Source organism: Nocardia sp. JW2, assembly GCF_051843015.1.
Lineage (GTDB): Bacteria > Actinomycetota > Actinomycetes > Mycobacteriales > Mycobacteriaceae > Nocardia > Nocardia coubleae.
The window spans coordinates 114206-169757 of the sequence record NZ_JBPXLK010000004.1 but is presented as its reverse complement, the minus strand read 5'-3'; the positions used below and the strand labels follow the sequence as shown (position 1 = coordinate 169757).

Annotated in this window: 58 protein-coding genes and 1 pseudogene (2 of these 59 cut by a window edge); 21 read left to right on the top strand and 38 right to left on the bottom strand. The window is 67.0% G+C overall.

From position 1 onward, the window contains the following. The 7 genes from ACSVDM_RS08410 to ACSVDM_RS08380 form a co-directional block, all read right to left on the bottom strand. Positions 1–13 carry the 5' end (the start) of an FAD-binding protein gene (locus tag ACSVDM_RS08410; protein WP_439263869.1) on the bottom strand. Its footprint begins 1574 nt before the window's first position, so 13 of the gene's 1587 nt are visible here — the first part of the coding sequence; the start codon lies at positions 11–13; the stop codon falls past the left edge of the window. Positions 14–75: 62 nt separating this feature from the next. Next, a complete protein-coding gene (locus ACSVDM_RS08405; RefSeq protein ID WP_439263868.1) occupies positions 76–1011 on the bottom strand; it encodes a TauD/TfdA dioxygenase family protein in 936 nt (311 codons plus the stop codon). Positions 1012–1115: 104 nt separating this feature from the next. Continuing rightward, positions 1116–2456, bottom strand: coding sequence for an LLM class flavin-dependent oxidoreductase (locus tag ACSVDM_RS08400; protein WP_439263867.1), 1341 nt, complete (start codon positions 2454–2456; stop codon positions 1116–1118). Positions 2457–2471: 15 nt separating this feature from the next. Continuing rightward, the gene (locus ACSVDM_RS08395; RefSeq protein ID WP_439263866.1) at positions 2472–3335 is read right to left on the bottom strand and encodes an ABC transporter permease; all 864 of its coding nucleotides are present in this window, start codon (positions 3333–3335) and stop codon (positions 2472–2474) included. Further along, on the bottom strand, positions 3328–4173 hold the full coding sequence (locus ACSVDM_RS08390; protein WP_439263865.1) for an ABC transporter ATP-binding protein: 846 nt from the start codon (positions 4171–4173) through the stop codon (positions 3328–3330). The genes ACSVDM_RS08395 and ACSVDM_RS08390 overlap by 8 nt, the downstream gene beginning before the upstream one ends. Then, positions 4170–5252 carry an ABC transporter substrate-binding protein gene (locus ACSVDM_RS08385; RefSeq protein WP_439263864.1) on the bottom strand — a complete coding sequence of 361 codons (1083 nt, stop codon included), beginning with the start codon at positions 5250–5252 and terminating at the stop codon, positions 4170–4172. Before ACSVDM_RS08385 ends, ACSVDM_RS08390 begins: the two co-directional genes overlap by 4 nt. A gap of 253 nt (positions 5253–5505) precedes the next feature. Continuing rightward, positions 5506–6240, bottom strand: a complete 735-nt coding sequence (locus ACSVDM_RS08380) for an IclR family transcriptional regulator (protein ID WP_356982245.1) — start codon at positions 6238–6240, stop codon at positions 5506–5508. Positions 6241–6402: 162 nt separating this feature from the next. Here ACSVDM_RS08380 and ACSVDM_RS08375 point away from each other — a divergent pair, with 162 nt between their 5' ends. Then, positions 6403–7026 (top strand): TetR/AcrR family transcriptional regulator, encoded by a 624-nt coding sequence (locus ACSVDM_RS08375; RefSeq protein ID WP_439263863.1) that lies wholly within the window; start codon positions 6403–6405, stop codon positions 7024–7026. Positions 7027–7048: 22 nt separating this feature from the next. Here the strand turns inward: ACSVDM_RS08375 and ACSVDM_RS08370 are convergent, their stop codons facing one another. From ACSVDM_RS08370 to ACSVDM_RS08345, 6 genes are all read right to left on the bottom strand, one after another. Then, on the bottom strand, positions 7049–8113 hold the full coding sequence (locus ACSVDM_RS08370) for a lipocalin-like domain-containing protein (RefSeq protein WP_439263862.1): 1065 nt from the start codon (positions 8111–8113) through the stop codon (positions 7049–7051). A 17-nt stretch (positions 8114–8130) separates the two neighbouring features. Then, complete coding sequence (locus ACSVDM_RS08365) at positions 8131–9369, bottom strand: oxygenase MpaB family protein (RefSeq protein ID WP_439264018.1); 1239 nt, start codon at positions 9367–9369, stop codon at positions 8131–8133. A 160-nt stretch (positions 9370–9529) separates the two neighbouring features. Continuing rightward, a complete protein-coding gene (locus tag ACSVDM_RS08360) occupies positions 9530–10489 on the bottom strand; it encodes an ABC transporter substrate-binding protein (protein WP_439263861.1) in 960 nt (319 codons plus the stop codon). 28 nt (positions 10490–10517) lie between these two features. Then, positions 10518–11276 carry an ABC transporter ATP-binding protein gene (locus ACSVDM_RS08355; RefSeq protein WP_439263860.1) on the bottom strand — a complete coding sequence of 253 codons (759 nt, stop codon included), beginning with the start codon at positions 11274–11276 and terminating at the stop codon, positions 10518–10520. A gap of 1 nt (position 11277) precedes the next feature. Then, positions 11278–12135 (bottom strand): ABC transporter permease, encoded by an 858-nt coding sequence (locus ACSVDM_RS08350; protein ID WP_439263859.1) that lies wholly within the window; start codon positions 12133–12135, stop codon positions 11278–11280. Between the two features lie 15 nt (positions 12136–12150). Beyond that, entirely contained in the window at positions 12151–13440 is a 1290-nt protein-coding gene (locus ACSVDM_RS08345) for an aryl-sulfate sulfotransferase (protein ID WP_439263858.1), read from the bottom strand. A gap of 157 nt (positions 13441–13597) precedes the next feature. Between ACSVDM_RS08345 and ACSVDM_RS08340 the strand changes: the two genes are divergently transcribed. After that, complete coding sequence (locus ACSVDM_RS08340; RefSeq protein ID WP_439263857.1) at positions 13598–14653, top strand: LacI family DNA-binding transcriptional regulator; 1056 nt, start codon at positions 13598–13600, stop codon at positions 14651–14653. Here the strand turns inward: ACSVDM_RS08340 and ACSVDM_RS08335 are convergent. After that, positions 14646–15533, bottom strand: coding sequence for an alpha/beta fold hydrolase (locus ACSVDM_RS08335; RefSeq protein ID WP_439263856.1), 888 nt, complete (start codon positions 15531–15533; stop codon positions 14646–14648). The genes ACSVDM_RS08340 and ACSVDM_RS08335 overlap by 8 nt on opposite strands. 54 nt (positions 15534–15587) lie before the next feature. Here ACSVDM_RS08335 and ACSVDM_RS08330 point away from each other — a divergent pair, with 54 nt between their 5' ends. Then, positions 15588–16373 carry a helix-turn-helix domain-containing protein gene (locus ACSVDM_RS08330; protein ID WP_439263855.1) on the top strand — a complete coding sequence of 262 codons (786 nt, stop codon included), beginning with the start codon at positions 15588–15590 and terminating at the stop codon, positions 16371–16373. Between the two features lie 16 nt (positions 16374–16389). On the opposite strand, the gene ACSVDM_RS08325 is transcribed toward ACSVDM_RS08330, so the two are convergent. The 4 genes from ACSVDM_RS08325 to ACSVDM_RS08310 form a co-directional block, all read right to left on the bottom strand. Then, entirely contained in the window at positions 16390–17982 is a 1593-nt protein-coding gene (locus tag ACSVDM_RS08325) for an MDR family MFS transporter (RefSeq protein WP_357144720.1), read from the bottom strand. After that, positions 17979–18620: a TetR/AcrR family transcriptional regulator gene (locus tag ACSVDM_RS08320; protein WP_439263854.1), complete on the bottom strand. Its 642-nt coding sequence runs from the start codon at positions 18618–18620 to the stop codon at positions 17979–17981. Before ACSVDM_RS08320 ends, ACSVDM_RS08325 begins: the two co-directional genes overlap by 4 nt. 52 nt (positions 18621–18672) lie before the next feature. Further along, positions 18673–19173 carry a pyridoxamine 5'-phosphate oxidase family protein gene (locus ACSVDM_RS08315; protein ID WP_439263853.1) on the bottom strand — a complete coding sequence of 167 codons (501 nt, stop codon included), beginning with the start codon at positions 19171–19173 and terminating at the stop codon, positions 18673–18675. Between the two features lie 74 nt (positions 19174–19247). Further along, the gene (locus ACSVDM_RS08310) at positions 19248–19823 is read right to left on the bottom strand and encodes a DUF2637 domain-containing protein (RefSeq protein ID WP_357144726.1); all 576 of its coding nucleotides are present in this window, start codon (positions 19821–19823) and stop codon (positions 19248–19250) included. 330 nt (positions 19824–20153) lie between these two features. On the opposite strand from ACSVDM_RS08310, the gene ACSVDM_RS08305 reads away from it, so the two are divergent. Together ACSVDM_RS08305 and ACSVDM_RS08300 are read left to right on the top strand one after the other, a co-directional pair. Further along, positions 20154–20570 carry a hypothetical protein gene (locus tag ACSVDM_RS08305; protein WP_439263852.1) on the top strand — a complete coding sequence of 139 codons (417 nt, stop codon included), beginning with the start codon at positions 20154–20156 and terminating at the stop codon, positions 20568–20570. Positions 20571–20719: 149 nt separating this feature from the next. Continuing rightward, entirely contained in the window at positions 20720–21325 is a 606-nt protein-coding gene (locus ACSVDM_RS08300; RefSeq protein ID WP_439263851.1) for a TetR/AcrR family transcriptional regulator, read from the top strand. A 113-nt stretch (positions 21326–21438) separates the two neighbouring features. On the opposite strand, the gene ACSVDM_RS08295 is transcribed toward ACSVDM_RS08300, so the two are convergent. The 6 genes from ACSVDM_RS08295 to ACSVDM_RS08270 form a co-directional block, all read right to left on the bottom strand. Continuing rightward, positions 21439–22728, bottom strand: coding sequence for a lipase family protein (locus ACSVDM_RS08295; protein ID WP_439264017.1), 1290 nt, complete (start codon positions 22726–22728; stop codon positions 21439–21441). A 208-nt stretch (positions 22729–22936) separates the two neighbouring features. Further along, complete coding sequence (locus tag ACSVDM_RS08290; protein WP_439263850.1) at positions 22937–24718, bottom strand: AMP-dependent synthetase/ligase; 1782 nt, start codon at positions 24716–24718, stop codon at positions 22937–22939. A gap of 1 nt (position 24719) precedes the next feature. Further along, complete coding sequence (locus ACSVDM_RS08285) at positions 24720–26882, bottom strand: 3-hydroxyacyl-CoA dehydrogenase NAD-binding domain-containing protein (RefSeq protein WP_439263849.1); 2163 nt, start codon at positions 26880–26882, stop codon at positions 24720–24722. A 5-nt stretch (positions 26883–26887) separates the two neighbouring features. Continuing rightward, entirely contained in the window at positions 26888–28102 is a 1215-nt protein-coding gene (locus ACSVDM_RS08280) for an acetyl-CoA C-acetyltransferase (RefSeq protein WP_439263848.1), read from the bottom strand. A 21-nt stretch (positions 28103–28123) separates the two neighbouring features. Then, positions 28124–29284 carry an acyl-CoA dehydrogenase family protein gene (locus ACSVDM_RS08275; RefSeq protein ID WP_439263847.1) on the bottom strand — a complete coding sequence of 387 codons (1161 nt, stop codon included), beginning with the start codon at positions 29282–29284 and terminating at the stop codon, positions 28124–28126. A gap of 8 nt (positions 29285–29292) precedes the next feature. After that, positions 29293–30132 (bottom strand): CoA transferase, encoded by an 840-nt coding sequence (locus ACSVDM_RS08270; protein ID WP_439263846.1) that lies wholly within the window; start codon positions 30130–30132, stop codon positions 29293–29295. Positions 30133–30255: 123 nt separating this feature from the next. On the opposite strand from ACSVDM_RS08270, the gene ACSVDM_RS08265 reads away from it, so the two are divergent. Then, positions 30256–30843: a TetR/AcrR family transcriptional regulator gene (locus ACSVDM_RS08265; protein ID WP_439263845.1), complete on the top strand. Its 588-nt coding sequence runs from the start codon at positions 30256–30258 to the stop codon at positions 30841–30843. A 55-nt stretch (positions 30844–30898) separates the two neighbouring features. Here ACSVDM_RS08265 and ACSVDM_RS08260 read toward each other — a convergent pair whose 3' ends face one another. Further along, complete coding sequence (locus ACSVDM_RS08260; RefSeq protein WP_439263844.1) at positions 30899–32725, bottom strand: NAD(P)-binding domain-containing protein; 1827 nt, start codon at positions 32723–32725, stop codon at positions 30899–30901. Between the two features lie 111 nt (positions 32726–32836). On the opposite strand from ACSVDM_RS08260, the gene ACSVDM_RS08255 reads away from it, so the two are divergent. After that, positions 32837–34099, top strand: coding sequence for a transcriptional regulator (locus tag ACSVDM_RS08255; RefSeq protein WP_439264016.1), 1263 nt, complete (start codon positions 32837–32839; stop codon positions 34097–34099). A gap of 112 nt (positions 34100–34211) precedes the next feature. Here ACSVDM_RS08255 and ACSVDM_RS08250 read toward each other — a convergent pair whose 3' ends face one another. Further along, complete coding sequence (locus ACSVDM_RS08250) at positions 34212–34862, bottom strand: hypothetical protein (protein WP_439263843.1); 651 nt, start codon at positions 34860–34862, stop codon at positions 34212–34214. Positions 34863–35077: 215 nt separating this feature from the next. Beyond that, on the bottom strand, positions 35078–35677 hold the full coding sequence (locus ACSVDM_RS08245; protein WP_439263842.1) for a TetR family transcriptional regulator: 600 nt from the start codon (positions 35675–35677) through the stop codon (positions 35078–35080). A 139-nt stretch (positions 35678–35816) separates the two neighbouring features. On the opposite strand from ACSVDM_RS08245, the gene ACSVDM_RS08240 reads away from it, so the two are divergent. From ACSVDM_RS08240 to ACSVDM_RS08225, 4 genes are read left to right on the top strand one after another with little or no spacing between them, the layout of a single operon-like run. Then, entirely contained in the window at positions 35817–37037 is a 1221-nt protein-coding gene (locus tag ACSVDM_RS08240) for an alkane 1-monooxygenase (RefSeq protein ID WP_439263841.1), read from the top strand. After that, entirely contained in the window at positions 37037–37210 is a 174-nt protein-coding gene (locus tag ACSVDM_RS08235) for a rubredoxin (protein ID WP_067635371.1), read from the top strand. Before ACSVDM_RS08240 ends, ACSVDM_RS08235 begins: the two co-directional genes overlap by 1 nt. Next, entirely contained in the window at positions 37207–37389 is a 183-nt protein-coding gene (locus ACSVDM_RS08230; RefSeq protein ID WP_067487552.1) for a rubredoxin, read from the top strand. The genes ACSVDM_RS08235 and ACSVDM_RS08230 overlap by 4 nt, the downstream gene beginning before the upstream one ends. Then, the gene (locus ACSVDM_RS08225) at positions 37386–38621 is read left to right on the top strand and encodes an NAD(P)/FAD-dependent oxidoreductase (protein ID WP_439263840.1); all 1236 of its coding nucleotides are present in this window, start codon (positions 37386–37388) and stop codon (positions 38619–38621) included. The genes ACSVDM_RS08230 and ACSVDM_RS08225 overlap by 4 nt, the downstream gene beginning before the upstream one ends. Before the next feature lie 94 nt (positions 38622–38715). Here the strand turns inward: ACSVDM_RS08225 and ACSVDM_RS08220 are convergent, their stop codons facing one another. Next, the gene (locus tag ACSVDM_RS08220; protein ID WP_439263839.1) at positions 38716–39048 is read right to left on the bottom strand and encodes a hypothetical protein; all 333 of its coding nucleotides are present in this window, start codon (positions 39046–39048) and stop codon (positions 38716–38718) included. On the opposite strand from ACSVDM_RS08220, the gene ACSVDM_RS08215 reads away from it, so the two are divergent. Next, entirely contained in the window at positions 39041–39367 is a 327-nt protein-coding gene (locus ACSVDM_RS08215; protein ID WP_210739934.1) for a hypothetical protein, read from the top strand. The genes ACSVDM_RS08220 and ACSVDM_RS08215 overlap by 8 nt on opposite strands. A 363-nt stretch (positions 39368–39730) precedes the next feature. Further along, positions 39731–40240: a MarR family winged helix-turn-helix transcriptional regulator gene (locus tag ACSVDM_RS08210; protein WP_220138920.1), complete on the top strand. Its 510-nt coding sequence runs from the start codon at positions 39731–39733 to the stop codon at positions 40238–40240. Positions 40241–40551: 311 nt separating this feature from the next. On the opposite strand, the gene ACSVDM_RS08205 is transcribed toward ACSVDM_RS08210, so the two are convergent. Both ACSVDM_RS08205 and ACSVDM_RS08200 read right to left on the bottom strand, forming a co-directional pair. After that, positions 40552–41148 carry a hypothetical protein gene (locus ACSVDM_RS08205; RefSeq protein WP_439263838.1) on the bottom strand — a complete coding sequence of 199 codons (597 nt, stop codon included), beginning with the start codon at positions 41146–41148 and terminating at the stop codon, positions 40552–40554. Between the two features lie 100 nt (positions 41149–41248). Further along, positions 41249–42391 carry a N(5)-(carboxyethyl)ornithine synthase gene (locus tag ACSVDM_RS08200; protein WP_439263837.1) on the bottom strand — a complete coding sequence of 381 codons (1143 nt, stop codon included), beginning with the start codon at positions 42389–42391 and terminating at the stop codon, positions 41249–41251. A 258-nt stretch (positions 42392–42649) separates the two neighbouring features. Between ACSVDM_RS08200 and ACSVDM_RS08195 the strand changes: the two genes are divergently transcribed. Then, the gene (locus ACSVDM_RS08195) at positions 42650–43381 is read left to right on the top strand and encodes a CPBP family intramembrane glutamic endopeptidase (protein ID WP_439263836.1); all 732 of its coding nucleotides are present in this window, start codon (positions 42650–42652) and stop codon (positions 43379–43381) included. Between the two features lie 141 nt (positions 43382–43522). Here ACSVDM_RS08195 and ACSVDM_RS08190 read toward each other — a convergent pair whose 3' ends face one another. Next, a complete protein-coding gene (locus ACSVDM_RS08190; RefSeq protein ID WP_439263835.1) occupies positions 43523–43735 on the bottom strand; it encodes a hypothetical protein in 213 nt (70 codons plus the stop codon). A 174-nt stretch (positions 43736–43909) separates the two neighbouring features. Here ACSVDM_RS08190 and ACSVDM_RS08185 point away from each other — a divergent pair, with 174 nt between their 5' ends. Both ACSVDM_RS08185 and ACSVDM_RS08180 read left to right on the top strand, forming a co-directional pair. Further along, positions 43910–44491 (top strand): nitroreductase family protein, encoded by a 582-nt coding sequence (locus ACSVDM_RS08185; RefSeq protein ID WP_439263834.1) that lies wholly within the window; start codon positions 43910–43912, stop codon positions 44489–44491. An 86-nt stretch (positions 44492–44577) separates the two neighbouring features. Then, on the top strand, positions 44578–45075 hold the full coding sequence (locus ACSVDM_RS08180) for a diadenosine tetraphosphate hydrolase (RefSeq protein ID WP_439263833.1): 498 nt from the start codon (positions 44578–44580) through the stop codon (positions 45073–45075). Between the two features lie 128 nt (positions 45076–45203). Here the strand turns inward: ACSVDM_RS08180 and ACSVDM_RS08175 are convergent, their stop codons facing one another. Then, positions 45204–46739, bottom strand: coding sequence for a flavin-containing monooxygenase (locus ACSVDM_RS08175; RefSeq protein ID WP_439263832.1), 1536 nt, complete (start codon positions 46737–46739; stop codon positions 45204–45206). Further along, on the bottom strand, positions 46736–48589 hold the full coding sequence (locus ACSVDM_RS08170; RefSeq protein WP_439263831.1) for an acyl-CoA dehydrogenase family protein: 1854 nt from the start codon (positions 48587–48589) through the stop codon (positions 46736–46738). The genes ACSVDM_RS08175 and ACSVDM_RS08170 overlap by 4 nt, the downstream gene beginning before the upstream one ends. A 639-nt stretch (positions 48590–49228) precedes the next feature. On the opposite strand from ACSVDM_RS08170, the gene ACSVDM_RS08165 reads away from it, so the two are divergent. Then, positions 49229–49654: an NUDIX hydrolase gene (locus ACSVDM_RS08165; RefSeq protein ID WP_439263830.1), complete on the top strand. Its 426-nt coding sequence runs from the start codon at positions 49229–49231 to the stop codon at positions 49652–49654. On the opposite strand, the gene ACSVDM_RS08160 is transcribed toward ACSVDM_RS08165, so the two are convergent. Continuing rightward, on the bottom strand, positions 49626–50063 hold the full coding sequence (locus ACSVDM_RS08160; protein ID WP_439263829.1) for a hypothetical protein: 438 nt from the start codon (positions 50061–50063) through the stop codon (positions 49626–49628). The genes ACSVDM_RS08165 and ACSVDM_RS08160 overlap by 29 nt on opposite strands. Further along, positions 50021–50407: pseudogene (locus ACSVDM_RS08155) on the bottom strand (class I SAM-dependent methyltransferase); the annotation flags it as partial. The gene ACSVDM_RS08160 and the pseudogene ACSVDM_RS08155, both read right to left, overlap by 43 nt. 121 nt (positions 50408–50528) lie before the next feature. On the opposite strand from ACSVDM_RS08155, the gene ACSVDM_RS08150 reads away from it, so the two are divergent. Further along, positions 50529–51413, top strand: a complete 885-nt coding sequence (locus ACSVDM_RS08150; RefSeq protein ID WP_439263828.1) for an NAD(P)H-binding protein — start codon at positions 50529–50531, stop codon at positions 51411–51413. 41 nt (positions 51414–51454) lie between these two features. On the opposite strand, the gene ACSVDM_RS08145 is transcribed toward ACSVDM_RS08150, so the two are convergent. Beyond that, complete coding sequence (locus ACSVDM_RS08145) at positions 51455–51931, bottom strand: MarR family winged helix-turn-helix transcriptional regulator (protein ID WP_439263827.1); 477 nt, start codon at positions 51929–51931, stop codon at positions 51455–51457. A 46-nt stretch (positions 51932–51977) separates the two neighbouring features. After that, positions 51978–52268, bottom strand: a complete 291-nt coding sequence (locus ACSVDM_RS08140) for a hypothetical protein (protein WP_439263826.1) — start codon at positions 52266–52268, stop codon at positions 51978–51980. Positions 52269–52955: 687 nt separating this feature from the next. Here ACSVDM_RS08140 and ACSVDM_RS08135 point away from each other — a divergent pair. Continuing rightward, positions 52956–53753, top strand: coding sequence for an SAM-dependent methyltransferase (locus tag ACSVDM_RS08135; RefSeq protein ID WP_439263825.1), 798 nt, complete (start codon positions 52956–52958; stop codon positions 53751–53753). Between the two features lie 53 nt (positions 53754–53806). On the opposite strand, the gene ACSVDM_RS08130 is transcribed toward ACSVDM_RS08135, so the two are convergent. Next, the gene (locus ACSVDM_RS08130) at positions 53807–53953 is read right to left on the bottom strand and encodes a DUF1059 domain-containing protein (RefSeq protein ID WP_439263824.1); all 147 of its coding nucleotides are present in this window, start codon (positions 53951–53953) and stop codon (positions 53807–53809) included. Positions 53954–54054: 101 nt separating this feature from the next. Here ACSVDM_RS08130 and ACSVDM_RS08125 point away from each other — a divergent pair, with 101 nt between their 5' ends. Together ACSVDM_RS08125 and ACSVDM_RS08120 are read left to right on the top strand one after the other, a co-directional pair. Continuing rightward, the gene (locus ACSVDM_RS08125) at positions 54055–55530 is read left to right on the top strand and encodes an aldehyde dehydrogenase (protein WP_439263823.1); all 1476 of its coding nucleotides are present in this window, start codon (positions 54055–54057) and stop codon (positions 55528–55530) included. A 12-nt stretch (positions 55531–55542) separates the two neighbouring features. Beyond that, positions 55543–55552, top strand: the 5' portion of a protein-coding gene (locus ACSVDM_RS08120) for an SDR family oxidoreductase (RefSeq protein WP_067487511.1). 740 nt of this gene lie beyond the right edge of the window; only the first 10 of its 750 coding nucleotides appear in the window; its start codon is at positions 55543–55545; its stop codon lies beyond the right edge, outside the window.

Genomic DNA, 55552 nt, shown 5'->3' with positions numbered 1-55552 from the left:
AGGTTTCGCTCATCGCAGTCGATCTCCTGTCGAAAACCGGTGCCCGGCCCGCAGACCGGGCACCGGAGGGGTTTGTCAGACGCTGGTGAACTTCGCACCGGCCACCGAGGTCGACGCGGCACCATCGACGCCGACCGGGACGTCACCCTCGAGGGTGGTGCGGTAGAGCACACGGGTGACGTCGAGATGGTCGAGGTCGCTCGGTGCCAGATGCGCGGTGGCACGGTTGTCCCAGAACGCGATACTGCCTGCCGCCCAGCGGAATCGGACGGTGTAGGCGGGCTGGGCGAGCTCGTCGAACAGCAGGTCGAGCAGGGCGTCGCTCTGGCGAGGGGTGAGGCCGATGATCCGGGTGGTGAAGCCGGGGTTGACGAACAACACCCGCTCCCCGGTCACCGGATGCACCCGCACGACCGGGTGTTCGGTCACCAGCGGCGACGCGGCGGTCTTGCGGGCGTAGTCGCTGTCGGCTTCCCACGGTGGGATCCGGCCGCCGAATCGGTGCTCGGCGCGCAGCCCGTCGAGGAACGTGCGCAAGGATTGCGGCAGACCGGCGTAGGCGGCGGCCAGATTGGTCCACTGGGTGTCGCCACCGTGCTCGGGGGCGATCTCGGCCCGCAGAATCGAGGCAGCGGGCGGGTTGATCAGCGGGGAGACATCGGTGTGCCACTGGTTGGTGTAGCTGAACTTCTTGCGGCCGAACCGCTTCTCGTACAAACGGCTGTCGACGGCGAGGATCTCAGGGTACTCGGTCGGTGCGTCGTCGTCGTAGGGGTGCGACGGTGTCACCGCGCCGAACCGCCGGGAGAAGGCGATCTGCTCGGCGTGCCCGATGTGCTGATCGCGGAAGAACAGCACCTTGTACCGGTGCAGTGCCGCGGTGAGGTCCGCGACGGTGGCGTCGGTCAGGTCGGCGCGCAGGTCGATACCGGTGACCTCGGCGCCGATGTGCCCGGCGACCGGGGCGATGTCCAGTGCTGTCGCGCTACGTGGGCTTTCGATGGTGGTCATATCCATGGTCCTTCAGGAGAAGCTGGGGGTGGCAGGTGCTCGTGGTCGCCGACAGGAACTGCTCACCACCCGCATGAGCTCCAGATCGAGACGACGGGTCCGCATCAGGCGCTGACCCGCGCATCCCGGTGGGTGAACCGGCTCTCCACCGGCGCGAGCCCGTAATGCCCACGCAGAGTGGTGGATTCGTAGTCTGTGCGGAACAGGCCACGGTCCTGCAGGATCGGCACCACCCGGTCGACGAAGTCCGCCAAGCCACCTGGCAGGTACGGCGGCATGATGTTGAAGCCATCGGCCGCGCCCGCGTCGAACCAGCTCTGCAGTTCGTCGGCGACCTGCTCGGGCGTGCCCGCGAAGGTGCGGTGCCCGCGTCCGCCGCCGAGCTTGCCGATGAGCTGGCGAACCGTCAGATCCTCGGCTTCGGCGAGCTCCTTGACCAGGGTGAACCGGCTCTTTCCGCCCTCGATGTCGCGTTCGGCAGGCAGCGGTGGCAGGGGCGCGTCCAGCGCGTGCGTGGTGAGGTCGACGCCGAGCATGGTAGAGAGCTGGCGCAGCGCGTAGTCGGGCGAGATCAGGTCGGTGAATTCCTGCTCGAGCGCCTTCGCCTCCTCGGCGGTGTCGGCGATGAACGGGACCAGGCCGGGTAGCACCTTCAATTCGTGTTCGGCGCGACCGTATTTCGCCAGTCGCCCCTTCAGTTCCCGATAGAACCGCACGCCGTCGGCGAGGGTGCGCTGGGCGGTGAACACCGCTTCGGCGTGGTGCGCGGCGAACTCCTGACCCGATTCCGACGAGCCGGCCTGTACGAGCAGGGGCCGTCCCTGCGGGCCGCGCGGCGAATTCAGCGGGCCACGCACCCGGAACCGCTCCCCCACGTAGTCGAGGGTGTGCACCCGGGTGGGATCGGCGAAGACGCCGCTCTCGGTGTCGAGGACGATCGCCTCGGACTCCCAGCTGTCCCACAGCGCCAGCGCCACCTCGACGAACTCCTCGGCCCGCTCGTAGCGGCGGGCATGCTCGGGGATGGCGTCGAGACCGAAGTTGTGGGCTTCGTCGGCGGTGCCGGAGGTGACGATGTTCCACCCGGCCCGGCCCCCGCTGATGTGGTCGAGGGAGGCGAATTTGCGGGCGAGATTGAACGGCTCGTTGTAGCTGGTCGAGGCGGTGGCGATCAGACCGATCCGCTCGGTGGCGGAGGCGATCGCCGACAGCAGCGTGACCGGTTCGAACACCGCCAGGGTGTTGCGTTCGATGCGGGGGCCGACGGCGAGGGTGTCGGCGAAGAACACCGAGTCGAGCTTGCCCCGTTCGGCGATGCGGGCCAGGTTCTGGAAGTGCCCGACGTCGAGCACCCGGTGCGCGTCGGTGCGCGGGTGGCGCCAGGCCGCCTCGTGGTGCCCGACACCCATCAGGAAGGCGTTGAGATGAAAGGTCTTGCGGGACATGGGTGAGTCTCCTGATCAAGCGTCGGTCGGAGCGGTGCGCCAGCGGGACAGGCGCCGTTCCAGTGCGACGAGAGCGAAATTGAAACCGAGGCCGATCAGCGAGATCGCCACGATCCCCGCGTACATCTGCGGTATCTGGAAGTTCTGCTGCGCGGCGGTGATGAGGTAGCCCAGACCGGCCCGCGCACCGACCATCTCGGCCGCGATGAGCACGAGGATCGAGCCGGCCGCCGCCATTCTGATGCCGGTGAAGATGGACGGGACGGCAGCGGGCAGGATCACTTTCTGGAACAGCCGCAGCGGGGAGAAGCCCAGCGATACCGCCGATTTCACCAGCAGCGGGTCGACAGTGCGCACACCGGTGATGGTGTTGAGCAGGATCGGGAAGAACGTGGCGTAGCCGATCAGCGCGATCTTCGACGTCTCACCGATCCCCAGGATCAGCACGAACACCGGCAACAGTGCCAGGGCGGCGGTATTGCGGAACAGCTCGAGGACCGGGTTCAGGAAATCCGACACCGGTTTGTACCAGGCGATGGCGATTCCCACCGGCACCGCGATCACCAGGGCGATGGCGAATCCGGTGACCGACCGGGTGAGGCTGGCCGAAACATGCTCACCCAGTTGACCGTTGGCGGTGAGCTCGGCGAAGGCCTGCACCACGACGGAGAACGGGGGCAGGAACACCTCGTCCACCAGTCCGAGTCGCGGCGCGAATTCCCACGCGCCGAGCAGCAGCGCGAAGGCGAGCAGCGGCTTGGTGATGCGAGCCAGGGTGGTCACGGCTGTGCGAGCGGCGCGGACCACGCCCTCGGGGACCGACCCGATGCGAACGGTGGTGCCCCTCGGACGGACGAGCAGCGGGAGGGCGCTAGACATGGGCGGGACTCCTGTCGGTGGACGCGGCGGGGTCGGTGGCGAGCTCGAGTTGCTGCGCCCGGCTCACCTCGCTGCGCAGTTCGGTCCAGATGCGGTGGCGGTACTCACGGAACTGTTCGCTGGAGCGGACGTCGATATCGCCGGTGCGATCGATATCGATGTCGATCACAGCCTTGACCCGGCCCGGTCGGGAGGTGAGCACCGCGACGCGCTGACCCAGGTAGACCGCCTCATCGATGCCGTGGGTGATGAACAGGATGGTCTTGCCGGTCGTGCGCCAGATGCGCAGCAGTTCGTCCTGCAGCGATTCCCTGGTCTGGGCGTCGAGGGCGGCGAACGGCTCGTCCATCAACAGCACCTCCGGGTCGAAGGCCAGGCTGCGCGCGATCGCCACCCGCTGCTTCATGCCGCCGGACAACTCGTGCGGGTAGCGGTCGCCGAACCCGGCGAGTCCGACGAGTTCCAGGTAGTGATCGGCGATCTGTTTACGCTCCTTGCGGGCGATCCCCTTGGCTTCCAGACCGAAACCGATGTTGGCTCGGGCGGTGCGCCACGGCAGCAGCGCGTACTGCTGGAACACCACCCCTCGGTCGAGGCCGGGACCGGTGATGGGCGAACCGTCGAGCAGAATCTGCCCCGAACTCGGCGAGCTCAGGCCGCCGAGTAGGTCGAGCAGCGTGGATTTGCCCGAACCGCTCGGCCCGACCAGGACCAGGAACTCGCCGGCGCCGACCTCGATCGTGATGTCGTCGATCGCGGTGAACTTCTCCGTCGCGCCCCGCACGGCGAACTGTTTGCCGACGCCGCGCAGCGCGAGTTTCGCTGTGGTGCTGCTCATTTCGCGGCCACCACCTCTCCGGTGGGACCACTGGCGGGCTGGTAGGTGCCGTTGGCGTAGGGGTTGTACTCGTTGGTGTAGAGATCTTTCGCGGCGATCTTGCCCGCGGGCAGTTCACCGTTGCGCACGAGCCAGTCGATCCAGATCTGGATCTCCTTCTCCGCGATCACCGCACCCGGCACGGGAATACCCGCGCTGCGCCAGTAGTCGAGCAGCTTCAGTTTCTCGTTGCGGCCGCGTTCGGTGATGATCTCGGTGAATTTCGCGATCGCCTCCTCGCGCGGTGTCACCTGCAACCACCGGGTCGCCCGGGCGGTGCCCTGCACGAAGTCCGCGACGGCCTCACGGTTCTGGGCGATGAAGTCGGTGCGGAAAACGTAGGTGCCGTAGTCGAATTCACCGAAGATGGCGGTGTCGGTGAACAGCGGGCGCACCCCACCTCGCCCGACGGCGGTCTCGCGCCACACACTGTTGAGCGCGCCGACGTCGATCTGACCGCTGCGCAACGCCTCCTCGGTATTGACCGGCGGCACGACGATCAACTGCACCTGCTTGATCTCGGCCTCGGTCAATCCCTGCTGGTGCAGCCACTCCCGGGTGACGAATTCGTGGTGCGCGCCGAGCGTGTTCACACCGACCTTCTTGCCGATGAGGTCGCGGGCCGTGGTGATTCCCGAATCTTCGCGGACGAAGTATCCGGTGAACGACTTGTCGTCGGAGCCGTAGGAACTCAGCACAGATCGCACCGGTGCGCCACCGGCGGCGAGTTTGACCACCGCACCGTTGAACGCGCTACCGAATTCGATCTGTTTCGTAGCGGCGGCCTGGATATTGGCCGGGCCGCTCGTGGTATCACCCTCCCACTGCAAACTGATCTTGCTGAAATAGCCGAGTTCGTCGGCGAGTTCGTAGGGGGTGACCAGACCGGTCTGGCCCTGATAGCGCAGCACGGTCTTGCCATCGGCGGTGGTCGGGGCCTCGGCGGTGCCGCACGCGGTGACCACCGTGAACGCGGCGGGAGCGACGAACGCGGCGGCGAACGCGCGCAGCGAACGTCGTCGGAAGACAGTGGACAGCATGATTCGGATTCTTTCGACGGTGAACAATCGGAGATGAACAGGGCGGATCGGCGACAACGCGGGCCGCCGCGCGGTCAGCTGCGACAGAATCCGGGCGCGAGGCGCATCAAATCCACCGTGCGACGGCGGACGAGCGCGGGAAATACGATCATGGCGGGACTTTCATCGAAGGTGCGGCGAAGAATTCGCCACAACGCATTTCATGATGCCCTGCAATATACGGCCGGCCAATACCTATTTCGCATAGTGGAAATCAGCGTGCGCCGAATTCCGTGCCTGCGGCCGCGGTGTGGAAGTACGGACCGATACGCACCGCGATCCGGTGCATGGCGGGCACGACGGCGCGCACGAGGTCGCGATCGAGGCGCACCGCGCGCGCCTGCACCCCGAGCGCTCCCCACACCTGTTTGCCGGGCCCGAGCACCGGGACCGCGACCGCGCGGATCGGGTCGTCGCTGTCGATCTCCTCGACCGCGAAACCTCGCTTGCGCACCGAGTCCATCAGCTCACCGCGGCCGCTGCCGGCCGGGGTGTGGGCGAGCAGTGCGTGGCCGACGGCACTGTCGTAGAGCGGCCTGCGTTCCTGCGGGATCTGGTTGGGGCAGAACGACACCGGTGGCCGCGCCTGGAAGACGGTCAGTGCCTCACCGGCATCGGGCACGCTGAGGGATACCGTGATCTTGATGCCGGCGGCGAGCGCGTACAGGTGCGGCGCGGCGGCGTCGAGCCCGAGCCGCGCCAGGGCCGGCCGGGCCAGGCAGGCGAGCCCGTGCCCGATCCGGTATCGGTCGCTCGCCGGATCCTGTTCGAGCAGTTTGCCGCGCACCAGTGCCTGCGCCAGCCGGAATGTCGTACTGACCGGCAAGCCGCAGCGCTGCGCCAGTTCACTCACCGACAATTCCGGATCACCGCCCCGGAAGCACTCGAGCACACGCACCGCGCGGTCGACGGTCTGTGCGCCGGAACGGGATGGCTCGGTGGCGGGCATGGTGGTCTCCTACTCGATGAGCTGTCGTGAACTATCGCCAGTCTCGTGAGCAGGTGCAATGCTTCCGCGCACCGTCAGCGTAATTCGAGCGGCACCGTGAAACACTGTTCGGTGACCGCGAACCGAACGGTCGACCGCCCGCGATGCCGAGAGGAGACGCCAATGACCGACGAGCCCGGGAACTCCCGACCGCAGGCGCCGGTGTCCAAACGCAAAGCGGCGGCCCGGGGAGCGGCCCGCAGGCTCGGTGTCGAGGACTGGACGAACGCGGCACTGCGGGTGTTGCTGCGCGACGGCGTCGGAGCCGTCACCATCGCCAAGGTCTGCGAAGAGCTCGGGGTCACCAAGGGCAGCTTCTACTGGCATTTCGACGGAATCGACCAGTTGCTCGAGACCACAGCCCAGTTCTGGTGTGCCGATCGCAACGACGCCGCCCGTGGCTTCCACGACCTCGACGAGCTGCCCGTCGAGCAACGCCTGGAGCGGATGGGCGCGTTGCTCACCGAGGAGCGGGTCTGGCAGGTCGAGCTCGCGGTCCGCGACTGGGCGCGCACCAACGCGAAGGTGGCCGAGGCGGTGAAGGCGCTGGATCAGCGGATCTTCCACACCCTGTCCGAGACCCTGATCGAGTTGGGGTTCTCGCCCGAGCAGGCGGAGATGCGGGCCGGGCTGATGTGCTTCGCGGGCATCGGTTTCGTGCACGGCAATCAAAACCTGCCGGTGCCCACGGCGGATCAGCGGCGCGAGTTCTTCCGGTTCATCACCAGCGCCGGGCCCCGGTGCTGAACCCGGTTTTCCTCGTCGGCGCTCAGGTCAGTGCGACCAGTTCGTGCAGCGTCGTTCCGGCACGATGGGCGGTGCCGTTGCCGGTGTGCACGCTCAGTTCGAAGGTGGACTCGAACCGGAAGTAGCCCGGATGCCCGACGAGCCGGTGTACCAGCGGCTTGACCAGGCGTGAGCGCACAACCGGCAGATCGTCGAGCAGATCGTGGGCGTGGATGACCCGGGTGACGTCCAGGCGCAGTTCGAGTCGCCCCGGCACCCGCAGTTCGACCCATTCGGGGTAGGTGCGGCCCGCGGTGGCGTCGAAGCGGGCGGGGCCCTCGGTGAGGACTGTCTCGCCGGTGGACAGCACGATGTCGGCGTGGTGGGCCAGCATCAACGGGTTGATCTCGTGGCCGCCCTTGCGCTGCTGGGTGAGCACCGAGGCGAACAGCAGCGAGTAGTCCTCCACGTACAACCGGCCCCAGTGCCAGCGCTCGATGATCCTTTTCATGTCACCGACGCCCCAATTGTGGTCGTGGTAGCCACGTCCGGTGACCTCGTGCCGCACGCCGTCGAGCTCGATGGTTCCGATCACTCGCGCGCGGGGCGCGGCGACCATCCAGCCGAAGGAATCCTTAACGCCGAAACGGGTTTCGCCCTTGCCGGGCATCCAGCCGGGGACCTCGTTGTGGAACCGCAGGTCGAAGACCAAGCCGTCCTCCGCCATCCGCAGATGGTGGGTGGGCAGACCGTCGTCGCGCGGTTCGGTGCGGGCGGTGTTGTCACCGATACGCACATCGCAGGCATCCGGCGAAAACGCGGCCGCCGAGTGCGGGTACCGCCGCGACACCTGGCGGCGAGTGCCGTCGGGCGCGTAGACGATCATCTCCACCCAGGGTCGCGACAGTGGCAGGTCCTCGGGGCGACGTTTGATCAGGAAGCCGATCACCACGTGGCCCGTGTCTAGGTGCGCGTCGAAATACCAGTGTTCGAAGGCCAGCCTGCTCGACGCGGGATGAAAAGCGTTGTGGCGCGGCTCGATCGGCGTCAGCTCGCCGTCGCCACGGCCGGGCCCGTTCCATACTTCGACGATGTCGGTGGCAGTCATGGTCGCTTTCCGTCCGTTCATCGGCGCAGGGCTCCGCCTGCGTCGAAGGCCGCTTCGCGTCCCCGCATCTGGGCCCGGTACCAGTTCTCGCGATGGGCGAGCATGAGTTTCTCGTGTGCCCGCGCGAACGGCGGGCAGAACCGGCGCACTAGCTCCGTCACGGTGATCAGCGGGAAGCGCACGATCGGGACGAGGATCCACGGGAACGCCGGTGGCATGGTGTAGTGCCGGCGCGTACCGGGGGCCATGTACATCGCGGCGTACACCGAGTTGATCCGGAAGTTGTACATCTCGCGCAGCCGGGTCAGGCCGCGGTGACCGTCGCGGGGCGCGAACGCCGCCGGATACGACTCGATCAGTTCGGTCCCGTGCTGTCCGGCGTCGTAGGACCGCGACGCGATGGTCATCGCCAGCACGCGCAGTGCGTCGAGCACCGTGTCGGGATACCAGCGCACCCGGACACCGAGCAGGTGGCCCATGTACTTCTGGAAGTGCAGCAGCGCACGGATTTCCGATGGTGTCGTCTGGTAGCCCAGCGCCCACAGACCGAGCCCGGGTGTCACGCTGCCCGCCAGCAGGGTCAGCATCTGGTAGGTCTGGCTGATCGGCAGACCCCAGCGTTCAATGTCCCACTCGGGATGGCCGGCGACCTTCGCACGCACCGACACGTGCATGACCCGCACCTTCAGCGCGGTTGCCCGACCCGCCGAACCGGCGGTGAGCAGCGCGCCGCGCTCGGAGACGTCCATCCAGAACCGGCAGGTCTCGAGGAACCGGCGCAGCGCGCTGTCACCCGCGTACCCACCGGCCAGCGACAGTGGCGTGGCGACCGCCGCCTCGGTATACATCTCCAGGGTCTCGGCCCCGGCGAAACTGAACAGCATGGTGCCCCAGCGCCGCCAGATCGCAGCACCCTGCGCGACGAGTTCGGGCACCACCCAGTCGGGCACCGTCTCGAATTCGGCGAACAGTTCGCGCATCGATTCCGGTGCGTCCGGGACCGTGTCGATGCCCTCGCGCAGGGCCTGCTCCAGCATCCGCCGCCCGGCTTTCGCTCCGATCTCGCCGTGCATCACCTCCGCGACGAACCGCTCGGCCACCGGGTCACCGGTGAACAGGTCTTCGCACAGGGCGATCGCCTGCTCGTCGGTCGGGAACAGCCGCTGCCTGGTCACGGCCGTGAAGACGCGTTCGACCCGACGCACGAGCGGGGTGCCGCGCGCCTCCCAGTAGCGAAATGCGCTGGGGCACTTCACCGTTGCCCCGGAGTGAAGGTAGTCGACCTGACCTTCGACGGATTCGGCCACCGCGGGCCTCCTGACGTGAGCATCCATCCGCTGACTGCGATCGGGTCGACCATACTATGTCGCATAGTCTTCCATACCTGAAAGTACGGAAGACTAGGCGATCGTTTTGTCAGCTCACCGGGAGGAAGCGGTTGTCGATGACGGTCGCGTAGTCCGGCAGCGGGGTGCCCGCCGGGATCTTGCCTTGACTCTCGGCCCACTGCCCCAGCTCCGTGAGCTTGCCCGGAAGGGTCGGCGGCAGTTGCAGAGTGAAGTCGAATTGCGGGAGCACACCGCGCAGCAGGTCGGGTCGCAGCTGGGTGGCGGCGGAGACCGCCTCGACGGCGGGCTCGGCGAGCGCTTTCAGTTGCTCGCCCGCCTCCGACAGCGCCGCGAAGAACGCGGTCAGAGCCTCGGCCTTGCGGGCGACGGCGTCCTGAGTCGCCAGGTAGAGGCTGTGCTGGTGATAGCTACCACCGGTCAGCTCGACCGCGTCGGCGCCGAGCGCGGCCACCACCTGGGCCTGATACGGCTGGAAGATCGACACCGCGTCCACGTCGTGCCCGCTGGCGGCGGTGACCGTCGCCGACGGCGCGACCTGCACGAGGTTCGCCGTGATGTTGTTGTGCGACAACGTATTCGCGGCGAAGTACGCGGCACTGGTCCCCAACGGTGTTCCGATGGACTTGCCCGCCAGATCCGCCACGTCGTCGATGCCCGCGCTGCGGCGGGCGATGATGCGTGAGCCTTCCCAGCGTGAACCGTCGCCGACGATCCGCAGCGACGGCGAGCGGGTGAGCACGGCGGAGGTCGGCACGTCGGCGGCCGTGGCGATGTCGACCTGTCCGGCCGCGACCGCCTGCAGCGCTTCCACTCCGGACGGGAAGTTGACGACTTCGACTGTCACATTGTGCTTGTCGAACAGCCCGACCCGGTCGGCGACGGGTATCTGCGCCCAGGACGGGTCGACGACGAATCCGACGGTCAGCTTGGTCGGATCGTCGCTGTCCGCGTCCGCGCAGGCGGTGGCGGTCGCGAAGGCGAGCACGGTGAGCGCCGCGGCGAGGACGCGGCGAGGGGAGATCTTCACGGTGGTGTGTCCTAGCTCGAAAGGGGGGTCAGGCGATGGCGTGGTCGATGCCGAGCTCGTGGTGCAAGAGCTTGCGGAGCCGGCTGTAACCGGGTTGCTCGGCCAGCGCGTCGGAGGGACGCGGCCGGGTCAGTGGGTTGGCGATCCGGTCGACGATCAGACCGTCGCGGAGCACACCGACGGTGTCGGACAGCCGGATCGCTTCGTCGATGTCGTGGGTGACGAAGACGACGGTGCGGTGGTATCTGGTCCACAGGTCGATGAGCAGGTCCTGCATTCGCAGCCGGGTCAGTGCGTCCAGTGCCGCGAAGGGCTCGTCCATCAGCATCACCGTCGGCTCACCGGCGAGCATCCGGGCGATGCTCACCCGCTGGCGCATACCGCCGGACAGTTCGCTCGGCCGGCGCATACCGGTGCCCTCGGGTAGCTCGACCACCTCGAGGAGTTCGGCGACCCGCCGGGTTCGTTCGCGCGCTCGGACACCGCGGGCGCGCAGGGTGAATTCGACGTTGTCGGCCACCGACATCCACGGAAACAGCACGTCGCGCTGAAAGGCCATGCCACGGCGCGGATCCGGGGCGAGCACGGGAACGTCGTTGTCGCTCACCTGCCCCGAGGTGGGGGTGATGAGACCGGCCAGGCAGTGCAACAGTGTGGACTTGCCGCTGCCGGAGGCGCCGACCAGCACGGTGAACGAGCCGTCGGGAATCGACATGGTGATCCCGCCGAGTGTCGGTGCCGGTTGCCCGGGATAGTGCACGACCAGGTCCTGGATGTGAATGGCCATGTCAGTGCTCCTTTTCCGACCACTTGGTCAGCGGCGCCGTGACCGAGGCGATCGCCAGGTCGCAGGCGGCGCCGATGATGCCGAGCACGATCAGGCAGGCGATCACCCGGTCGGCCTGGGAAAACATCTGCGACTGGTAGATCCGGTAGCCGATTCCCGCTGTGGTGCCGGTCATTTCGGCGACGACGATGAGTACGAACGACATCGCCGCACCGACACGCAGCCCAGAGACGATGTCGGGAGCCGCCTCGGGCAGCACGATCCTGAGCAGGGTCTGGCGTCGGCTCGCGCCGAGGCAGCGGGCGGCCTGCAGGTAGTCGTGTGGCGTGCTCGACAGGCCGGTGTGGCTGTTGATCCAGACCGGCACGAAGACACCGAGCGCGATGACCAGCGCTTTGCTGTCCTCACCGAGCCCGAACCACAGGATGGCCAGCGGAACGAGGCCGATGGTCGGGACGGGAGCGAGCAACCGAAGCACGGGCTGGAGCAGTCGGCGCCCGGTCGCGGTGTTGGCCGTCAGCACGGCGGCGGCGATGCCCGCGAGCGCACCGAGGACAAATCCTGTTGCGGCACGGCGGGAACTGGCGACGATGTCCTCGGTTAGCACGCCGTCGAGCCACAGGCCGTACCCGGCTCGCCAGATCTCGGGCAGTGCGGGAAACAGTTCCGCGGGGAACTGCCCGCTCGCCGCGACGAGCGTCCACGCCGATGCTGCCAGTCCCAGCCCAGCGACCGTCCATACCAGTGCCTTCGAACGCACGATCCACGTCGGCGGGCCGGGCCTGAGCCCGCGTCGTGGCCGGGATCCGGAGGTCGCGGGCGGATCCGATGCTGTCGTGGTTCCCACGCTGATCGTCATCTCGTCGTCCTTCCTTCAGCTGTGGGCCGACGTGGGTTCGGGCACCCAGTCGAAGGGAACCGACTGCGCCCGGTAGACGAGCGGGGTCAGGGTGAGCCGGTCGACCCCGGGGACGCGGGGTTCGCGGACCTCGGGCTCACCGGCGACGCCGTAGCCCTCGTAGGGACTGTGGTATTCCCAGACCACCGCACCGTCCGAGGTCACCTGGAAGATGCGGCCGCGCATGCCCTCGGTGATGAGGGTGTTGCCGTTGGGTAGTCGCTGGGCGTTGCTCACGAAGGAGCTGAAGAACGTCCACGACGGGCGCTGGGAGTCCTCGGCGGTGTACTGCCAGACGATCTGCTCGGTCGCCGGATCGATCTCGAGTACCCGGGAACCCGCGTAGATGCCGAGCGGAGCGGGCGGATAACCCGCGCCACCCTGGTTGTCGAAGACCAGGATGTTGCCCGCGCCGGGCAATCCCGGCGCGATCATGTGTGGGTTGTGCTGGCCCGAGATCTGATCGAGCGGGCGCGGCACCTTGTGGACGTTGATGCGCTGATGCTGGGCGCCCGGCACAGCGTCGAAGTACGGGCCGAGCTGCCAGGCGATCGAGCCGGAGGCCTTGTCGATCAGCGCGACGATATTGGCCTTACGGAAACTCACGAGAATGTTGTCGGGCTGGAACACCGTGCCGGGATCCTCGGCGTGCCAGGCGTTGGGGCCCAGCGACTTCGCGCTGTTCATCTCCAGATAACCCCACGGGTCTTCGGGGTCACGGGCCGCGGTGGCGCGCAGGGCTTCCCAGCCGTGCTCGCTGAAGCCGAACTCGTGCAGGTGGTCACCGGCGAGCCACTGCCAGACGATGGCGCCCCCGGGGTCGACTTCGACAAGTCCCTGGTCGCCTACGGTCATCTCACCGAGGTCGTGGACCACCCGTGGCACGGTCACCAGGAGCAGGCGATTGCCGTTGGGCAGCAGTTCCCAATCGTGGTTCTGGCGTGCCGCACCGCCGGGGGCCTGCGTGCCCCATTCCCACACGGTCTCACCGGTCCAAGTGAGTTGCCCGACCGTGCCGTTGGCGTAGATGCCGCCACGGGCGTCACCGCTCTCGCTGAGCTGGACGCCGATGTCACCGATCCGGCCCGCGTTGAGTGCCGGGTCGATGATGCGGGGCGGGACGCCGGCGAACGGCCACTCCCGCACGACGGTGCCTGCGAGATCGATGAGGCGGGTGATCGAGTCGGCTCCGGTGAACAGGATGTAGCTGTCGTGGGCGATGCCGGGTTCGTAATGGGTGACTCCGCTGAGTCGTACGTAGGACATATCGTCTACTTCACCTGTCGTTTGTTGCGGCGGAGGGTCGCGCCGGTAACGTGTCTAATCGATTAGCGTAGGAAGAAATACGGCGCTGGACAGGGTAGAAATCGGGATGAGTGAAACCAGGACGAACTCGGGCGCGGCCCGCGATACTGGAGCGAATGTGACGACCAAACGGCCCACCCTCGCCGATGTCGCGACACTCGCAGGCGTCTCGACCGCCGCGGTGAGCTACGTCCTCAACGACGGGCCACGCCCGGTGTCCGACGCATTGCGCGCCAAGGTTCTCGCCGCCGCCGACGAACTGCGCTACCGCCCCGACCGAAACGCCCGGGCGCTACGACGGCCACGCAAGTGGCGCCAACTCGGCCTGCTCGTCCCCGACCTCACGTTGCCGCTGTATGCCGCGCTGGCCGGGCGGCTCGAGATCGAGGCGCGCGCTCGCGATCACCTGACCATGATCGGCAACACCGGCTACGACCCCGACCGGGAACTCGAGTTCACGGCGGCGTTCACCGATGTCGGTATCGACGGCCTGATCGTGGTCGGCGCGGTCAACACTCCCGAGATCGGCAAGGTCTGCCGCCGCGCTCGCGTGCCCGTCGCCTGGGTGCACAACCGCAGGGGAACCGTCGACACCCCGACGCCGCTGGTCCGCGCCGATCATGTCGCCGCGGGCAGGCTCGCGACCACACATCTCACCGAGGTCCACGGTTGTCGCGACATCGCCTTCGTCGGCGGCTTCACCGCCACCGACGTGGAATACGGCGACCGGGAAACCGTCGCCGAGCGGTACGAGGGCTTCGCCTCGATCATCGACGGGGGCACCGTGATCCGCACCGATCTCACCCCGGAGGGGGCCTATCGGGCAGTCGGTGCACACCTGCAGGCGGGGCACAGACCGCAAGCTCTGGTCGTCGGCACGAACGGCCAGGCAGCGGCCGCCATGCGCGCCGTCACCGATGCCGGCCTGCGTGTGCCCGGTGACCTCCGCATCGTCGGCTTCGACGGTGGCGTGGCCCAGCACTTCGGGCAGATCACCCTCACCTCGGTGAGGCAGCCGATCGATGTCATCGCCGCCCGCGCGATCGGCGATGTTCTCGATCCGGCCGAACCGGATCCGGCGATGTGGGTGCCGATGCCGGTCTCCCTCCACCGCGGTGAGTCCTGCGGCTGCCCGCCGGGCACCGATCCCCCCGAGCGCCCATCCGCTAGGTGACCGGCGTTGCGCGATCGCCCACTCCCCCATGGCCATCGGTGGGGCGACGCAACCAAGCCCGCAATGCCTCGGTGACTTCGGTGGGGCGCTGTTCCATGATGAAATGCCCGCCGTCGATCCGGACGAGACTCGCGTTCGGGATGCGTGCGGCGAGGTCCTCGGCGTAGCGGAACGGGATCGCCGGGTCCTTGTCACCCCAGATCACCGAGGTGGGGCAGCGGATGGCGCCGAGGCCGGCCGCGAGTTCCGGGCGCAGCCGGACGCTGTAGCCCGCCCAGAAATGGGCGTACCACCGGCGTCCTTCCCGGGTGTTCAGGAAATCGAGATAGCCGGCCAGGCGCGCGGTGTCGAACGAGCCGTTGCGGACGAACTGTGCCAATCCCAGGCGGTGGACGAGTCCGATCGTTCGTGCCGTGAGGAGGGGGCGCAGCAGCGGGCGTCGCGCCGCGGCGGAGAACAATCCGAACAGTTGGTAGTACGGCGTGGTGAAGGTGCGGTGAGCCCGGGAATTGAGGATCGCGAAACGCTGGACCCGGTCGGGGTATCGCTGCACGAACCCGAGGCCGAGGAAACCGCCGTAGTCATGACAGGCCAGATCGACGCGGTCGAGGCCGAGTGCGTCGAACAGTCGCGCGATCCGGTCGACCTCGGTGTCGTAGTCGCAGCTCAACCGCAGGTCACGAGTCGAAGCACCCCAGCCTTGCCAGTCGGGGGCGATCACCCGGCGCGATCGGGACAGCGGCCCGATCTGATGCCGCCAGGCGGCGTGACTCTCCGGCCAGCCGTGCAGCAGCACCAGCGGATCACCCTGTCCCACATCGGCATAGGCCAAGCGCGCGCCGTCGACGCCGACCTCGTTCAGTTCGAAGGTTGTCGTCATCTCTGCTCCACATCTCGCACGGTGGTGACGATCGGTGGATGTATGGTCGCGTGCATGGCGTTGCCCGCACTTCCAGAAACGTGCGCTACCGATCCGGCGGCCGCCACCGCACCGGCACGGCTGTGGCTGCGTCTCGGACACGCGGTCTATATCGGTCCCGGTATGGCGCTGGGGCCGCATTCCACCGCCGTGGCGAGTCTCGGTGTCGGTTTGGACGGGCCGTTCCGGGTGCGCGCGGCGGGCGTTCCCGATGTCACCGCGCGCAGCTTCCTGTTCCGCGCCCGGGTCACCCACCACATTCTCGACACGGACGGGCGACGACTGTTCTGCTTCTTCGACCCGACCTCGTCCCGGATGACCCGTTGTCTCGGCGGAATGTCGCGCGACATCGGCGGTTTCAGCGCCGATCAGCGCAACGAAGCCGCCCTGATCGACCTGGGCAACTCCCCCGACCCCGATATCGACCGAGTACTCGATCTGGCCAGCGTCCCGGTCCCGACGATCGGCGATCCACGCATCGCCGCCGCTGCCGCGCAGATCCGCGCCGACCCGACCCAGCAGCAACGTGCGGCCGAAAAGGCCATGGCCGCAGGCCTTTCCACCTCGTACTTCCTGCGCACCTTCGCCGAGCAGACCGGCACGAGTTTCCGCCGCTATGTCCAATGGGCGCGAATGCTGCGAGTGGCGAGAGCATTCACCGAGGGCCACGACCTGACCCGAGCGGCCACCGACGCGGGCTTCGCCTCACCCTCGCACCTCAGTGACACGTTCCGGGCCATGTTCGGCATGACTCCCACCGCCTTCACCGCCCTCGGCGCCGAACTGCACATCGACGCCTGAGGCGCGGCCCGGACGCTCAGCCCTCCTTGACCAGGTCCGGCTCCTCCTCGGCCATCACGGCTTCGCCGCGCGCGACCATGCCCGCCTCGTCGGACAGCGTCAGGTGCGGGATGAACAACGCGAGCGCGAACGCGAGGATCGCACCGGGGATCAGGTACCAGAAGCCGGGGACCAGCGCGTCGACGTAGGCGCCGACGATCGCGTCGTGCAGCTTGTCCGGCAGGTTCTTGACCACCGAGGGGATCAGCGCGCTCGGGTCGATGTTCGCCGCCGCCGCTTCCTGCCAGTTCGCCTGGAAAGCGCCGGTGAGATTCTCGGTCAACCGGCCGGTGAAGATGGAACCGAAGATCGCGATGCCGAGCGCGCCACCCATCTCACGGAAGTAGTTGTTGGCACTGGTCGCCGTGCCGATCTGGTCGGGGGCCACCGCGTTCTGCACCACGAGCACGATGATCTGCATGATCAGGCCGAGGCCCGCGCCCATGACGAACAGCATGGCCGAGACCACCCACATCGAGGTGTTCGCGTCCAGCCGGGTCAGCCACAGCATGTCGATGGCGATGAGGGCGGCGCCGATGGGCGGATACACCCGGTAGCGACCGGTCTTGGTGATCACGTTCATCGAGGTGATGAGCGTGAGCATCATGCCGATCATCATCGGGATCAGCAGCAGACCCGACACCGACGCGGAAGTACCGCTGGCCATCTGCAGGTAGGTCGGGATGAAACCGATCGCCGCGAACATCACCAGGCCGACCAGGAATCCGATCACCGAGGTGAGCACGAAGGTGCGGTTGCGGAACAGCCACAGCGGCAGCATCGGCTCCTCGGCACGCGACTCGACGAAGACGAACGCCGCGACCACGACGACGAACGCCGCGATCATCGACAGCATCACCGTCGAACCCCACTCGTACTGCTTGCCGCCCCAGTCGGTGATCAGGATCAGCAAGGTGGTCGCGGCCGACATCAACACGATGCCCAGGTAGTCGGGCCGGAACTTGGGTCGATGGCTGGGGATGCTCAGGTAGCGGAAGGCGATGAACAGCGCGGCGATGCCGATCGGCACATTGATCCAGAAGCACCAGCGCCAGTCGAGGTGGTCGGCGAACAGACCGCCGAGCAGCGGCCCGGCGACCGAGGTGATGCCGAAGACAGCGCCCATCGGCGCCATGTACTTGCCGCGGTCCTTGGCAGGCACCACGTCGGCGATGATGGCCTGCGCCAGGATCATCAGACCGCCGCCACCGACACCCTGCAGGCCGCGGAAGGCGATGAACTCCCAGAACCCCGTCGACGCGGCGGCACCGACGGAGGCGGCGGTGAAGACGGTGATCGCGAACAGGAACAGCCAGCGCCTGCCGAACATGTCGCCGAGTTTTCCGTAGATCGGCATCACGATGGTCGTGGCGAGCAGATATGAGGTGGCGGTCCAGGCCATGTGGGAGACCCCACCCAGTTCGCCGACGATGGTCGGCATCGCGGTGCCGACGATCATCTGGTCGAGGCTGGCCAGGAACATGCCAGCGATCAGCGCGGAGAAGATCAGCCAGATCCGCTTCTGCGTCAGGACGATCGGGGTCGGCGGCGAGTCGGCCGTCGTGGTCATCGGAGCGTCTCCCTTGTACTGTCGTCCGGCCGATCGAACAGCCGGGCGGCCATGGCGCAGTGCTCGTGCAGCGCTGCGGCGAGCGACCCGTTCGGGTCCGCGGCCAGCGACATCGCCGCCCGCGTGGTGATGGTTGTCATGATTCCCGCGGTGAGCGAGGCGAATTCGGGCTCGACCTCGGCACCGAGCCGCGCCGAGAGGAGTTCGGCGGTGGCGGCTTCCAAACGGGCGCCGGAGGCGATGAAGGCGGCGAGCACTCTCGGCTCGGCGGTGATCAGCTCGGTGACCAGCGAGATACCTTCGCGCACTTCGTTTTCGGGCTGGAATCCGGCGGCGTGCAGCCAGGTGAGGTCCTCGATGAGCACCCCGGTCGGACCGCCGGCGACGAACTCCTGCCGCGCTTCGGGCGTGCCGATGTCGCCGATCGGGCCGACCACCGCGTCGAGCTTGGTGTCGTAGTAATTGAAGAAGGTGCGCGGCGAGACGCCGACCGCCTTGGCGATGTCGTCGACGTTGGTCGCGTCCAGCCCGTGCTCGACCGCCAATCGCCGTGCGGCAAGGCACAGTTCGATCAGGGTCCGCTGCTTCTTCTGTTCACGCAGACCGATCGAGGGCTGCTTGGCCGGCTCGGAAGACATGCCGCCAAGTTAGCACAAACTGCAATTTTTCAGAAACTGCAACTACATGAGCTCAGGCCTCGGCGGTACGACCCGACAGCGGCATCGCGGGCAGACCGAGCTTGCGGTGGTCCCAGGACCTGACCCTGGTCTGGTCGACCCGGATCACGATGCGCTTGTTCATCATCTGCTCGACGAACGGATGGACCTCGGGGCTGTACGGGCCGACGTAGCGTTCGTAGATGTCGATGGCGGCCCGCCAGTACTCCTCGTCGTGTGTGTCCTCGATCAGGTGGGCGGTGCCCTCGATCGATACGCCACGCAGCTGGTCGTAGGTGTCGCCCGCTTCGGCCATGCAGGCGATGGTCGGATCGCGGCGCAGGTTCACCGCCTTCTGCGATTTCGACTTGGTCTCGAAGTAGACGACACCGTCGATGTGGCCGAACCACATGGCGGTGAGGTGTGGTTTTCCGGACCGGTCGAGGGTGGCCAGCGTGAGCACCCTCGTGCTGTCGAGAAACTCCGCGATTTCCAGCGCATTCATCCGCACCACGGCTCGCTGATCGATCCCCACTACTGGCCACCTTCCGGTCCTGGTCACTTTCCGCCGACCCTACTCAGCCGAGCAGCGCACCGCGGTCGGTCTGCCTACGTGCGGGTTTTCGGGGTCGCGGGTGGGGTCCGTGCCTCGTTGCGGTGCTGGTCCCACCAGGAGGCGCTTTCCTGCTGGGCGGCCTCCTGGTCCTTGGACGGCGCCGGTGTACTCGGTATGCCGAGGACCCTGAGTCGCCAGTCGTCCTGCGGGATGGCGGCCACGATGCGCACGGGGACGACCGCCGTGAGCAGCAGGCAGTTTCCGACGCAGACCATCAGACAGATCGGGGGAACCGAGACCACGATCGCGGTCGCGAGAGTTCCCATCTGGATCGGATCGCGCGAGATGGACACGACATTGCCACAGATGCTGGCCGCCACGGTGACGAGGAGCAGCAACTCGTAGAACCGGACGAGGGACGTGGCCTTCTCGTCACGGATGCCGACCAGCGTGATGAAAGTGCAGGCGACCAGCGCGACCGTCAGACCGACGACGAGCGGCCACAACCACGTCAGGTGCTCCGGAACCCCCGCCACCGCCGCGAGAGTCGAGGTGAAGGTGAAGGATGCGATCGCCGCGGCGACAACCAGTACCGCCCCTAAACCGACCAGTAGCTTCGGCACCGTCACTGGAACAGGACGAGGGAAACGGTCCGAGTGGTCCATCGGGCTCCATTCTACGGGCTTTTGGCCGCCAAATACGCAGGCACTCAACAGAGTACGGGCACGCGGCGGGCCGCGCCGCGAGCGGACCGAGCGGACACCGTAAAGTCCCGTCACACACGATTCGCAACAGTATTTCGGCGCGCGGCACCGGATCCGGCGATCGGCGCGAAGCCAGGGTCAAGCCGTGGTTTTTTCGGGGTACCGGCCCTGGGAGAATTGTGGAACTCTTCCGCTTCACGCGGTCCCGATCGAACCCCGGGATCGACTACACCGAAGCGAAGGACCACCGAACTCATGCGAATCGCAGGACTGACCGCCCTCGCGGCGGGCGCACTGATCCTCCCAGCCACCTTGGCTCCCACGGCCTCGGCGGAGGTGGAGGACATCACCATCTACGCCTTGGGCAGCGAAGTGCCCGTCGCCTGCGACTATGTGGGTGCCAACTGCACGGTCATGGCCCGGATGTTCGGCGCCGACTACGCACTGCCCGCCACCGTCACGATCAACGGCAGCGAGCTCACCTCACCCGAGCGCCTCGACTACCCGGACCGGCAGCGCAGCGCGATCCGCGGCACCTGGCGCCCGCCGGCCAAGGGCACGTACACGATCGTGGCGACCCAGGGCTCCTCCACCAAGACCCTCGTCGTCGAGGTCACCGGTGACCCCCAGCTGGGCAGCGGCTCGGCGGGGCTGCCCAGCGGTTCCAGCTGAGCCTTCTCCCCCATCGCCACCGCTGGGCATTCCCGTCGCCGCCCGCACGATCCGGCCTTGGTGAACGCCACGCGGGGCGAACGCATTATACGATCGTATTCCCGATTATGCGCTCGTATTGACTCTTGTTCACTGAGTACGATATCCGGATGCAGCCGATCACCAACCCCCTCACCGCGAACGACGACCTCACCGCGAAGGCGCGTATCCGCAACGCGGCGCTCACCCTGTTCGCCAGCGAGGGCGAAGCGCGAGTCACCATGCGGGCGGTCGCGGGTGCCGCCGGCGTGACCCACGGTTTGGTGCAGCACTACTTCAAGACGAAGTCCGGTCTGCGTGCCGCCTGCGACCAGCTGGTCGTCGATTTTCTCGAGCAAGCGGTCGCCAGCGCGCCCACCGAGGGGACACCCAAGGAAGTCGCGGCCGCACGCGACGCGGCGGTGTCGCAGATGTTCGCGTCGAATCCCGAGGTGGCCAACTACCTGCGGCGCGCCATCCTCGAGGGTGAAACGTCCGGGTCGATGCCGTCGGTCCTCGACGTCGTTCTCGATTCGGCTCAGCGCGCACTGGGCAGTCTCCGCGAGCGGGGTGTCGCGTCGCAGTCGAGGGCCGAATCGGCGCAGCTGCTCGAGGTGATCGTGCGCCAGGCGTGGGAATTGATCATGCAGCCGCTCACCGCCACTGTGTGGGCACGCATCTCCGACGAAGACGGTGGCCACACACCCCGTTTCGCGATTCAGATGGTCGACGACTGAGCCGAAGGTCTCGCACCGGCTCGCCAAGGATGAGCCCGCCTCCGCGAGTGCGGAGGCGGGCTCGACGGCGTCGTTGGGCGGCTCAGGCCTGTCGACGCCGGGTTCTGGAGGAATTACGGCAGAGCCGCGCAGTTACTCGGTGCCGGAGCACCTGCCAAGCGCTCGGACAGCCAGTTGTGGGCTGCCAACAGCGACGGGGGGTAAGGCAACTGGTGGCTGACGACCGTGCTCGGCAACAGCGGCGGCAACCAGGTGGTGGGCTCCAACTGCACGGTGGCGCCGCGAGAGCACCAATCGACGGCGAGCTGCCGCACCTGGTGATAGGGAATGGCGTCGTCGTTGGTGCCGCCCGCGACCAGAACCGGGGCAGCGGGGGCGAGGCTGCCGATGCGCTGCTGCTCGACGATGGCGTTCAGTTCGGGGTTGGCGTCGAGCACCTCCAGCATGGTCCGGCCGCCGGCGGTGTAGAGGGTGGCTGGTCGCAGCATCGTCCGCATGGACATTTCGCCGATGCAGGTGTTGGCGACCTCATGAAGCATCGCCTTACCCGCGTCGCTGGTGACCCGGTCGATGACCGGGACCACTTCGGGATAATCAGCGGCGAACCCGTTCAGGACGTAGCCGAGCAGACCCGGGACGAACCCACCGACCTGGCCGGGCACGACGCCACTGATCGCGGCGCCCTGCATCACTTCGCGCAGATCGGCCGGGGGCGCACCGGTGTATGTTCCGCGCAGATCCAGTTCGGGAGCGTACTGACCCTGGAGTTCGGCAGCCGCCGCGGCCGCGCCACCACCTTGGGAATAGCCGAAGATCGCACTCGGGCGCACCACTCCGGTCAGCGCCTGTGCGGCCCGGATCGCGTCGAGGACGGCATGCGCTTCGGCGAGCCGGTTGACGTAGTCGTGCACAGCCGGGGTGCCCAACCCGTGATAGTCGGTCACCACCACCGCCATTCCACGCGCGAGCAGGGAGTAAGCGGTGAGGACTTCGTAGCTGAACCACAGGTCCAGCGGCGGTTCATAGTGGATGAGTTCGGCGAAGCCCTTGGACGGCGCGCACTGGTCGCCCTGACCTTGGGTGCCGGGCGCGACGGCGACCAGCGGCCGGGGACCCGGCCCGTTCCAGGGCAGAGTCGGCTCGAGATAGGTGCCGGTCACGGCGGCGGGCCTGCCATGGGTGTCGGCGCTGAGATACATGATGCGCGTGGCATTCGCGGGAATCTGGCCGTCCTGCCCGGGCACAGCGAGTGCCAGCGCGTACGGTTCACTGCGCAGGATCGTCCCCGGCGCGGCATCGGGCAGCGGATCCGGCGGCAGATAGAAGTCGGTGGGCGCGGCGGACCCGGTCCCGGGCGCGGCATGCACCGCACCGGCGAAACCCAGTGCGCCGACCCCCACCATGATCACGGCGAGCAGCATCCGCACCAAGAACAGGTCCGACACGAAGCGGCGTAGCGCGCGTCGCGCGCGCACTGCGCCGGACGAGGTCGCCTTGTCGCGTCGGGGAGACGTCAGCGTTGACGTCAGCGTGGAAATCATGAGGTCCTCCAGGTAGAGGGAGCCGGCCCCACCGTCGGCGACGCTGCGGCTGAGGGTCCCGGGTGTGGCGCTAGGCGTACATCGCGGCGATCCGGTCGGCGTATCCGGCGCCGATCGGCTTACGCCGCAATTTGGTTGTGGGCGTGAGGAAGTCGCTGCCCGGCTCCCAGACATCGGGCAGCACCGTGAATCGCTTGATCTGCTCCACCCGGGACAGCGTGGCGTTGGCGGCGTCGATACCGGTCCGCACCGCGTCGAGCACCACGGGATTGCCCGCGAGCTCGGCGACCGAACCCGTCAGGCCGTGCTGCTCGGCGAAGGCCGCGATCGCGTCGGGGTCGAGCGTGATCAACGCCGTGTTGTACGGGCGGCCGTCACCGATGGCCACCACCGGACCCGCGAACGGGATGTGGGCGACGATGGCGTTCTCGATATTGGCGGGCGACATGTTCTTGCCCGCCGCGTTGATGATCAGTTCCTTCTTGCGATCGACGATGCGCAACGAACCGTCGTCGTCGAAGGAACCGACGTCACCGGTGTGCAGCCAGCCGTCGGCGTCGATGGCCTCCGCGGTCTTCTCCGGGTTCTTGCGGTACCCGCGCATGATCATCGGTCCACGCGCGAGAATCTCACCGTCCTCGGCCAGCTCGATCTCGGCGAGTGGTACCGGGGTGCCGACGGTACCGATCTTGACCTTGCCCGGGCGGTTGATCGTCAGCGCGCACGTCGCCTCGGTCAGCCCCCACGCTTCACACACGGGAATGCCCAGTCCGACAACGAATTCCAGCGTCTCGACCGGAATCGGCGCGGCAGCCGACACCGCGAGCCGCAGATTGTCGACACCGAGCTCGCGTCGGACCTTCCCCAGGATCGGCGCGGCGACACGATGCTGAATCCTGGTGAGGGCGTCTGGTGACCGGCCGATCGTATTGGTGTGTGCGACTCGCGTTCCGACGCCGATCGCCCAGTTCAACAAGGTGCGGGTGAGGGCGCTCTCCTTGGCGACCTCGGCCTCGAGCCCCGCTTTGACCTTGACCCAGATGCGCGGCACTCCGAGGAACAGTGCCGGACGCACCTCGGTGAGTGCCGTGACGACCTGCTTGGGGTCGGCCACCGTCGTGATCCGGACACCGGTGCGCAGCGAAAGGTAGTGGGTCACCCAGCGATTGGCCATGTGCGCGTCCGGCAGATAGGACACGACACCGTCGTTTTCGTCCATCCCACCGGTCGACTCGAAGAGTTCGTCGATCAGCTTCGCGCTGGCCATCTGGTTGGCGTGGGTGATCTCGACGCCCTTGGGCATGCCGGTCGTACCCGAGGTGTAGACGATGGTCAGCACATCGTCCGGGGTCACCGCGCGCCAGCGCGCCTCGAAGTCGAAGCCGGCGGCGGGCAGGGCTTCGACGTCGGCGAGGCTGAGTACGCCCGGCACGTCGTCCAGGCACATGATGTGTTCGACTCTGCCGCCGATTTCGGCAGCCGCTCGGACCTGAGGGAGGAATGCGGCCTCGCAGATCACGACTTTGGCGTCGGCGTTGTCGAACTGGTAACCGAGGATGTCGGGCGGGTTCGTGTTGTAGACCGAGAACGGTGTAGCGCCGGTGTGCAGCACCGCGGTGTCGCACAGGTGGAACTCGGGCCGGTTGGTGAGCATGATGGCGACGCTGTCGCCACTGCCCACGCCGAGGCCTGCGAGCCCTGCGGCAATCGAGCGGACACGGGTGGCGTATTCGCCCCAGGTGATCACCTGGGCATCGCCGATCGTGCGCAGCGCGACGGCGTCGGGGTGTGCGGCAGCGGTGTGCTGGAATGCCTCACACATCGTGCGGAAAGCGGGCGGGGTTGTCGTCATGTCACGCCTGCTCGTCAAAGCGAAGGCTGTCGGGGACGAGGAAACGGGGGCCGTAGAAGTCGGCGAGATGGTCGGCGCGGGCCAGGAAGGCGCTGTGGCCGCCCGGGTAGCCCTTGATGAATCGGCGCACGCCGCCGGACCAGGCGGGGAAGCCGATGCCGAAGATCGACCCGATATTGGCGTCCGCGTCGGAGGCGATCACCCCTTCGTCGAAACACTTCTGGGTTTCGAGCACCTGGATGAAGGTGTAGCGGTCACGGAGGTCCTCGAAGGGCACCGAGAGTTCCCGTGTCGTCGACCATTCCTCGCGCAGTCCGGACCACAATCCGGTGCGTTTACCGTCGCTGTAGTCGTAGAACCCCGAGCCCGCGCTCTTGCCGGTGCGCTCGAACTTGTCCATCAGTGTGGTGACGACACCGTGTGCGGCACTGACGGATTCGGCCAGCGCCACACCATCGGCCGCACTGGCCGCGATGGTCTCGTCCATGATCTTGCGGATGGTGCCGAACGACAGTTCGTCGGCGACCTGCAGCGGCGCGGCCGGGTAGCCGGCCTGGAAGCCGGCCTGCTCGATGACGGCGGGGTCGATGCGCTCGGTCAGCATCGTCATCGCTTCCAGCAGATACATGCTGAACACGCGCGTGGTGAAGAACCCGCGACCGTCGTTGACCACGATCGGGTACTTCTTGATCGCCAGCGTGTAATCGATGACGCGGGCGAGAGTTTCGTTCGAGGTCTTCGCACCACGGATGATCTCGATCGGCTGCATGGCCTCGACCGGCGAGAAGAAGTGGATGCCGATGAAGTCCTCGGGACGCTGCACACCCTCGGCCAAGCCGGTGATGGGCAGCGAGGAGGTGTTGGAGCCGAGCACCGCGTCGGCGTCGACGATGGACTCGACTTCGGCGAATACCTTGTTCTTGAGTTCGGTGTTCTCGAAGACGGCTTCGACGACGAAGTCCACGCCGGCCAGGTCGGCGGCATCCGCGGTGGGCTGGATGCGGCCGAGCAGTTCGGCCGATTTCTCCTCGGTGGTACGGCCCTTCTTCAGCGCCTTGACCTCGAGGTTCTCCGAGTACGCCTTGCCCTTCTGCGCGGCCTCGAAAGAGATGTCCTTCAGCACGACATCGATGCCCGCTTTCGCGGTGACATAGGCGATGCCCGCGCCCATCATGCCCGCGCCGAGGATGCCGACCTTCTTCGGCTTGCGCACCGGAATACCCTCGGGCCGGGAGCCGCCGCCCTGCACCTGCTGTAGATCGAAGAAGAACGCCTGGATCATGTTCTTGGCGACAGGGCCGGTGACCAGGCTGGTGAAGTAGCGCGCCTCGATCTTCTGCGCGGTCTCGAAGTCGACCTGGGCGCCCTCTATCGCCGCGGCCATGATGGCCCGCGGCGCGGGCATGTCGTGCTGGCCCTTGAGCTGCTTGTGCAGGTTCGCCGGGAACGCGGGCAAGTTCGCCGCGAAGGAGGGGGTCGACGGTGAACCGCCGGGAATCTTGTAGCCCTTGGTGTCCCACGGCTGGGCGTTCTTGTCCGGGTTCGCGAGAATCCACGCCTTGGCCGCGGGCACCAGTTCCTCCACCGTGCCGACCAGTTCGTCGACCAGCCCGGTCGCCTTCGCCTTCGCCGGGTTCATCCGGGCGCCGGTGAGCAGGACCTGCATGAGCGCGTTCTGGATGCCGAGCAAACGCACGGTGCGCACCACACCACCGGCACCCGGCAGCACGCCGAGCATCACCTCGGGCAAACCGATGACGCTGCCGCGCACGTCGGCGGCGATGCGGTGGTGGGTGGCCAGGGCCAGCTCCAGGCCGCCACCCAGCGCCGCGCCGTTGATGGCGGCGACGACCGGCTTGCCGATCGTCTCCAGCCGGCGCAGGTCACCCTTGATGCGCATCGAACCGTAGAACAGTTCTCGAGCGTTCTCGGGTCCGGCCTGGATGATCTGTGTCAGATCGGCACCGGCGAAGAAGGTGGACTTGGCGGAGGTGACGACGACCCCGGTGATGGAATCGATCTCGGCTTCGAGCCGATCGATGGTCTGGCTCATCTGGGTCACGTAGGCGTCGGTAAGGGTGTTGGCCCCGGCCGACGGGTCGTCGATAGTGAGCACGACGATGCCGTCGGCGTCCTGGTCCCAGCGAATGATGCTGTCGGTCATGGGTTTCAGAGCCTCTCGATGATGGCGGCGACGCCCATGCCACCGGCGACGCAGAGTGTGATCAGGCCGTAGCGGCCGCTGGTGCGCTCGAGCTCGTCGAGGACGGTGCCGAGCAGGATGGCGCCGGTGGCGCCCAAGGGGTGTCCCATGGCGATGGCGCCACCGTTGACGTTGTACTTCTCGTCCGGAATCCCGAAGTGCTCCTGCACCTTCAGCGCCACCGCCGCGAACGCCTCGTTCATCTCGAACACATCGATCTCGTCGACGGTGAGGCCGGCCAGCGCCAGGGCCTTGTCCACCGCCGGAATCGGGCCCTCGAACATCAGCACCGGGTCCGCACCGCTGGTGGCGTAGGAGACGATCCGGCCGCGCGGGGTCAGACCGCTCGCCGCGCCCGCTTCGGGCGAACCCAGGAGCACCAGCGCGGCACCGTCCACGATGCCGGAACTGTTGCCGCCGGTGTGGACGTGGTCGATCTTCTCCACGAACGGGTACTTCTGGGTGGCGACGGCGTCGAACCCACCGAATTCGCCGATCCCGGCGAACGCCGGATTCAGCCTGGCCAGGTCGGCCACCGAGGAGTTGCGGCGAATGTGCTCGTCGTAGTCCAGGACGGTGATGCCGTTCATATCCTTCACGGGCACAACGGATTTGGTGAAGTAGCCACCGTCCCATGCGGCGGCCGCGCGCTCCTGCGAACGAACCGCATAGGCGTCTACATCATCGCGGGTGTACCCCTCGATGGTGGCCAGCAGATCGCAGGCCACACCCTGCGGGATGAAGTAGTTGTCGTAGGCCGTCGCCGCGTCGTAGGCCATGGCGCCACGATCGCTGCCCATCTCCACCCGCGACATCGACTCCACACCGCCCGCGATCACGAGTTCCTCGAATCCGCCACGGATGCTCGAAGCGGCCATACCGACCGCCGACAGACCCGAACCGCAGAACCGGTTGATCTGCACGCCTCCGACCGTGTCGGGCAGCCCCGCCAGATTCACCACAGTGCGGGCGATGTCCATGCCCTGGTCACCGACGGGCGTCACGCAGCCGAGCACAACGTCATCGATCCGGTCCTCGTCCAGGTCGGGAAACCGCACCCGCAGTTCCTCGATCAGGCCCGTCACCAGGGTGACCGGCTTGACCTCGTGCAGCGAACCGGTGCTCTTGCCCTTGCCACGCGGAGTGCGGACAGCCTCGAAAATGTAAGCTTCAGTAGTCATTTCATGCTCCCTCGGACCGCACTACAGCGAGCGCGAGATGATTTCCTTCATGATTTCGCTGGTGCCGCCGTAGATCTTGTTCACGCGGGCAGCCGCGTAGGCGCGGGCGATGGGGTACTCGATCATGTAGCCGTAGCCACCGAAGAACTGGACACAGCGATCGACGACCGCGACCGCTTTGTCCGCCGCGATCAGCTTGGCCATCGATGCGATGGCCGGGTCGTTGCTGCCGTCGATGTAGCGCTGGATGCAGTAGTCCACGGTGGCCTTGATGCTCAGCACCTCGGCTTTCAGCTCGGCGAGCTCGAAGCGGTTGTGCTGGAACTTGATCAGCGGACGACCGAACGCCTCGCGTTCCTTGGTGTAGCGCAGCGCCTCGATCACGGCGGATTCGGCCATTCCGGCACAGACCGAGGCGATGATCAGCCGCTCGCGGGCCAGCTGTTCCATCAACTGGTAGAAGCCGAGGCCCTCCTGCTCACCGAGCAGGTTCGCCACCGGCACCCGCATATCGGAGAAGAACAGCTCCCTGGTGTCCTGTCCGTGCTGACCGACCTTCTCCAGCACCCGGCCGCGTTCGAAACCGGCGAGATCTTTGGTTTCGGCCACGATCAGCGACACCCCCGCCGCACCCTTGCTCGGATCGGTCTTGGCGATGATCACCAGCAGATCGCAGTGAGTGCCGTTGGAGATGAAGGTCTTCGAGCCGTTGATCACATAGTGATCGCCCTCGCGAATCGCGGTGGTCTTGACCGCCTGCAAGTCCGAACCCGTGCCCGGCTCGGTCATCGCGATGGCAAGCACCAGGTCACCGGAGATGATGCCCGGCAGCCAGCGAGCCTTCTGCTCGTCGTTGGCATAGGTGTTGATGTAGTGCGCGACGATCGGCGAGTGCACGATCCAGCCGGTGGAGGTGTCCTGCGCCATTGCCAGCTCCTCGGCGATCACCGCCGACAAACCGAAATCACCCGCGAGCCCGCCGTATTCCTCGGGCAGGTCGACGCCGAGCAGGCCGGCCGCGCCGAGCTTGTTCCAGAATTCACGGTCGACCATGTGCTGCTTGGACCAGCGATCCTGGTTCGGGGTCGACTCCTTGCGCAGGAATTCCGCCGCGTGCTTGCGCAGTTCGCGGTGCTGCTCGGTTTCCCAGCTCGCGTGATAGTCGGGGAATAGTTCAGACATCGTTGGTGCTACTTTCCGGTTGGTTCGGGGATGCGGACCCCGTTGAGGGGGATGTCGGCGCGTGCGGCGATCGCCTCGAGTTCGGCGATGGTCGATTCCGCGAACGCCGCGTGCAGGCTCTCGTGCGTCCCTGTCGCACCGAAGGTTTCGAGAGTGCGCAGGAAGAAGTGCGGTTCCACCGCGCCGAGTGCGACGTATCCGTCACGGCACGGGTAGATCCCGTAGCCGGGGAACGCGCCGCCGAGTACCGCGTCCGGACCCATCAGGCCATAGCGCACGGCGTCGCCCGCCTGTGCGGCGGCCGCTTCCAGCGCGACCCGATACGACTGTCCCCCACCGGTTTCGCCGCGGTGGACCAGTGCGGCCAGCGCGGTGGAGACGGCGCGTTCGGCGCCGAGCATGTCGGCGATCGGGACCGTCGGCATCCGCGGTGGTGTCAGCGTGGCGTGGACGGCCTGGTAGTTCAGGTCGTGCCCCGCCGTCTCCGGGTCGTCGGCGTGGCCGACGATCTCCACGAGCGACAGCCGGGGGAACCGGCGCTGCGGTTCGGCGAGACCCAGCCTGGCCAGGGCGCTGGGGCGCATCGAGGTGATCAGCACGTCCGCACCGGCCAGCAGTCCGTCCAGTTCGGCGCGGTCGGCCTGCTGTTTGACGTCGAGGGTGCACACGATCTGGTTCGCGATCAGCTTCGCGTACCACTGCGGTGCCCCGACGGCCAACGGATCACCATTGGGCGGCTCCACCTTGGTGACCCGCGCCCCGAGTTCGGCGAGCCGCGCGGCGGCGAGCGGGCCGGGCAGATTCACCGCGAGCGAGACCACCTCGACTCCGGCGAGCGGTTGTGTCATGTCCACCTCCAGTTCGCCGCAGACTATACGTTTGTATTGCTGTTGTGTCTAGCGTATTGCCTTCAATCTGAATGGGTAGTTGCCGCTACAATCGGTCAAGACATCGAAGAAAGCCGAGGTCCGATGCTGAACCCCCGGGCAGCCGAAGGCGATCTCACCGCCAAAGCGCGCATCCGCAACGCCGCCATCGACCTGTTCGCCGAGCACGGCGAGTCCAAGGTGTCCCTGCGCGCGGTTGCCTCACGCGCCGGAGTGACGCTCGGGCTGGTCCAGCACCACTTCAAGACGAAGGCGGGCCTGGTAGACGCGGTGGACCGGCTGGTCGTCGACTACTTCGACGCGGCCGTCACCTCGGTCGCCCCCGCCGGCTCGACCGCCGAGCTGGCCGCCGCACGCGACGAGGCGGTGCGAAAGATGTTGCAGGACACCCCCGCTGTGGTGAATTACGTCCGGCGAGCCGTGCTCGAGCCGTCCGACACCCAGCTCCACCTGCTGGAGTCCCTGATCGCGCTGACACGACGAGAAGTCACCACCCTGCGCGCGGCGGGGCTGGCCTCAAGCACGCGACGCGAATCCATCCAGATCGTCGCGGTGCTCGTCCGCCAATTCGGCGACCTGCTGCTCGCGCCGATGATCGACGCCGTGTGGGAACGAGTAGCCGAATACAGCGACGCCCCCAGACCACGGCTCTCTGTCACCGTGACAGAGTGAGCTCGGGGCTGGGGGCGTCGTTCCTGGCGATCGGTCGAACCGACCGCGGACACGATCAGCTCAGGTGATGGACCTCTTGCAACCCGTAGACCGGGGTCGGAACTCCTTCGAAACGAGCCTTCAGCTGCAGCGCCAGATACAGCGAATAGTGGCGGGACTGATGCAGGTTGCCGCCGTGGAACCACAGCCCGGGCTGCTTGGTCGGCTTCCACATGTTGCGCAGTTCCCCTTCCCAGGGGCCGGGGTCCTTGGTGGTGCCCGAACCGTAGCCCCAGCACTTGCCCACCGCGTCCGCGACGTCCTGTCCGATGAGATCGGCCGCCCAGCCGTTCATCGACCCGTAGCCGGTCGCGTAGACGACGAGGTCGGCGGGCAGTTCGGTGCCGTCGGCCAGGATCACGCTGTCCTCGGTGAGTTCACGAACCTGCCCGTGCGCCAGACGGATATCGCCGTTGGCGACGAGTTCGGCGGCGCCCACATCGATGTAGTAGCCCGAACCTCGGCGCAGGTATTTCATGAACAATCCGGAGCCGTCGTCGCCCCAGTCGAGCTCGAACCCGGCGCGTTCCAGGCGCGCGTAGAAGTCGGCGTCGCGCTCACGGATCGCGGCGTAGACCGGTATCTGGAAGTCGGGCATGATCCGGTACGGCAGCGACGCGAAGGAGAGATCGGCTTTCTGCGTGGTCATTCCGGCCGCCACGGCTCGCTCGGAGTACAGGTCGCCCAGGCCGAGTTCCATCAGCGAATCCGACTTCACGATGTGGGTGGAGGACCGCTGCACCATGGTGACGTCGGCACCCGCCTCCCACAGGGCGCCACAGATGTCGTGGGCGGAGTTGTTGGCCCCGATCACCACGGCACGTTTGCCCGCGTAGCGGTCCGGCCCGGGGTGCCGGCTGGAGTGGTGCTGCTCGCCCCGAAAGCGCTCCATCCCTGGGAAATTCGGGATGTTCGGTTTGCCCGACATCCCGGTCGCGAGCACCAGGTGGTGGGGGCGCAGCACGAGCGGGTCACCGTCGCGTTCCACCTCGACCACCCAGGTTTCGCTCGCCTGGTCGTAGCGCGCCGAGGTGCAAGTGGTCTTGGACCAGTACGGCACCTCCATCACCTTGGTGTACATCTCGAGCCAGTCGCCGATCTTGTCCTTCGGCGCGAACACCGGCCAGTTGTCGGGGAACGGCAGATACGGCAGGTGGTCGTACCAGACCGGATCGTGCAGGCACAGCGACTTGTACCGCTTGCGCCACTGGTCACCGGGCCGGTCGTGCTTGTCGACGACGAGTGCGGGCACACCGAGCTGGCGTAGCCGCGCGCCGAGGGCGATGCCGCCCTGTCCCCCACCGACGACGAGCACGAACGGCTGCCGGGTGTAGCCGAGTTCGTGCTGTTCGCGTTCGCGTTGCTCGGACCAGGTCACCCGGGCGCGGTCGGCGCCGTGACGCACACCCCGTGGCCGTCGCGGGCCCTTGTTCTCCTCGAAACCCTTCAGCTCCTGCATGGTGGTGAGCAGCGTCCAGGCGCCTTCGTCGGTGAGCCGCAGGTGCCCGACACCGCGTCCGGCTCCGGTCTCGAACCCGATCCATGCGCTGATCACCCCGTCGGCCTCGGTCGGCGTCTCGGTGGTGTGGAATCCGGACGGGTCGGTGTCGGCGAGCTGGGCGCGCAGCATGTCGGCGATGCCCGGCCGGCCTTCGACGGTCTTGATGTTCCAGGTGAACGCGATCAGGTCGCGCCAGAAGCTGTCGGTGGCGAACATGCTCGCCGCCGTGTCGACATCGCGCGCGGCCAGGGCCGCTTCGAACGCCGTCAGCCAGGCGTCCACCCGCTGCTGGGGTCCGGCTACGTCCGACCCGTCGACGACGGGATCGAGTGTCTGGGTCATCGAATCCTCCTCCACAATCTGTGACATGAAGCACACGTCATGCGGGGCGGGTGGCACAATCGTTGCAGCGCGTTGCAGCGCTGGCAGACAGCACCGATGAAGGGCGCAGGCGTGGGCGATTTCGGCGCGTTCGAACCCGGCACCGACCTTTCCGGGTACGCGCGTGAGCTGATCCGCATGCACGACGCCGTGATCGCCGGTGGGCGTTCGCCGCTGCGGCCTCGTCCGCTCGTCGCCCGGTCGTGGTCGCGGGTGCTGGCGGCGGGTCTGGTGCCCGACCAGCCGAGGGCGCGCTCGATGCTGGCCGTCGACGATGTCGAACGCAGGCGCCGCGAATCCTCGCTCACCGCGGTGATCGAGGATCTCACGCAGGCGCTGTCCGACCTCACCGACACCGCTTCCCAACTGATGCTGGTGGTCGCCGACGCCGAGGGCGTGATCCTCTGGCGGCACGGCTCGGCGAAGGCGCGCCACCGGGCCGACACCCTCGGTTTCCGCGAAGGCGCGCGCTGGACCGAGGACGCGGTCGGCACGAACGCGATCGGCACCGCGCTGGCCGAGGCCAATCCGGTCCAGTTGTTCTCCGGTGAGCACTTCGAGCAGTTCCAGCACCCCTGGTTCTGCACGGCGGCCCCGATCCACGACCCACGCACCGGCACCCTGCTCGGAATCGTCGACATCAGCGGTCCAGCACTGGCCCTGCATCCGGCTGTCACCGCGCTGGTGCGCACCGGCGTGCGGCTGGCCGAAGCGCAACTGTGGCGTCATCACGAGACCCGGCTCGACCGGCTGCGTTCGGCGGCGGGCCCCGCCCTGGCCGGGCTGTCCGGCCCTGCCCTGGTCGTCGACGACAACGGCTGGGTCGCCCAGGCCGTCGGTGTGGGCGCCACGCACCGGGTGGCCGTGCCGGGACCCGACCGCCCGATCACCGTTCCCGGGCTCGGACTGTGCACCGCCGAACAACTCGCCGACGGATGGCTGATCCGCCCGGACTCCGGCTCCCGGCTCACCCGATTGGAACTGGACCTGTCCGGGCCGCCGACCCTGCGCGCAGTCGGCGGCGAATCCACCTGGTGCTGTGCGCTGTCGGCGCGCCATGCCGAGATCCTGCTGCTGTTGCACCTGCACGGCCGGCAGGGCATGACGGTCGGACGGCTCAGTGAAGCGCTGTTCGGCGATGCGGACCACGCCGTCGCGGTGCGCGCCGAGATCTCCCGACTGCGGCGGACACTCGGTTCGGTGGTGGCGAGCCGCCCCTATCGGATCGCCGAATCTACTAGTCTCACAGTTTCTTTCGGCTCAGCCGAGCGCCTCGCAGACTGCGATTTCGTCCGGCACAGCGCGGGACCCGGCCTGCGCGCACTCTGCCGGTGACCTTCGCGGCCGATGCCGCACTCGGACGATCAGCGCCGGGACGGAATGCACGCATCCCGGCGCTGAACGGGCGCCGACAGAGCCGATAGTCAAGGCAGCCTTCGATGCCAGATCAACTGACCGTTGCGGTGATCTTGATCGCCGGTGTGACCTTGTACTCGGTGGCGAAGGTGATCGTCTCGTCCTGGGTCAGGAGACCCTGACAGGTCAGCGCCCCGGTATCGGTCTTGCCCAGCTTCACCATGGCCGTAGTCGCTTTGAGAGCAGAAGTGGCGTTCGTGTACGTCATCGCGGTGTGATGGGTCCAGAACGCGCACGAGTTTCCGGCGACCGTATTGAAGACCAGGTTGATCGAGTTGAACAGGTCGCCGTTGACCAGCGAGGTCGTCCCCGTGGCCGGGTTGTAGGACTTGCCCGTGAAGTTCGAGGCGCCTGCCGCCGCGGTGAACTGCCCTCGCCACGCCGCGCCGTCGGGAGCGGTGCAGGTGATCAGGTCCGTGTACTTGATGGCACCGAGCCCGGAGGTCGTCCGGGTACCTGCGGGCAGGGAGCCCGATGAGGTCAGGCTCGGACAGGTGAATATCATTGTGCCGCTTTTGTTCTTCACGACCAGCGGTCCCGACACCGCCGAGAAGGCGCCGTTGCTGTTGGGGTTGACGACTGTCCAGGTGGTGGTTGCCGCGTGCGCGGGCGCCGAGAGCGCGGCGGTCGCGAGCAAGGGTGCGGCCACGGTGATCGCTGCCAGAAGATGGCTGGTGCGCATTCCGAACATAGTGGTCTCGATTCATCAAACCAGAGAACGCATCAGGCGACCGACTGGATCGTCGTGCCGCGAGACGCACCGGGCATAACGGCCCAGCCAGATGACCGTATCAACGAAACCTGGTGCTCAGCACAAGCTTTGAACTAATTCGTTTTCAAACCAATCAGTCAGGAATTATTGATCCACAGCAGCACGCCCGCAGCACGGAGTTCGACTCAGGCCGGGAACACACCGGCCAGCACTGCACCGATCTGCGCCACCGCGCGGTCGACACTGCCGGTCGGCTGGAACAGGTGACTCAGGGTGAGCCGCACCATGATCTCGACGATCGTGGTGATCTCCTCGTCGGACAGCTGAGGCAGTCGGTAGTAGTCGCGCACCGTGATCGTGAGCGCGTCGACCGCCCGGACGAGCACCGGCTGCGCGTCGCTCACCAGGGCGGGCAGCAGGGCGGTATCGGCGTCCTGGCGAGCGGCGAGGACGGCCTTGATCAGCGTGTTGTCACCGGCGGTACGCAGGGTGTACTCGGCAGCGGCGGTGATCCCGGCGAGCGGGTCGGCCGGATGCTCGGCCAGCGTGTCGGCCACCCCGCTCAGGTAGATGCCGGTCTCGCGCTCGATGAGGGCATCCGCCAATGCTTGCTTGGTGCCGATCTCCTTGTAGAGGACCGGCCTGCTGATGCCGACTTCCTTTGCGATGCGCGACATGTTCACCGCGCCCCACCCTTCGGAAACGACCATGGTGCGGGCGGCGTCGAGCATGCGGTCGCGCAACAGCTGACGCATCTCGGACTGGAAGTTCAGCGATTCGGCCACCCAGTCATCGTACATGTGGCCTGGACTGACAGCTTCGTTGACAACTGTTGCCTATGTGTATTTACTGAGAACACATCGGCATCAGTTGTAAACAAGCTCGACAACACCCGGGACAGGTCTCGGTGATCAGGAGAACGAGATGACGACCTCGCGAAACCACGAAGAACCGGCCACGACCCCGCAATGGCGTGATTCCAAGCGCTATCTGTGGTTGTTCGGCCTGGTCGCCCCGAGTGCGGCGATGCTGGCCACGGCGCTCGTCTGGGCGTTCAACCAGCTGGGCTGGCAGGTGGTGGCGCCGGTGTGGTGGTGGCTCGGCCCGATCCTGGTGTACGTCCTGCTGCCGACCCTCGACCGCTTCTTCGGGCCCGACGGTGCGAATCCGCCGGAAGAGATGATGGCACGGCTGGAGAACGACAGGTACTACCGCTACTGCACCTACGCCTACATTCCGCTACAGCTGTTCAGCCTGGTCTTCGCCTGCTACCTCTGGACCGCGGACAACCTGTCCTGGCTCGGAATCGACGGCGGTCTCGGCCTGGCCTCGAAGATCGGGTTGGCCTTCACCATCGGGGCGATGGGCGGCGTCGGCATCAACACCGCACACGAACTCGGCCACAAGAAGGACGAACTCGAGCGCTGGCTGTCGAAGATCACGCTGGCCCAGACCTTCTACGGGCATTTCTACATCGAGCACAACCGCGGGCACCACGTACGTGTCGCGACGCCGGAGGACCCGGCAAGTGCCCGCTTCGGCGAATCGTTCTGGAGTTTCCTGCCGCGCAGTGTGTGGGGCAGCCTGAAGTCCGCGTGGGAACTGGAGGCCACCCGCCTGCGCCGGCTCGACAAGAGCCCGTTCTCGCCGCACAACGACGTGCTCAACGCGTGGGCGATGTCGGTGGCGCTGTGGGTGGCGCTGGTCGCGGTGTTCGGCCCCGCGATCCTGCCGTTCCTGGTGATCCAGGCCGTCTACGGATTCTCCCTGCTGGAGACGGTGAACTACCTCGAGCACTACGGTCTGCTGCGGAGCAGGACCGCCTCGGGTCGCTACGAGCGCTGCACCCCCGAGCACAGCTGGAACTCCGACCACATCGTCACCAATATCTTCCTCTACCACCTGCAACGCCACAGCGACCACCACGCCAATCCCACCCGGCGCTACCAGATCCTGCGCCACATGGACGGCGCGCCCGAACTGCCCAGTGGCTACGCGAGCCTGATCGGCCTGGCCTATCTGACCCCCTTGTGGCGCAAGGTGATGGACCCTCGCGTGCTCGCGCACTACAACGGCGACATCACCCGGGTGAATATCCAGCCGAGCAAGCGCGCCGAGATCCTCGCGCGGTACGGAGCGATCTGATGGCCGCCTACCTCTGCCCCGTGTGCGACTACGTCTACGACGAGCGATTCGGTGCTCCCCGTGAAGGTTTCGCCGCGGGCACCGCTTGGTCGCTGATTCCCGAACAGTGGTGCTGTCCCGACTGTGGTGTCCGCGAGAAGGTCGATTTCGAACCGAAGGAACTCCGACGATGAACGACTACAAGCTGTTCCAGTGCGTCCAATGCGGATTCGAGTACGACGAGGCACTCGGCTGGCCGGAGGACGGGATCGAACCCGGCACCCGGTGGGACGACATTCCCGACGACTGGTCCTGCCCCGACTGCGGTGCGGCCAAGGCCGACTTCGACATGCGCGAGGTGAGTCGCGGATGAGCGAGCGGATCGTGATCGTCGGCGCCGGTGTCGCCGGTGCCACCGCGGCACACACCTTGCGCCGCGAGGGGTATGCCGGCGAGATCGTGCTCGTCGGCGCGGAACCGACGATGCCCTATCGTCGGCCCGCGGTCTCGAAGGAACTGCTGGCGGGCACCGCCTCGGCGGAACGCACCCTGCTGAAGCCCGCGAAGTTCTGGGCCGACAATGTCCTCGATCTTCGGACGGCGACCAGGGTCGACGCGATCGACATCGACCGCGCGTCGGTGCGATTGAGCACGGGTGAAGACCTCGGCTACGACAGCTTGCTGCTCGCGACCGGCGCGCGGGCACGCCACATCGACACCGCGTCCACCCGCGTGCACACCTTGCGGGCGCTGTCCGACATCACGGCGCTGCGAACGGCGATCGATGCAGGCGGGTCGCTGCTGATCATCGGCGGCGGGCTGGTCGGCTGCGAGGTGGCCGCCACCGCCCGCGGCCTCGGCGCCGATGTGACGCTGTTGCACGCGGGCCCCGCGCTGCTCGACCGGGTGGTGCCGCGGTCGGTGGCGGACCTGCTGCGCGACATCCATCACGAGCACGGTGTCGTCGTCGAAACAGATTTCAGTACAACGTATCTCGGTGACACAGCCGACGGCGTGACGGCCACGGCGGCCGACGGGCGCAGCTGGTCGGCCGGGGCCGCTCTGATCGCCATCGGAGCGGTGCCCGACACCGCCTTGGCCGAAGCCGCTGGCCTGGCCGTCGACGAGGGCATCGTCATCGATCAGCACTACCGCACATCGGCACCGGGAGTGTTCGCCGCGGGCGATGCGACCACCGCCTTCAACTCCCATCGCGGCGAGTTCGAGAGCGGCAGGCAGTGGAACTCGGCGATGTCCGCGGGGGCCGCCGCGGCCAGGGCCATGCTGGGCCGCCCCGCCGTCCCCGTCGAAATCCCCTGGGGCTGGACCGATCAGCACGGGCTCTCCCTGCAATTCGCAGGCTGGGTCCACCCGCACGACGACCTCCTCATCGAAGGCACCTTGGAATCGCGGGACTTCCTCGCCGTGGCCGTCCGCGACGGCCTGCCCGTCGGCGCCGTCGCGATGGCCAGGCCTCGGGAACTCCGCGCGGCGCGGGCGGCCATCGGCGCCGGTGCCCCCTGGCCCAGTTCGTTCCGCAATTCCGAAATAAGTGGAAACCTTTCCACAATTAACTATTCGGAGAAAACAACTAATAGCGGATAACGATATTCCGGGGTGCATCGATCGCGATTTCAACCACGGAAAGAAGATGGCGAGCTATATTTTTAAAACACCCACTTTGCAGTTGGGCATACCGTCACACCGCCGCTCGACATTTCCTGGAGATCGCCATGATATCGACCACTTCCCTGTTTCGTGCAGGCTTTATCGCTCCGGTGGCCGTCGCTACCGTCTTTTGTTTGGCCGCACCCGTCAACGCGGCACCGGTCAGCGTGAACTGGGCCTGCCGGGGCACCGTCCTCGGCATCAGCCAGACCTCGAACATGAACACGACGGTCACCGGTACGGCACCGGGCTCGGCGGCATCCGGATCCGCCGTGGCCATCACCATCACACCTGGTGCGTCGTCGGTGCCGAGTTCGGCTTCCGGCTTCACGGTGAACAACATCAGCAACCTGAAGATGACCATTCCCACGCCGGCGAATTCGACTCTGGTCTCGGCTACCGCCTCCGGAGGTAGCGTGGCGGGCACTGTCGCGACGTCCGGTGGGAACGTCGTGCTCACCATTCCCGGGCCGATCGCCGGCGGCACCAGCTTCACCCCGCCTGCGGTGACCCTCAATGTCACCGCGGGTGCCGCGGGGACGTCGATCACCAGCAAGTACGCGGGAACCAGCTACACCAGCCCCGGTATGACCATGACCACCAACGTGTCATTCGTCGGCAACGTAGCGACTTCGTGCTATCCGAACCCCTCCCCGACCCTGACCACAACGACCGTCACCTAGGCCCATGGACAGGCGCTACGGCACGATGACCCGCGCCCGCGTCGACAATCCGTGGTGAAGATGTCTGGACCGGGTCGCGCGAGCGGCCCGGTCCGGTCCCGGCGAGACCATATACATCACTATCGACAATGGTTGCCCCACTTGGGCTTTGGTGCGGGGTAACCATTTCGACCGAAAAGTCCGATGGGCGTATCGCACCCGCCATCGTGTCGTACGCTGCATGTCCGACACAGCCACGGTTCACTTCGGCGGCCGCGGTGGTGCCGCTCTCGTGATGTTCGATCGACAGGAGCCACCATGCCCCCTTCGAACGCCCGGCGGCGATCTTTCCGCCCGTAGGGAACCTCTGATCGGTGACTGCTGATGGGAAAGCTCGTGTGCCCCACTACTAGCGAACCCGCCCGGATCTCGGTCGAGCTCAAAAGGGCGCTGGAGTTCTATCACGGATCCGTCGAGGATCTGATTCGCGAATTGATCCGAGTGCTCGGCGTGAACGAGACCGATCGACGCGCACTCGAAATCGTGCTGCTCGAGGACGAGAAATCCACCACCCCGGGAAGGCTGGCCGAACGGCTCGGCCTCACCGCTGCGGGCGTCACGATCATGCTCAACCGGCTGGAGAAACAGGGCTATATCGTCCGCTCGCTGCATCCGACCGATCGTCGTCGGGTGATAGTGATGGCCACCGAACTCGCGGCCCATCGGGTACGGGAAATCGTCGTACCCATGATCGTCGAGAGTTACAAGATGTTGCTGAGCTATTACAACACCGCCGAACTCGAAATAATCGCGGACTTTCTGACCCGCGCGGGCGAACTGCAACAAATACACCGGCAACGGTTACGCGAGGTACATCCCTACTCGAAACCCTGAAATGGGCCGCGACGTCCGCATTGTTGCCACCGGTTCGCACGGTGGGTATACCTCGAGGGAGAACGCAGGATGGAATCCGTCGACCACAGCGAAATCGAACCCGGGACTCGGGCTCTGCGTCGATACGGGCGGCACGCCTCGGCCGCACCCGCCGATCGATACCGGCGGCGGATGTCACGTACGGGGGTCGCGGCTGCGGTCATCGGCACGGGAATCGGGATATCGCTGATAATGCCGGCCGATTCGAGCCCGCCGATATCGGCGAACAATGCGGCGACGTTCTCGGGCGAACCGTCCGTACAGACTTCCGGCTACTGCGCCGTCGACGACAGTCCCGCTGTGGTCGATTCCGGCGCGGCGGCCGACGCACCGAGTGAGATCGCCTTTCCTGATGTCGCCTCGGATGCCGGCCCGGCTACCGATGCCGGATTCGACCCACCCGACACCGAAACGCCGAGCACTGCCCCCGCACCGGAAACGACGACCATCGTGAGCACCGATCCCTTGCCTGCGGATTCGCCGGATACCTCGGTCAGCGTGAGTTTGTCCGTCACGGCAAGCCTTTCGGTACAGGCCACACCGCCGCCACAAGATCCGGGTGTCGCGTCGGTCCCGGAATCCACAGTGCCCGTCACCGCGATTCCCCCGGACATCTCGACCGTCGGTCCGAGCACAGTCCCACCGAGCTCGACCACCGCCGCGCCACCGACGACCACAACGACGCGGCCCCCTCCCGCGACTACGACGCCGACTGCGACGAAGCGCGCACGCCCGACTCCATCCCTCGCGCGCCCACCGTCCACGTCGTCACCAGCAACGACAACGAGGTAGACGCCTCGCAGACCACCACGCGAATCCTGAGCTCGGCGAGCACCGGCATCCACATCGGTTTCAGGAGGGGCCCACACGTCGGTACCTACGAGGTCGTCACGCTCAGTACCGACGGAAAGTCCGCTGAACTGCGTCTCGTCGAGCTACGCGACATGCACGATGGAGATGGTGGCCTGCTCAGTTCACCGCGTAGGGGTAGGCGTCGGAACGGTCCTGGAACGACAGGATCCGGGGGTTCTGCACGCGACCGCCTCGAATCTCGATGGCGCGGCGGATCGTGTCGCTGGCGTCCCACGCGCCGGGGCCGGCGAGCACGACCGGCAGGTATTCGAGCAGGGCCTCGGAGTTCTCCCAGGTCGCCGAGTCCCACAGGAACGACGGGCTGTGATCGACACCGTAGTAGTGCAGTTCGGTACCCACGGTGAACATGGGGTCGGCGAACGAGGTGGGGCGCGCCCATTCGAAACCCATCCCCTCGTCGCAGGACACGTCGATGAACAGCGTGCCGCGCGCGAACAGGTCGAGGTCGTCGTTCGTCACGAATGTCAGTGGTGCCTCGGTGTCCTGGAACATGCAGTTCACGACCACGTCGTAGCCGGCCAGCATCTCCGCGAGCGGGCCCGGTTCCGGTGCCTTCAATGCCAACGTACGGCTCGGGGTGGCCGGGTCGCGCTCGAAGTGCTGCATCCGCACCGAGGCGAAGGGCGAGGCCACCGCCGACACGCTGCGCTGGGTCAGCACCGTCACATCGCTGATGCCCAGCGCCGACAGCGCCCGCACCGCGCCGCGCGCGGTAGCACCGAAGCTGATCACCGCGGCTCGCATCCGGCGGCCGTAATCGCCGGTGACGCCACGCAATTGGAGTGCGTGCAGCACCGAACAGTAGCCGGCGAGCTCGTTGTTCTTGTGGAAGACGTGGACGCTGAACACGCCTGCCTTCGTCCAGTGGTTCATCGCCTCCCACGCGATCAGGGTCAGCTCCCGATCGATGGCCAGCTGGGTGATTCGCGCGTCCTGCACACAGTGCGGCCAGCCCCACACGATCGTGCCGGGCCGCATCTGCTCGAGGTCTTCGGCCAGCGGTTTGGCCAGCAGCAGCACATCGCATTCGGCGAACAGCTCTTCGCGGGTGCGGAACCCGGCGACCAGCGGAGCGAGTGCCTCGTCGGAGTAACCGAAACGGTCACCATAGCCACGTTCGAGAAAGATCTGCCCGCGCAGTCCCGGGTCGATGCGGTCGAGGTGGGCCGGATGGATGGCCAGCCGATGCTCGTTTTCCTTGCGGGAGGTCGCGACGACGCCGACGGTCAGGTCTTTCACAGTTGCTTCACCTGGTGAGCCTACCCGCTACCTTCACCCCGGCTCGATCGGGTCGATGCATCGAGCCCGCCGAGGCCGGTCGCTCGTCCGTCTTGCGGGTTTCGGGGCGAGCGTATGGTTTCGCCACATCGATCCACTGAGATGTCTCGGTCTCAGGTGTTACCGCATCGGCGCCGTATGCGCTTGGATTCAATGATGAACACACCGCACATCCCAGCGCGGACGACGACTGCGGCCCGTCGGCACCTCTCGTACCCGATGTTCGCTGTCATAGTCCTCGTCTACCTCGCCATCATCCAGGGCGGTGGCATACTGATGAAGCACCTCAGCGGGGAAGACGACTTCCGCTCCACCAGGGCGTTGTTCTACGGCATGATCATCCCGCTAGGTGCCGCTTTGATCTTCACCTACGCCGTCATCGCTTACCTCGGCTGGTTACGGCCGGTCCTGCGAGACGACCGGCCGACCCGATCGTGGGTTCGTGTGGTGCCGATCGTTCTTCTGGTCGCGGTCGCCGGCGGTATCAGCTACACCGCGCTCGCGGAGAAGGGGGGGCTGTTCGTCGTCGTCCTGCTGATCGCCACCCAGTTCGTCGGGTGGGGCGAGGAAGGCATGTTCCGCGGCATCGGGGTCGTGGTGCTGCGCGATCACGGTCTCACCGAGGGCCGTGTCGCGCTGTGGTCGAGTCTTGTATTCGGCGCGGTACACCTGGCCAACGGCATCACCCATGGAGCATCGGCGATCTTCCAGGCGGTCGTCGTCAGCCTCGCGGGCTACTTCTTCTATCTCACTCGCCGCGTCACGCGAGGCAACATCGCCAACTCCGTCATCCACGGTCTGTTCGACTTTAGCCTGCTCACTGGAACCGCGATTCTCGTCGACCAGAAGTTCTATCCCGGCACCATCTTCCCGATCCTGGTGTATCCACTGTTGGCGATCATCCTGCTGGTGCGGCGCCACTCGATCGAACCCGTCGAGCGGCACGCCTGACCTGTTGTCTCCGCGCGGGATGGCGTGGTGTGACTTCACCGCTCGGCATCGGTCCGCACTGGGTGGGGCAACCCGCCGTCGAGATCTGGAGCGTCGCTGGGCGTCTCGCTCAGGCGCGGTCGCGGCGGGTGCGGAACGGCTCTAGCGTTGCGGGTCGTCGTCGGACCGGTGGTGCGCGGGGGCGAGGAAGGTCGGGAACTGGTGGCCGGTGGTGGTCGGTGTTGCCGCCGTTGGTTCGTTGTGGTGGGGGGTGCTGAACAATGGGACAGCGTTCGAAGACACGGCGAGTTCTACCTCGTCGGGGCGGGCGGGTTCCGGAGGACGGCCGGACGTGCGCGGGTGTAGGTCGGTCATGGATTCCCCCTGGGAGTGGCTTCGAGCCGTGGTGACACCGAGCATAGCGACGACCTCCGACAACCCCTGTATGGTCGCATGCCCGTCCGGTTTCCCTCGGTTCAGGACGGTCGGACCGTCCGAACTGCGGGCGTGCCCGGGAAGGTCGGGCCCGCTCGAGTGGTTGCCTTTCGTGTGACCGTCCACGCTCCCGCCCTGCACCCTTTCGTCCTCGAGCGCTACAGCCCCAACGGTTTCCGCCGTGACCACACGCTGTCGTCGGCCGAGGTCAGCTCGCTGTTCGAAGCTGCCCGGCGCGCGCCCTCCGCAGGGAATTCACAACCGTGGCGGTTCATCGCCGGTGTGCGCGGGGATGCTGTTCATCGGCGGCTCGCCGGTTTCCTCGCCCGAAGTTCCGCGGCCTGGGCACCGGATGCGAGCCTCCTCGTCGCCAACCTCGTACAGCGACGGGTGGCGGACACCGACTTCGAGTACTCCGAGTTCGCCGACTACGACCTCGGACAGGCCGTGGCGCACCTGACCTTTCAGGCACACGAACTCGGACTCCAGGTGCATCAGTTCCGGGCATTCGACCGGGACGGACTGCACCACGAGTTCGCGTTGCCCGATCATTGGAAGATCGCGACGATGGCGGCCGTCGGGCTGCCGGTCGGTGACGCCACTGGTACGGACCGTCGACGTAAACCGCTGAACGACATCATGTGGACAGTCGCGAACATTGTTTCGCAGCAAGCACAATCTTCCACTACGGGCTGACGCCGAGAGAACTACCGTGGAACTCCGCATCTACACGGGCCGCGTCGCTCGATACTGTCGGCGCGCACCGGGAACGGAGATATCGCATGGCGGAGATCTCGGCCGACAGTGCGCCGATCGACTATTCGAAGGATCCGATCGGTGCCGCCCGGCAAGGGACCAACCCGGCCGTCATCGGACGGATGCGGAGCGGATGGGCGGTCATCGGTAGCACGCAGCACCTCCCGGGGTACTGCGTACTCATCCATGACGGGGACGCCGACCAGCTCACCGAGCTGCCGAGAAGTGATCGAGTCGCCTTCATGCGCGACATGGTGATACTCGGCGAAGCCGTCGAACGTGCCTGTCGCGCCGCGGACCCGGGGTTCCTCCGGATCAACTACGAAGTCCTCGGCAACTTCTGGCCGCATCTGCACGGTCACATTCACGCGCGCTACCACTGGGAACCGGAGCACCTCAGAGTGGGACCGGTCGCACGCTACGGATCCGAACGCGAAGCGCCGGAGCATCGGCTCGGCCCCCGGCATGATCCGTTGCGGGCCGCCATTTCGACTGCGCTCCAGGAAATCCTCGCCGAGGAATGACCGGACCCGACAGGTAGACCGCGCCGCCGCCGGGTCTCATCAGCGACGCCCTCGAGGAGGATGCGATCTCCCCGAGGGCGTGCGGTGCGATCAGCTCCACCCGGCGCTGATTACGTGAATCGAGGCCACTATCCCGTTCGGCACGGTTCGTCGTGTGGACGTGGTTGCGGGGCGCCCGAGAGCCCTTCCCGTGAGTCCGGCACCGTGAACGAGAGGGCCGGGTTGTTTCCGGCGAGCGCCTTTCCGAAGGCGGCTACCGTCCCCGGCCAGGCATTGGTGACGGTGCCGTCGGCCGTTTTCCACCAGGTGGTTGCGTTGCCGTCGCGCCAGACGGTGCGGTCGAGCGCGTCGTCGAGGTGGTTCAGGTAGGTCGCCATCGCCTGTTCGGTGACCTCGATCGGTTCGCGCAGGCGGGCGCTGAGTGCCAGGCAGCGCATGATGTAGCGGACCTGGTGCTGTTTGACGGCGGGGTTGCTGTTGGTCGGGGTGAACGAGTGCGGTCCCGCGATCAGGTAGAGATTGGGAAAGCCGGGAACGGCCAGTCCGTAGAAGGCGGTCGGGCGGCCCTCGGTTCGCCACCGGTCGTGCAGCTCGACACCACCCCGGCCATGGACCCGGACGCCGTCGAGGAATTCCCGGGCGCGGAAGCCGGTGGCCAGGACGACGAGGTCGGCGCGGCGTTCGATGCCGTCGACAGTGCGGATACCGTCTGGGACGATCAGGTCGATCGGGTCGGTGACGAGTTCTACGTGGGGCTCGGTGAGCGCGCGGTAGTACCCGCTGTCGATGAGGATGCGCTTCTCCCCGATCCGGTGGTCCGGGGTGAGCTTTCGGCGCAGCTCCGGATCGCGTACCTGGCGTCGAAGATGTTCCCGCGCAACCAATTCCAGCGATTTGGCCGACCACCCGGCATGAGTGGTCGGGGCCAGCACCAGGTCGGCGGCGCGGTACAGTCCGGCGCGGTACAAGCCGTGCAGGCCGGGTATATGGGTCAGCGCCCACCGCGACATCGCTCCGAACGATGCGGCGGGCTTGGGCAGTACCCACGACGGGCTCCGCTGGTAGACGGTGACCGACGAAGCGGTGCGAGCCAGCTCCGGAATCATCTGTGCCGCCGAGGATCCGGTACCGACCACGGCGATGTGTCCGGTGAGGTCGGCGGTGTGATCCCAGCGCGCGGAGTGGAACATCGGGCCACCGAAGGTGTCGGCTCCGCGCAGCTGTGCGACAGCGGGCCGGTGCAGCTGGCCGACCGCCCACACCACCGCTCTGGTGCGGATCTGGTCACCCGCCGACGTGGTGAGCGACCAGGTGCGGTCGGCGTCGCGGTAATCGGCGCTCACCACGGCGGTGTCGCAGCGCAGATGGGGACGCAGCCCGTGCCGGTCGGTGACCGCACCCAGGTAGGACAGGATCGCTTGCGCGTCGGGGTAGCGCACCCGGGGGTCACGGTAGGGGTCGAAGGCGAGCGAGTACAGGTGTGCGGGCACGTCGCAGGAACAGCCCGGGTAGGTGTTCTCCCGCCACACACCGCCGACCTCGGGCCCCTCCTCGAGGATCAGGAAGTTCCGCACACCTGCCTCTTTGAGTTCCCATGCCATGGTGAGCCCACCGAACCCGGCCCCTACGACGACGACCTCGTATTCGACACTGTGTCCGGTCATGCCCGCACCTGCCCGGTGATCGAGCGCATCGCCTCGCCGAACGGCGCGGTCTTCCCGCCCGCCCAGGTTTCCCACCACCGCAGGTAGTCCGGCGACGCCATCGGCGCGTCGAAGGGCTCGAGTTCGATGTCGAAGCCGTCGACCAGAACATTCAGATATGTACCGAGATAGTCGATGCCACAACGCAATTCCTTGTGCACGCGGTGGGCGTGCCGGGGCGTCAGTTGTCCGTGAGCAGCGAACCAGCTGCCGTGCGCGCGGATTCGCTCCAGCGCGTACACAACGCAGGCGGACTCGAGCAGGTGGCGGGCCGAAGCGTCGTCGGCAGTGACACAGGCCTGGAACAACGCGGTGGCGGCGAGCCTTTCGCTGGTGGCGGCGGCGAGCTCGACGGCGGCGGTATCGCCGTCGACCGCGGTGCTCGCGACGGCGATGTCACCACGGCGCAGCGCGGCGGCGAGCGCCGATTCCCGCTCGGCGAGCATGCGGATGTACCAGGGCAGAAGGTCCGGCGTGGCAGGCAGCGTCAGGGCGGTCTCCGCGCGGGCGATGAGGTGCCCGGCCTGCTTCCAGAGCAGCTGGGACTCGCCCTCGGCGGTGATGATGCCTTCGGTGTTGCCGATCCAGTCGATGATCCAGTTGGTGCGCAGCGATCCCTGCGCCGCACTGCGCTGACGGCAGGTCAGCAGCACGTCGTGGGCGGTGTAGGCCAGCAACGGTTTGGCCAGCATCGACCACAGCGCGGAGAACGGTTCGGCGGCGGCCACGCGCAGGTCCTGGATGCGGCGGCCGAGGATGCTGCTGGCGTAGGTCGAGGCCAGTGCGGAGACCAGATCACGGCGAACCGTTCCCCGGTCGGCCATCGAGGTCCGGCCGCCCGGGCGACGCTGATCGGCGTAGTTCACCGTCACCGCCAGCGCCGCACGCGCACCGGCGGCCGCCGCGCCTGCCAAGTCCAGCCTGCCCTCCCCCAACGCCGTGATCGCGCGGTGAAAGCGTTGCCGCACCGGAACTTCCGATTCGATTCCAGCAGCGCCGAGCACGGCCCACCGGCCGCCGAGCAGTGCGTCGGCCGGGACGAACACCGCGTCGAACCGGATCAGCGCGTGATCCATCGGCGCCCAGCCCTTGTCGGGCAGCGGCGCGACATTCAGACCGGGCACGAGGCCCTGCCCGGTACGCAACCTCAGCAGGAAGGGCAGCACGCCTTCGTCGCGACCGTCGGCGATCAGGCGGGCGGTGACCACACCCGTCTTGCGGGTGGTCGGATCAGCCATGTTCGGCATGAACTTCCAGCTCGCGGTACCGGGCGAGTCGAGCCAGAACCCACCACGGGCGCCGTCCCAGGTGGCGGTGGTCTGCTGGTCGGCGCCGTTGGTGCCACCGAGCTCGGTCAGCAGCAGCAGGCCGATCGCCTCCCCGGTGTCGAGTTCGGCGAGGAGTTCCCGCTGGTACGCCGAACCGTTGCCGAGTGCGGTGATCGCCCCGATCGCCAAGTCGAGGTGGCCGGTGAGCACGGGCAACAGGTGCGGGGCGTAGACAGCTGCCCACTCGCACAGCGCACCGCGCAACCGGGGGTCGGCGGCGATGGCCGTTGCCGATCCACCGAGGGCCGCGATCGTCGCGCGCAGCAGATCCGGTGCCAGCGCGGCCTCCGCAGAGGAGGTGAGTCCCGATCGTGGCCGGTCGTTCAGGGCGATGGTCGTGGCGCGCACCCGGCGGTGCGTCGCACGCGAATCGCCGAGAATCGCCGTTCGCAACGACTCGACCGTCGGGTCGGCCGGTGCCGTGAGCGGCCGATGGGCCGAATCCGGGCACACGGGAACAACAGGAACATCTAGTGTGGTCACAGCAGCGCTCTCCCAGTGTCTGCGTTGCTCCGCGCGGCGGTGGCGACCGCCACGCAGAGCTCTTTCGGGTGTCTCCCCGTGCTCGCGGGGAGGCACCCGATCCGATGTCCGGGGAGAATCCGCACCAGCACAACGGCGCGGCCCCGGTCCTGTACACGAACGACCGACCGCGGCGGCGGCCCACGGCCACACGGAATGCCCTTCGGGGCAGTAGAATTGAGCACACCCATACCGTCGGACTCCTCCATGACTCCGGACACAGCCGAACACTGATCGCCTGCCTCCGGGTCCGGGGTTTGCTCTCCGTCCGGCGCGCGCAACCGCAATCATCCAGCAATCGCTACCCTGGATCAGGTGTGTCGCGGTCGAGTCGGGGTGTCGTCCCGATCAGCAGCGGCGTGGGGGTTGACCAGCGGGAATGATGACGCGTCAGCGAATGCGGGCGTGTGCGATCGACCTTCGGCCGTGAACCAGCTCGTCCGATGGGCACCCGAATACCACTGACCGACGACCCATCAATGGACGCCCATTCCCGAACCGCTCGGCGCCTGTGGGAAATACGATCGTGCTCGGTCGCGTCCACCGGGGTGCGATGCCGGGAGCTGTTGGGAGACAAGCGTGGTCGAACGGTTTCGGAGCGTGGTGGATGTGCATCTGGTCTTGGTGCGCGACGGGAAGTTGTTGTGGTCGCGGCGGTCGAACACCGGATTCGCCGATGGGCAGCTGGGATTGGTGGCCGGGCATCTCGAGGAGGGCGAGGACGTGGTCGAGACAGCCATTCGGGAGGCCGAGGAGGAAGTGGGGATCCGGCTACGCCCCGAGGATCTGACGTGCGTGCACGTCATGCAGCACCGGTACGGAAATCAGCCGCACAGAGTGGGGTTCTTCTTCCGCGCCGAACGGTGGGACGACGACGTGGTCAACCGCGAACCGCACAAGTGCTCCGAGCTGACATGGCGGGAGATGAGCGAGATTCCCGGCGACGCGATCGCCTATCAGGTGGCGGCGATGCGCCGGATCGCCGACGGTGAGAGTTTCAGCGTGTACGCGACGGACGGGCGATGAGCTGGAACATGCGGGCGAAGTGGGGGTACGGCGCCCGGTTGGCCAAGGCCAGTTCCAGGCGTTCCAGATCGGCGTAGAAGTCGGAGTCCGATTTACGGGCGTCGTCGGTGATGAGGTCGCAGACGACGCGGATTCCGCTGTGGCCCAGCACTTCCAGGCCCGCGTCGCGCAGGTCGCCTGCGATGTCGTCGGCGTAGCAGGCTCGCGCTTCGGTGTCGTAGGTGACAGTGACACGGGTCGGGGCGTCGAGTAGGCGCAGCGCCTCGGTGAGATTCCGGGAACGGACCGCGGCGAGAAGGGGTCCGTGGCCGCGTTGGGAGCGATGACGGAGAGCAGACCTGTGGGCGCGAGCTGGGCCGCGAGGGCGGATATCGGTGATTCGGGGAGGTATTGGATCACATTGTGGCACAGCACGATATCGAACGCCGCGTGCCCGAATTCGGTCGCCAGGTCGTCGATGGCGACCGGCGCGGTGGTGATGTAGTCGGCGAGCCCGCGCTCAATGGCGAGCGCCTCGGCCGAGGCGAGGGATGGCCGTGAGAGATCGGCGATGGTCACCCGGTGACCGAGAGCGGCCAGCTCTACGGCATCCAGCCCGTTGCCTCCCCCGACATCGAGGGCCGTGAGGCTGCGCCCGGCCGGGAGACGCGTGGCGAGGTTTGCGGCGGCTATGCGGTATCGGAGCCTGCCCCAGGGGGTCGCCTGCCATCGTTCGAATGCGTCCAGTTTGCGATCGAAACCCGCGTCGTCCATCGACTCCCCCATGTCCGTTCGCCCCAGATTAGCCCTTCCCTCAGTGACGAGCATCACGGCGAAGTAGTTTGATTTCCGTATTACATCCCTCCCGGGGTAGTTACTATGACACTCATATCATATGTATTCGGTACTTGTTGGTGCCGAAAGGGAAGGGAAGTCGACCATGTTCGTCGTCATCGGAGCCACCGGGATCGTGGGCCGTGAAGTCATCTCCCACTTGGTAGCGGCAGGCGCACCCGTCACGGCAGTCACCCGGGATCGTGATGCCGTCCTACCGAGCGGAGTTGTTGTCACACAGGGTGATCCAGCGGGACCGCATATCCCAACCGACGTATGGAAGGGCGCAGAAGCGGTGCTGTTGAGCTCGCGTGGCGCCCTCGACTCCGCGACCGCGATCCTCGCCGCGGCAGCGGATCACGGGGTCGAGCGGGTCGTGGTCGTCTCCGCGGCGACCGTCGAGTTCCCCGCGGGGGAACCGCGCTTCATGGCGGGGTTCCGAGCCCTCGAGGCCGCCGCCCAGAGTTCGGGCATGGTGTGGACCGCCTTGCGCTGCAGCGACTTCGCCGCCAACACCCTGGCGTGGGCGCCACAGCTACGCGCCGGTGACGTGGTGCGGGGTGCGTATCGGGATGCGGCCACCTCGCCGATCCACGAACGCGATATCGCCGCCGTCGCGGTGCGCGCACTGACCGAGGACGGACACGGGAATCGCTCCTATGTCCTCACCGGTCCCCGATCATTGACCCAACCCGACAAGGTCCGCATTCTCGGCGAGGTGACCGGTCGCGACCTCTCGTTCCTCGAACTCACCCCCGACCAGGTGCGGGCCGCGATGACGGCACAGGGACTCCCCGAGGAGATCCCGGCCCGGCTGCTCGGCTCGCTCGCGGACTACGCCCGCGTTCCCGGCCCGACGACCACCACGGTCGCCGACCTCCTGGACCGTCCCGCAGAGGATTTCGCCACCTGGGTCACCGACCATGCCGCGGCCTTCACCCGCTGACCGGAGGGCTTGCCGCTGACATCGAATCCCAGCGGCGCCGTTCAGCGGGCGAGTTCCTCGGCGGATTGCTGGCCGGCACCACCGGTGCGCCGGAGGAAGTCGGCGATCACCGTCAGCTCGTCGTCGGTGTAGTCGGCGCACAGCGCGTCCATCCGGTTGTTCATGCCGGAAAACACCTCGTAGAGTGCCGAATTGCGTTCGCGCACAGCACGGACGGTGACCGCCCTGCGGTCGGCGGACTCCGGGTCGCGTTCGCGCACGATCCATCCACCGTTCTGCAACCGGTCGAGAATCCCGGTCAGCGTGGCCGGGTGCAGGCCGGCCCGGAGTGAGAGTTCCTTCGGCGACATCGGGCCGTACCGGTTGATGAGGTCGAGACAGGTGAAGTCCACCTCCCGCAGCTCCACCTGGCCGCCGAAGCGCCGATTGAGCAGGGACAGTTCGATATTCAAGTCACGCAGGGCGTCTTTGACCTCCACCGTGAGCTTGCGTCGCCGAGTCGCTTCGTCCGCCGCCATCCGCGCCCTCTTCTCCTACCCACCGAACGACAATACGAGTTTCATATTATACGAGCGGTGATCGTACTGTGCTGATCGCGGCGGCGACGATGGCTGCCGCCGCGATCAGGGCGGTGGCCTGCCACCCGAACCACTCGACCGCCGCGGCGCCCAAGGCGGTCCCGAGGCTGCCACCGATGAAGTAGACCAGCATGTACGCGCTGTTGCAGCGTGCCGGTGCGCCGGGTTCGATCGCCAGCACCGTGCTCTGGTTGGCGACCTGGGCAGCGAAGAGCCCGGCGTCGAAGGCCGCCAGGCAGACCAGCGTCACGAGCGTGTTCGCGAGGCCGAAACCCATGACGACGCGTCGCGCGCCGGTGCGGGTGCGCCAACCGGCCGGCGACGGAGCTCAACCCGGCCCCGACCGCCGAACAGGCGCCGACCAGGCCGATCATCGGAGCCGGCATGGTGGCGCTGCCCGCGGCGGAACCGGCCGCGAGCGCACAGGCGAGAACCCCGAACTGAGCGGCCAGGACGCGGCCGGGAGCTAAGCGGTCCACCAGCGGCACCAGCAGGCCGAGTCCGAGCATGTAGCCGATCGGCCCGCAAGCCAGGGCGAATCCGACAGCGGTGGTCTGAGTGCCGAGCGAATCCGCCACGTCCGCGATCGCGGGCTACATCGGATAGATCGTCGATGTACCGACGGCTGCCGCGAGTGCCATGAACAGGATCAGGGGACGGTGGAGCCGGTCGGTCACCGGGATCTCTGCGTAGGTATCAGGATTCACTCGACCGACCGTAGGGAGCCGCGAATCGGGTCACCGGCGGGAATTCGACCTGACCGTTCCTGTCCGGGACCCCCTTGTCGGGCGCGAGATCCGCAGTGCGAGGACCGGTTTCGATCGGCCCGAACAGGTGAACCACGAATCTGCTCGAGCACGGCGTCAATCTTGTACTGTCGCAACCAGATCAGATGCTGTCCCGCGCCGGCGGTGTGGACCGGCGGGCCGGCTAAGTCACAGTCGATTCGCAGAGGAACGAGACCATGGCCGACGTAGACACCCCACAGATCAGGACCGACATCCCGCATTCGGCGCGGATCTGGAACTACTGGATGGGAGGCAAAGACCACTATGACATCGACAAGATCGCCGGTGACGCGGGCTTGGCCGTCGACCCGGACATCTCGACCATGGCGGTGCAGTCGCGGCAGTTCCTGATCCGGGCGGTCCGGTTCCTGGCCCGCGAGCGCGGCATCCGGCAGTTCCTCGACATCGGCACCGGTCTGCCGACCATGCAGAACACCCACGAGGTCGCCCAGGGCGTCACCCCCGACGCCCGCGTGGTGTACGTCGACAACGATCCGCTGGTGCTCACCCACGCGCGGGCGCTGCTCACCAGCACCACCCCCGAGGGTGTCACCACCTACATCGACGCCGACTTCCACGAGCCCGAGAAGATCGTCGCCGACGCCCGCAACGTGCTGAACTTCAACGAGCCCATCGCGGTGATGTTCATGGGCGTGCTCGGCCACGCCAAGACCTACGACGACCTGCTCCGCATCGTCGGCACCGTGCTGGCGGCGGTCCCGTCGGGCAGCTACCTCATCATGTGGGACGGCACCGACGACAGCCAGGCCTATGTGACGCTGTGCGAGAACTACACCGGCACCGGCGGCACCCCCTACATTCCGCGCACGCAGGCCCAGATCCAGGCGGTGTTCGACGGCCTGGAGTTCGTGGAGCCCGGCTTCACCTCGATCACCCAGTGGCGGCCCGAGGATGCCCAGGTGGGCGAGGTCCAGCCGATCTCCGCGTACGGCGGGGTCGCCCGCAAACCCTGACCCGACCCATGACAGCGGGCCCGCACCGGTACACGGTGCGGGCCCGCTGTCGTTCAGTAGGCGAACAGCAGGATCTCCTCGCGGGTGTAGTCGTGGTCGGGATGGTTCGCCGTCAGGTGCGCGTTCGCGTGCTCGACCAGGTCGTCCTCGTCGGTGCCGACGATGAGGTCTCCGCAGGGGCATCGCAGTCTGGTCTTCATGGCATTTCCTCTCGCGGGCAACGGTTCCGGCCGATGCGCCCTTGCTCACCGACCGTATGGTGAAATACAGTCTAGACACCTGTCCAGACAGCGAGGGAGACATGGTGCCGAGCAATTTGCGTCCCGAGGACGGCTGCACGCTGCTGATCGACGGAAAACTGAGCCGGGGATCGGGTGGGGTGTTCGCGACCGGCAACCCCGCCACCGGCGAGCGCCTCGGCTGGGCGGCCGATGCCACGACCGAGGACATGCGCGCGGCCGTCACCGCGGCCCGCACCGCCTTCGACACCACCGGGTGGTCGACCGATCCGGCGTTCCGAGCGCGCTGCCTGCGCCAGTTGCGCGAGGCCATGCGCGAGCACATCGAGGAACTGCGCGAGATCACCATCGAGGAGGCGGGCGCGCCCCGGATGCTCACGGCGGGACCTCATCTGGAAGGGCCGGTGAACGATCTCGGCTACTTCGCGGATCTCGCCGAATCCTATTGCTGGCGCACCGAGATGCCGATCGCCGAACCGATGGGGATGCGTACCCGCAGGGAACTGCGCCGCGAGGCGGTGGGCGTCGTCGGGGCGATCACGCCGTGGAACTTCCCCCATCAGATCAACCTGGCCAAGATCGGGCCCGCGCTGGCGGCGGGCAATACCGTGGTGCTCAAACCGGCCCCCGATACCCCGTGGTGCGGTGCGGCGCTGGGGATTCTGGCCGCCGAGCACACCGATATCCCCGCGGGTGTGTTCAATGTGGTGACCGGTTCCGATCACCGGCTCGGCGCGCAGCTCGCCGAGGACCCGGACGTGGATCTGGTGTCGTTCACCGGTTCCACCCGCACCGGGAAGTCGGTGATGGCCGCGGCGGCGGCCACGGTGAAGAAGGTGTTCCTCGAGCTCGGCGGCAAGTCCGCGTTCGTCGTCCTCGACGACGCCGATATCGCGGCGGCCTGTGCGATGGCCGCCTTCTCGGTGTGTGTGCACGCCGGTCAGGGTTGCGCGCTGTCCACCCGGTTGCTGGTACCGCGCAACGCTTACGCGGCGGCTCTCGAAGCGACGGCCAGGACCATGGGCGGCATCCGCGCGGGCGACCCGGACGACCGGCGCACCGTGTGCGGTCCGCTCATCTCCGAGCGACAGCGCGAACGCGTGGAGGGCTACATCTCGCTGGCTCGCAGCGAGGGTGGCGAGGTGGTCGTGGGCGGCGGTCGTCCGGCCGGCCGCGACGCGGGCTACTTCGTCGAGCCGACCCTGATCGCCGGGCTGACGAACGAGTCCCGGGTGGCCAGGGAGGAGATCTTCGGGCCCGTGCTGGTGATCCTGCCGCACGACGGCGACGACGACGCGATCCGCATCGCCAACGACTCCCCCTACGGCCTGTCGGGCTCGGTGTGGGGCACCGATCCCGCCCGCGTCGACAAGGTCGTCTCCGCCGTCCGCACCGGGACCCTCGGTGTGAACGGCGGCACCTGGTACTCGGTCGACGCGCCGTTCGGCGGCTACAAGCAGTCCGGCATCGGACGCGAGATGGGCGTCGCCGGTTTCGAGGAATACCTCGAAACCAAACTCGTGGCCTACCCGGCCTGAAGGAGAACAGACATGACACGTT

Excerpts from the sequence above, each read along its gene's own strand:
- ACSVDM_RS08395 (WP_439263866.1), bottom strand. The coding sequence starts at position 3,335 with ATGTCTAGCGCCCTCCCGCTGCTCGTCCGTCCGAGGGGCACCACCGTT.
- ACSVDM_RS08390 (WP_439263865.1), bottom strand. The coding sequence starts at position 4,173 with ATGAGCAGCACCACAGCGAAACTCGCGCTGCGCGGCGTCGGCAAACAG.
- ACSVDM_RS08295 (WP_439264017.1), bottom strand. The coding sequence starts at position 22,728 with ATGGTGGGGGTCGGCGCACTGGGTTTCGCCGGTGCGGTGCATGCCGCG.
- ACSVDM_RS08265 (WP_439263845.1), top strand. The coding sequence starts at position 30,256 with ATGCTGAACCCCCGGGCAGCCGAAGGCGATCTCACCGCCAAAGCGCGC.
- ACSVDM_RS08240 (WP_439263841.1), top strand. The coding sequence starts at position 35,817 with ATGACGACCTCGCGAAACCACGAAGAACCGGCCACGACCCCGCAATGG.
- ACSVDM_RS08325 (WP_357144720.1), bottom strand. The coding sequence starts at position 17,982 with ATGACCACGACGGCCGACTCGCCGCCGACCCCGATCGTCCTGACGCAG.
- ACSVDM_RS08260 (WP_439263844.1), bottom strand. The coding sequence starts at position 32,725 with ATGACCCAGACACTCGATCCCGTCGTCGACGGGTCGGACGTAGCCGGA.
- ACSVDM_RS08335 (WP_439263856.1), bottom strand. The coding sequence starts at position 15,533 with ATGACGACAACCTTCGAACTGAACGAGGTCGGCGTCGACGGCGCGCGC.
- ACSVDM_RS08250 (WP_439263843.1), bottom strand. The coding sequence starts at position 34,862 with ATGCGCACCAGCCATCTTCTGGCAGCGATCACCGTGGCCGCACCCTTG.
- ACSVDM_RS08270 (WP_439263846.1), bottom strand. The coding sequence starts at position 30,132 with ATGACACAACCGCTCGCCGGAGTCGAGGTGGTCTCGCTCGCGGTGAAT.
- ACSVDM_RS08135 (WP_439263825.1), top strand. The coding sequence starts at position 52,956 with ATGGCCGACGTAGACACCCCACAGATCAGGACCGACATCCCGCATTCG.
- ACSVDM_RS08140 (WP_439263826.1), bottom strand. The coding sequence starts at position 52,268 with ATGGGTTTCGGCCTCGCGAACACGCTCGTGACGCTGGTCTGCCTGGCG.
- ACSVDM_RS08230 (WP_067487552.1), top strand. The coding sequence starts at position 37,207 with ATGAACGACTACAAGCTGTTCCAGTGCGTCCAATGCGGATTCGAGTAC.
- ACSVDM_RS08225 (WP_439263840.1), top strand. The coding sequence starts at position 37,386 with ATGAGCGAGCGGATCGTGATCGTCGGCGCCGGTGTCGCCGGTGCCACC.
- ACSVDM_RS08210 (WP_220138920.1), top strand. The coding sequence starts at position 39,731 with ATGGGAAAGCTCGTGTGCCCCACTACTAGCGAACCCGCCCGGATCTCG.
- ACSVDM_RS08375 (WP_439263863.1), top strand. The coding sequence starts at position 6,403 with ATGACCGACGAGCCCGGGAACTCCCGACCGCAGGCGCCGGTGTCCAAA.
- ACSVDM_RS08405 (WP_439263868.1), bottom strand. The coding sequence starts at position 1,011 with ATGACCACCATCGAAAGCCCACGTAGCGCGACAGCACTGGACATCGCC.
- ACSVDM_RS08125 (WP_439263823.1), top strand. The coding sequence starts at position 54,055 with ATGGTGCCGAGCAATTTGCGTCCCGAGGACGGCTGCACGCTGCTGATC.
- ACSVDM_RS08330 (WP_439263855.1), top strand. The coding sequence starts at position 15,588 with ATGGCGTTGCCCGCACTTCCAGAAACGTGCGCTACCGATCCGGCGGCC.
- ACSVDM_RS08380 (WP_356982245.1), bottom strand. The coding sequence starts at position 6,240 with ATGCCCGCCACCGAGCCATCCCGTTCCGGCGCACAGACCGTCGACCGC.
- ACSVDM_RS08215 (WP_210739934.1), top strand. The coding sequence starts at position 39,041 with ATGACCATTCCCACGCCGGCGAATTCGACTCTGGTCTCGGCTACCGCC.
- ACSVDM_RS08350 (WP_439263859.1), bottom strand. The coding sequence starts at position 12,135 with ATGACGATCAGCGTGGGAACCACGACAGCATCGGATCCGCCCGCGACC.
- ACSVDM_RS08220 (WP_439263839.1), bottom strand. The coding sequence starts at position 39,048 with ATGGTCATCTTCAGGTTGCTGATGTTGTTCACCGTGAAGCCGGAAGCC.
- ACSVDM_RS08290 (WP_439263850.1), bottom strand. The coding sequence starts at position 24,718 with ATGACGACAACCCCGCCCGCTTTCCGCACGATGTGTGAGGCATTCCAG.
- ACSVDM_RS08280 (WP_439263848.1), bottom strand. The coding sequence starts at position 28,102 with ATGACTACTGAAGCTTACATTTTCGAGGCTGTCCGCACTCCGCGTGGC.
- ACSVDM_RS08400 (WP_439263867.1), bottom strand. The coding sequence starts at position 2,456 with ATGTCCCGCAAGACCTTTCATCTCAACGCCTTCCTGATGGGTGTCGGG.
- ACSVDM_RS08345 (WP_439263858.1), bottom strand. The coding sequence starts at position 13,440 with ATGTCCTACGTACGACTCAGCGGAGTCACCCATTACGAACCCGGCATC.
- ACSVDM_RS08145 (WP_439263827.1), bottom strand. The coding sequence starts at position 51,931 with ATGGCGGCGGACGAAGCGACTCGGCGACGCAAGCTCACGGTGGAGGTC.
- ACSVDM_RS08190 (WP_439263835.1), bottom strand. The coding sequence starts at position 43,735 with ATGACCGACCTACACCCGCGCACGTCCGGCCGTCCTCCGGAACCCGCC.
- ACSVDM_RS08320 (WP_439263854.1), bottom strand. The coding sequence starts at position 18,620 with ATGTCTTCCGAGCCGGCCAAGCAGCCCTCGATCGGTCTGCGTGAACAG.
- ACSVDM_RS08150 (WP_439263828.1), top strand. The coding sequence starts at position 50,529 with ATGTATTCGGTACTTGTTGGTGCCGAAAGGGAAGGGAAGTCGACCATG.
- ACSVDM_RS08285 (WP_439263849.1), bottom strand. The coding sequence starts at position 26,882 with ATGACCGACAGCATCATTCGCTGGGACCAGGACGCCGACGGCATCGTC.
- ACSVDM_RS08175 (WP_439263832.1), bottom strand. The coding sequence starts at position 46,739 with ATGACCGGACACAGTGTCGAATACGAGGTCGTCGTCGTAGGGGCCGGG.
- ACSVDM_RS08355 (WP_439263860.1), bottom strand. The coding sequence starts at position 11,276 with ATGGCCATTCACATCCAGGACCTGGTCGTGCACTATCCCGGGCAACCG.
- ACSVDM_RS08235 (WP_067635371.1), top strand. The coding sequence starts at position 37,037 with ATGGCCGCCTACCTCTGCCCCGTGTGCGACTACGTCTACGACGAGCGA.
- ACSVDM_RS08370 (WP_439263862.1), bottom strand. The coding sequence starts at position 8,113 with ATGACTGCCACCGACATCGTCGAAGTATGGAACGGGCCCGGCCGTGGC.
- ACSVDM_RS08300 (WP_439263851.1), top strand. The coding sequence starts at position 20,720 with ATGCAGCCGATCACCAACCCCCTCACCGCGAACGACGACCTCACCGCG.
- ACSVDM_RS08275 (WP_439263847.1), bottom strand. The coding sequence starts at position 29,284 with ATGTCTGAACTATTCCCCGACTATCACGCGAGCTGGGAAACCGAGCAG.
- ACSVDM_RS08180 (WP_439263833.1), top strand. The coding sequence starts at position 44,578 with ATGGCGGAGATCTCGGCCGACAGTGCGCCGATCGACTATTCGAAGGAT.
- ACSVDM_RS08385 (WP_439263864.1), bottom strand. The coding sequence starts at position 5,252 with ATGCTGTCCACTGTCTTCCGACGACGTTCGCTGCGCGCGTTCGCCGCC.
- ACSVDM_RS08130 (WP_439263824.1), bottom strand. The coding sequence starts at position 53,953 with ATGAAGACCAGACTGCGATGCCCCTGCGGAGACCTCATCGTCGGCACC.
- ACSVDM_RS08195 (WP_439263836.1), top strand. The coding sequence starts at position 42,650 with ATGTTCGCTGTCATAGTCCTCGTCTACCTCGCCATCATCCAGGGCGGT.
- ACSVDM_RS08305 (WP_439263852.1), top strand. The coding sequence starts at position 20,154 with ATGCGAATCGCAGGACTGACCGCCCTCGCGGCGGGCGCACTGATCCTC.